The organism is Citrobacter sp. Cu231 (assembly GCF_030332265.1).
In the GTDB taxonomy this organism is placed as follows: Bacteria; Pseudomonadota; Gammaproteobacteria; order Enterobacterales; family Enterobacteriaceae; genus Citrobacter; species Citrobacter meridianamericanus.
In genome coordinates this window covers 1-57,671 of the sequence record NZ_JAOWIE010000044.1, presented here as the reverse complement: position 1 = coordinate 57,671, position 57,671 = coordinate 1, and the positions used below count along the sequence as shown (strand labels likewise).

At 50.0% G+C, this 57,671-nt stretch carries 54 protein-coding genes, 3 pseudogenes and 1 other annotated feature (1 of these 58 running past the window's edge); of the genes and pseudogenes, 28 read left to right on the top strand and 29 right to left on the bottom strand.

Annotated elements, in window-relative coordinates; all coding sequences use genetic code 11:
• On the top strand, nucleotides 1-13 hold the final stretch of the coding sequence (sapF, locus tag OGY15_RS17920; RefSeq protein WP_151219354.1) for a peptide ABC transporter ATP-binding protein SapF. Its footprint begins 794 nt before the window's first position; 13 of the gene's 807 nt are visible here — the last part of the coding sequence; its start codon lies beyond the left edge, outside the window; its stop codon occupies nucleotides 11-13.
• A gap of 40 nt (nucleotides 14-53) precedes the next feature.
• Here the strand turns inward: sapF and OGY15_RS17915 are convergent, their stop codons facing one another.
• Complete coding sequence (locus OGY15_RS17915; protein ID WP_151219507.1) at nucleotides 54-743, bottom strand: EAL domain-containing protein; 690 nt, start codon at nucleotides 741-743, stop codon at nucleotides 54-56.
• A gap of 449 nt (nucleotides 744-1,192) precedes the next feature.
• Here OGY15_RS17915 and fabI point away from each other — a divergent pair, with 449 nt between their 5' ends.
• From fabI to osmB, 7 genes are all read left to right on the top strand, one after another.
• Nucleotides 1,193-1,981: an enoyl-ACP reductase FabI gene (gene fabI, locus OGY15_RS17910; protein WP_151219355.1), complete on the top strand. Its 789-nt coding sequence runs from the start codon at nucleotides 1,193-1,195 to the stop codon at nucleotides 1,979-1,981.
• Between the two features lie 199 nt (nucleotides 1,982-2,180).
• Complete coding sequence (locus tag OGY15_RS17905; protein WP_151219356.1) at nucleotides 2,181-3,326, top strand: carboxymuconolactone decarboxylase family protein; 1,146 nt, start codon at nucleotides 2,181-2,183, stop codon at nucleotides 3,324-3,326.
• A gap of 89 nt (nucleotides 3,327-3,415) precedes the next feature.
• Nucleotides 3,416-5,350, top strand: coding sequence for an exoribonuclease II (locus tag OGY15_RS17900; protein ID WP_151219357.1), 1,935 nt, complete (start codon nucleotides 3,416-3,418; stop codon nucleotides 5,348-5,350).
• A 265-nt stretch (nucleotides 5,351-5,615) separates the two neighbouring features.
• Entirely contained in the window at nucleotides 5,616-7,607 is a 1,992-nt protein-coding gene (pdeR, locus tag OGY15_RS17895; RefSeq protein WP_187252344.1) for a cyclic di-GMP phosphodiesterase, read from the top strand.
• 182 nt (nucleotides 7,608-7,789) lie between these two features.
• Nucleotides 7,790-7,972 carry a YciZ family protein gene (locus OGY15_RS17890; protein WP_151219358.1) on the top strand — a complete coding sequence of 61 codons (183 nt, stop codon included), beginning with the start codon at nucleotides 7,790-7,792 and terminating at the stop codon, nucleotides 7,970-7,972.
• A gap of 95 nt (nucleotides 7,973-8,067) precedes the next feature.
• A complete protein-coding gene (yciT, locus tag OGY15_RS17885; protein WP_151219359.1) occupies nucleotides 8,068-8,820 on the top strand; it encodes a DNA-binding transcriptional regulator YciT in 753 nt (250 codons plus the stop codon).
• Nucleotides 8,821-9,087: 267 nt separating this feature from the next.
• A complete protein-coding gene (gene osmB, locus OGY15_RS17880) occupies nucleotides 9,088-9,306 on the top strand; it encodes an osmotically-inducible lipoprotein OsmB (protein WP_003020583.1) in 219 nt (72 codons plus the stop codon).
• Between the two features lie 107 nt (nucleotides 9,307-9,413).
• Here osmB and yciH read toward each other — a convergent pair whose 3' ends face one another.
• The 5 genes from yciH to pgpB all read right to left on the bottom strand — a co-directional run bounded on the left by yciH (nucleotide 9,414) and on the right by pgpB (nucleotide 13,067).
• Nucleotides 9,414-9,740 (bottom strand): stress response translation initiation inhibitor YciH, encoded by a 327-nt coding sequence (gene yciH / locus OGY15_RS17875; RefSeq protein WP_151219360.1) that lies wholly within the window; start codon nucleotides 9,738-9,740, stop codon nucleotides 9,414-9,416.
• Nucleotides 9,741-10,478, bottom strand: coding sequence for an orotidine-5'-phosphate decarboxylase (pyrF, locus tag OGY15_RS17870; protein WP_151219361.1), 738 nt, complete (start codon nucleotides 10,476-10,478; stop codon nucleotides 9,741-9,743). It abuts the gene before it with no gap.
• A gap of 190 nt (nucleotides 10,479-10,668) precedes the next feature.
• Nucleotides 10,669-11,838: a lipopolysaccharide assembly protein LapB gene (lapB, locus tag OGY15_RS17865; RefSeq protein WP_151219362.1), complete on the bottom strand. Its 1,170-nt coding sequence runs from the start codon at nucleotides 11,836-11,838 to the stop codon at nucleotides 10,669-10,671.
• A gap of 6 nt (nucleotides 11,839-11,844) precedes the next feature.
• Complete coding sequence (locus tag OGY15_RS17860; RefSeq protein ID WP_006684318.1) at nucleotides 11,845-12,153, bottom strand: LapA family protein; 309 nt, start codon at nucleotides 12,151-12,153, stop codon at nucleotides 11,845-11,847.
• Between the two features lie 149 nt (nucleotides 12,154-12,302).
• The gene (gene pgpB, locus OGY15_RS17855; protein ID WP_151219363.1) at nucleotides 12,303-13,067 is read right to left on the bottom strand and encodes a phosphatidylglycerophosphatase B; all 765 of its coding nucleotides are present in this window, start codon (nucleotides 13,065-13,067) and stop codon (nucleotides 12,303-12,305) included.
• Between the two features lie 202 nt (nucleotides 13,068-13,269).
• Here pgpB and ribA point away from each other — a divergent pair, with 202 nt between their 5' ends.
• Nucleotides 13,270-13,860, top strand: a complete 591-nt coding sequence (gene ribA / locus OGY15_RS17850) for a GTP cyclohydrolase II (protein ID WP_003020601.1) — start codon at nucleotides 13,270-13,272, stop codon at nucleotides 13,858-13,860.
• 49 nt (nucleotides 13,861-13,909) lie between these two features.
• Here the strand turns inward: ribA and acnA are convergent, their stop codons facing one another.
• From acnA to topA, 5 genes are all read right to left on the bottom strand, one after another.
• Nucleotides 13,910-16,585 (bottom strand): aconitate hydratase AcnA, encoded by a 2,676-nt coding sequence (gene acnA, locus OGY15_RS17845; RefSeq protein WP_252838829.1) that lies wholly within the window; start codon nucleotides 16,583-16,585, stop codon nucleotides 13,910-13,912.
• A 304-nt stretch (nucleotides 16,586-16,889) separates the two neighbouring features.
• Entirely contained in the window at nucleotides 16,890-17,060 is a 171-nt protein-coding gene (locus OGY15_RS17840; protein ID WP_187252339.1) for a YciX family protein, read from the bottom strand.
• A gap of 3 nt (nucleotides 17,061-17,063) precedes the next feature.
• Nucleotides 17,064-17,225 carry a YmiA family putative membrane protein gene (locus OGY15_RS17835; RefSeq protein ID WP_247605000.1) on the bottom strand — a complete coding sequence of 54 codons (162 nt, stop codon included), beginning with the start codon at nucleotides 17,223-17,225 and terminating at the stop codon, nucleotides 17,064-17,066.
• A 293-nt stretch (nucleotides 17,226-17,518) separates the two neighbouring features.
• The gene (gene cysB / locus OGY15_RS17830) at nucleotides 17,519-18,493 is read right to left on the bottom strand and encodes an HTH-type transcriptional regulator CysB (RefSeq protein WP_151219365.1); all 975 of its coding nucleotides are present in this window, start codon (nucleotides 18,491-18,493) and stop codon (nucleotides 17,519-17,521) included.
• Between the two features lie 208 nt (nucleotides 18,494-18,701).
• Nucleotides 18,702-21,299 carry a type I DNA topoisomerase gene (gene topA, locus OGY15_RS17825; protein WP_151219366.1) on the bottom strand — a complete coding sequence of 866 codons (2,598 nt, stop codon included), beginning with the start codon at nucleotides 21,297-21,299 and terminating at the stop codon, nucleotides 18,702-18,704.
• Between the two features lie 398 nt (nucleotides 21,300-21,697).
• Here topA and OGY15_RS17820 point away from each other — a divergent pair, with 398 nt between their 5' ends.
• Nucleotides 21,698-21,949: a YciN family protein gene (locus tag OGY15_RS17820; protein WP_003020616.1), complete on the top strand. Its 252-nt coding sequence runs from the start codon at nucleotides 21,698-21,700 to the stop codon at nucleotides 21,947-21,949.
• Between the two features lie 107 nt (nucleotides 21,950-22,056).
• Here OGY15_RS17820 and sohB read toward each other — a convergent pair whose 3' ends face one another.
• Nucleotides 22,057-23,103, bottom strand: a complete 1,047-nt coding sequence (gene sohB, locus OGY15_RS17815; protein WP_151219367.1) for a protease SohB — start codon at nucleotides 23,101-23,103, stop codon at nucleotides 22,057-22,059.
• A gap of 219 nt (nucleotides 23,104-23,322) precedes the next feature.
• On the opposite strand from sohB, the gene OGY15_RS17810 reads away from it, so the two are divergent.
• Together OGY15_RS17810 and cobO are read left to right on the top strand one after the other, a co-directional pair.
• Nucleotides 23,323-24,084, top strand: coding sequence for a YciK family oxidoreductase (locus OGY15_RS17810; RefSeq protein WP_151219368.1), 762 nt, complete (start codon nucleotides 23,323-23,325; stop codon nucleotides 24,082-24,084).
• A complete protein-coding gene (gene cobO / locus OGY15_RS17805) occupies nucleotides 24,081-24,671 on the top strand; it encodes a cob(I)yrinic acid a,c-diamide adenosyltransferase (RefSeq protein ID WP_187252337.1) in 591 nt (196 codons plus the stop codon). Before OGY15_RS17810 ends, cobO begins: the two co-directional genes overlap by 4 nt.
• Before the next feature lie 42 nt (nucleotides 24,672-24,713).
• Here cobO and rluB read toward each other — a convergent pair whose 3' ends face one another.
• From rluB to rnm, 3 genes are all read right to left on the bottom strand, one after another.
• The gene (gene rluB / locus OGY15_RS17800) at nucleotides 24,714-25,589 is read right to left on the bottom strand and encodes a 23S rRNA pseudouridine(2605) synthase RluB (RefSeq protein WP_187252336.1); all 876 of its coding nucleotides are present in this window, start codon (nucleotides 25,587-25,589) and stop codon (nucleotides 24,714-24,716) included.
• A 100-nt stretch (nucleotides 25,590-25,689) separates the two neighbouring features.
• Nucleotides 25,690-26,310, bottom strand: a complete 621-nt coding sequence (locus tag OGY15_RS17795) for an L-threonylcarbamoyladenylate synthase (RefSeq protein ID WP_187252335.1) — start codon at nucleotides 26,308-26,310, stop codon at nucleotides 25,690-25,692.
• The gene (gene rnm / locus OGY15_RS17790; protein ID WP_502872315.1) at nucleotides 26,307-27,185 is read right to left on the bottom strand and encodes an RNase RNM; all 879 of its coding nucleotides are present in this window, start codon (nucleotides 27,183-27,185) and stop codon (nucleotides 26,307-26,309) included. Before rnm ends, OGY15_RS17795 begins: the two co-directional genes overlap by 4 nt.
• Before the next feature lie 135 nt (nucleotides 27,186-27,320).
• On the opposite strand from rnm, the gene trpL reads away from it, so the two are divergent.
• The 6 genes from trpL to trpA all read left to right on the top strand — a co-directional run bounded on the left by trpL (nucleotide 27,321) and on the right by trpA (nucleotide 33,989).
• On the top strand, nucleotides 27,321-27,365 hold the full coding sequence (gene trpL, locus OGY15_RS17785; RefSeq protein WP_133087228.1) for a trp operon leader peptide: 45 nt from the start codon (nucleotides 27,321-27,323) through the stop codon (nucleotides 27,363-27,365).
• Nucleotides 27,342-27,436, top strand: a sequence feature (Trp leader region). (Overlaps the previous gene by 24 nt.)
• Nucleotides 27,437-27,459: 23 nt before the next feature.
• On the top strand, nucleotides 27,460-29,022 hold the full coding sequence (locus OGY15_RS17780; protein WP_286540413.1) for an anthranilate synthase component 1: 1,563 nt from the start codon (nucleotides 27,460-27,462) through the stop codon (nucleotides 29,020-29,022).
• A complete protein-coding gene (trpD, locus tag OGY15_RS17775; protein WP_151219371.1) occupies nucleotides 29,022-30,617 on the top strand; it encodes a bifunctional anthranilate synthase glutamate amidotransferase component TrpG/anthranilate phosphoribosyltransferase TrpD in 1,596 nt (531 codons plus the stop codon). Before OGY15_RS17780 ends, trpD begins: the two co-directional genes overlap by 1 nt.
• Before the next feature lie 3 nt (nucleotides 30,618-30,620).
• Complete coding sequence (gene trpCF, locus OGY15_RS17770) at nucleotides 30,621-31,979, top strand: bifunctional indole-3-glycerol-phosphate synthase TrpC/phosphoribosylanthranilate isomerase TrpF (protein WP_286540750.1); 1,359 nt, start codon at nucleotides 30,621-30,623, stop codon at nucleotides 31,977-31,979.
• 10 nt (nucleotides 31,980-31,989) lie between these two features.
• Nucleotides 31,990-33,183, top strand: a complete 1,194-nt coding sequence (gene trpB, locus OGY15_RS17765) for a tryptophan synthase subunit beta (RefSeq protein WP_151225521.1) — start codon at nucleotides 31,990-31,992, stop codon at nucleotides 33,181-33,183.
• Nucleotides 33,183-33,989 (top strand): tryptophan synthase subunit alpha, encoded by an 807-nt coding sequence (gene trpA, locus OGY15_RS17760; RefSeq protein WP_286540411.1) that lies wholly within the window; start codon nucleotides 33,183-33,185, stop codon nucleotides 33,987-33,989. Before trpB ends, trpA begins: the two co-directional genes overlap by 1 nt.
• A 32-nt stretch (nucleotides 33,990-34,021) precedes the next feature.
• On the opposite strand, the gene OGY15_RS17755 is transcribed toward trpA, so the two are convergent.
• Nucleotides 34,022-35,491: a GGDEF domain-containing protein gene (locus tag OGY15_RS17755; protein WP_187252331.1), complete on the bottom strand. Its 1,470-nt coding sequence runs from the start codon at nucleotides 35,489-35,491 to the stop codon at nucleotides 34,022-34,024.
• Between the two features lie 186 nt (nucleotides 35,492-35,677).
• Nucleotides 35,678-35,953, bottom strand: a complete 276-nt coding sequence (locus OGY15_RS17750) for a hypothetical protein (RefSeq protein WP_151219373.1) — start codon at nucleotides 35,951-35,953, stop codon at nucleotides 35,678-35,680.
• Nucleotides 35,954-36,497: 544 nt separating this feature from the next.
• Between OGY15_RS17750 and OGY15_RS17745 the strand changes: the two are divergent.
• Nucleotides 36,498-36,638, top strand: a pseudogene (locus OGY15_RS17745) (DinI family protein); the annotation flags it as partial.
• A gap of 460 nt (nucleotides 36,639-37,098) precedes the next feature.
• Here the strand turns inward: OGY15_RS17745 and ompW are convergent.
• Nucleotides 37,099-37,752 carry an outer membrane protein OmpW gene (gene ompW, locus OGY15_RS17740; RefSeq protein WP_151219375.1) on the bottom strand — a complete coding sequence of 218 codons (654 nt, stop codon included), beginning with the start codon at nucleotides 37,750-37,752 and terminating at the stop codon, nucleotides 37,099-37,101.
• Nucleotides 37,753-38,036: 284 nt separating this feature from the next.
• Here ompW and OGY15_RS17735 point away from each other — a divergent pair.
• The 4 genes and pseudogenes from OGY15_RS17735 to yciA form a co-directional block, all read left to right on the top strand.
• Nucleotides 38,037-38,123: pseudogene (locus OGY15_RS17735) on the top strand (YkgJ family cysteine cluster protein); the annotation flags it as partial.
• Between the two features lie 28 nt (nucleotides 38,124-38,151).
• Nucleotides 38,152-38,895: a YciC family protein gene (locus OGY15_RS17730; RefSeq protein WP_151219376.1), complete on the top strand. Its 744-nt coding sequence runs from the start codon at nucleotides 38,152-38,154 to the stop codon at nucleotides 38,893-38,895.
• A gap of 54 nt (nucleotides 38,896-38,949) precedes the next feature.
• On the top strand, nucleotides 38,950-39,489 hold the full coding sequence (locus OGY15_RS17725) for a septation protein A (RefSeq protein ID WP_151219377.1): 540 nt from the start codon (nucleotides 38,950-38,952) through the stop codon (nucleotides 39,487-39,489).
• Nucleotides 39,490-39,654: 165 nt separating this feature from the next.
• On the top strand, nucleotides 39,655-40,056 hold the full coding sequence (gene yciA, locus OGY15_RS17720) for an acyl-CoA thioester hydrolase YciA (protein WP_151219378.1): 402 nt from the start codon (nucleotides 39,655-39,657) through the stop codon (nucleotides 40,054-40,056).
• 87 nt (nucleotides 40,057-40,143) lie between these two features.
• Here yciA and tonB read toward each other — a convergent pair whose 3' ends face one another.
• Nucleotides 40,144-40,860, bottom strand: a complete 717-nt coding sequence (gene tonB, locus OGY15_RS17715; protein ID WP_151219509.1) for a TonB system transport protein TonB — start codon at nucleotides 40,858-40,860, stop codon at nucleotides 40,144-40,146.
• A 223-nt stretch (nucleotides 40,861-41,083) separates the two neighbouring features.
• On the opposite strand from tonB, the gene OGY15_RS17710 reads away from it, so the two are divergent.
• Nucleotides 41,084-41,380: a YciI family protein gene (locus OGY15_RS17710; RefSeq protein ID WP_286540405.1), complete on the top strand. Its 297-nt coding sequence runs from the start codon at nucleotides 41,084-41,086 to the stop codon at nucleotides 41,378-41,380.
• A 52-nt stretch (nucleotides 41,381-41,432) separates the two neighbouring features.
• On the opposite strand, the gene OGY15_RS17705 is transcribed toward OGY15_RS17710, so the two are convergent.
• A complete protein-coding gene (locus tag OGY15_RS17705) occupies nucleotides 41,433-41,606 on the bottom strand; it encodes a YciY family protein (RefSeq protein WP_016153268.1) in 174 nt (57 codons plus the stop codon).
• A gap of 142 nt (nucleotides 41,607-41,748) precedes the next feature.
• Between OGY15_RS17705 and cls the strand changes: the two genes are divergently transcribed.
• Complete coding sequence (gene cls / locus OGY15_RS17700) at nucleotides 41,749-43,209, top strand: cardiolipin synthase (RefSeq protein ID WP_151225524.1); 1,461 nt, start codon at nucleotides 41,749-41,751, stop codon at nucleotides 43,207-43,209.
• Between the two features lie 34 nt (nucleotides 43,210-43,243).
• Complete coding sequence (locus OGY15_RS17695; RefSeq protein ID WP_151219379.1) at nucleotides 43,244-43,573, top strand: HI1450 family dsDNA-mimic protein; 330 nt, start codon at nucleotides 43,244-43,246, stop codon at nucleotides 43,571-43,573.
• 37 nt (nucleotides 43,574-43,610) lie between these two features.
• Here the strand turns inward: OGY15_RS17695 and OGY15_RS17690 are convergent, their stop codons facing one another.
• The 7 genes from OGY15_RS17690 to ychE form a co-directional block, all read right to left on the bottom strand.
• On the bottom strand, nucleotides 43,611-44,447 hold the full coding sequence (locus OGY15_RS17690; RefSeq protein ID WP_151219380.1) for an ion transporter: 837 nt from the start codon (nucleotides 44,445-44,447) through the stop codon (nucleotides 43,611-43,613).
• Nucleotides 44,448-44,493: 46 nt separating this feature from the next.
• Nucleotides 44,494-45,498: a murein tripeptide/oligopeptide ABC transporter ATP-binding protein OppF gene (gene oppF / locus OGY15_RS17685; RefSeq protein ID WP_151219381.1), complete on the bottom strand. Its 1,005-nt coding sequence runs from the start codon at nucleotides 45,496-45,498 to the stop codon at nucleotides 44,494-44,496.
• Nucleotides 45,495-46,508 carry a murein tripeptide/oligopeptide ABC transporter ATP-binding protein OppD gene (gene oppD / locus OGY15_RS17680; protein ID WP_278238007.1) on the bottom strand — a complete coding sequence of 338 codons (1,014 nt, stop codon included), beginning with the start codon at nucleotides 46,506-46,508 and terminating at the stop codon, nucleotides 45,495-45,497. Before oppD ends, oppF begins: the two co-directional genes overlap by 4 nt.
• An 11-nt stretch (nucleotides 46,509-46,519) precedes the next feature.
• Nucleotides 46,520-47,428, bottom strand: coding sequence for an oligopeptide ABC transporter permease OppC (gene oppC, locus OGY15_RS17675; protein WP_151219382.1), 909 nt, complete (start codon nucleotides 47,426-47,428; stop codon nucleotides 46,520-46,522).
• Between the two features lie 14 nt (nucleotides 47,429-47,442).
• Nucleotides 47,443-48,363 carry an oligopeptide ABC transporter permease OppB gene (gene oppB / locus OGY15_RS17670; RefSeq protein ID WP_003020708.1) on the bottom strand — a complete coding sequence of 307 codons (921 nt, stop codon included), beginning with the start codon at nucleotides 48,361-48,363 and terminating at the stop codon, nucleotides 47,443-47,445.
• A 121-nt stretch (nucleotides 48,364-48,484) separates the two neighbouring features.
• Nucleotides 48,485-50,116 (bottom strand): oligopeptide ABC transporter substrate-binding protein OppA, encoded by a 1,632-nt coding sequence (gene oppA / locus OGY15_RS17665; protein ID WP_151219384.1) that lies wholly within the window; start codon nucleotides 50,114-50,116, stop codon nucleotides 48,485-48,487.
• 773 nt (nucleotides 50,117-50,889) lie between these two features.
• Nucleotides 50,890-51,537, bottom strand: a complete 648-nt coding sequence (gene ychE, locus OGY15_RS17660; RefSeq protein WP_003020714.1) for an NAAT family transporter YchE — start codon at nucleotides 51,535-51,537, stop codon at nucleotides 50,890-50,892.
• Nucleotides 51,538-52,026: 489 nt separating this feature from the next.
• Between ychE and adhE the strand changes: the two genes are divergently transcribed.
• Complete coding sequence (adhE, locus tag OGY15_RS17655; protein WP_286540392.1) at nucleotides 52,027-54,705, top strand: bifunctional acetaldehyde-CoA/alcohol dehydrogenase; 2,679 nt, start codon at nucleotides 52,027-52,029, stop codon at nucleotides 54,703-54,705.
• Between the two features lie 235 nt (nucleotides 54,706-54,940).
• Here adhE and tdk read toward each other — a convergent pair whose 3' ends face one another.
• On the bottom strand, nucleotides 54,941-55,558 hold the full coding sequence (gene tdk, locus OGY15_RS17650) for a thymidine kinase (RefSeq protein ID WP_151219510.1): 618 nt from the start codon (nucleotides 55,556-55,558) through the stop codon (nucleotides 54,941-54,943).
• Between the two features lie 622 nt (nucleotides 55,559-56,180).
• Between tdk and OGY15_RS17645 the strand changes: the two are divergent.
• Nucleotides 56,181-56,450, top strand: a pseudogene (locus OGY15_RS17645) (H-NS family histone-like protein); the annotation flags it as partial.
• A gap of 12 nt (nucleotides 56,451-56,462) precedes the next feature.
• On the opposite strand, the gene OGY15_RS17640 reads toward OGY15_RS17645, so the two are convergent.
• Nucleotides 56,463-57,671, bottom strand: coding sequence for an IS4-like element ISVsa5 family transposase (locus OGY15_RS17640; RefSeq protein WP_286540185.1), 1,209 nt, complete (start codon nucleotides 57,669-57,671; stop codon nucleotides 56,463-56,465).

The window sequence follows — 57,671 nt, the reverse complement described above, 5'->3', positions numbered from 1 at the left end:
AAAAGATCGCTAGCAAAATTGCAGCCCTCCTCAACCGGAGGGCCAATTTGCAATCAGTGGTAAAGACTGGGTAAGAGCAGTGTATCAACGTCAGTAAACGCAACCGAAGGGAAAAGGGTTCCCTGCATCACCCATACGCCCGCAGCGCCTGCCTCGTCGATAAGACGTGCTGTTTCCACACCCTCTACCGCAATACGGTTGCAGTATTCACGGATGTTTTTAATCAACACCGGGAACATCGGTTTTTCAACCTGTTCCAGGAAAAACCCACGATCCAGTTTCACAACGTCAAACTGGCTGCAAACCAGTGGACTGGCTCCAACGCTGCCGGATCCAAGATCGCCCAGCCATAAGGCGTTTGGGCCATCGCAAAGCGAATTAATCAGCAGATCATTCAGGCACAGGGTATTCGTCAGGAAACGTTCTGAAAGTTCGAGTGCAATAAAAGGCATTGCACGTAGTGCTGATTTGATGATCGGGTCGCCAATCGCCAGCAGCGCCATTTCTTCAATGAGGTTTAGGGTACAGAAAAGGTTGTGGTTCTCAAACCAATCACGCTTTTCAGCAATTAATCGAATTTGCTCGAGCATGAAATTACGCTTTTGTTCGCTATTCCACGCTGAAATGATGAGCTCTGGATATAACGGCAGAACCGTATCTGAAACAAACCGGGCGCTCATCTCTACACCCAGTAACGTATCAGTGGTGTCTCTCATCGGTTCCGCGATGAAATGATAGTGCATAAGACCACTCCAATTGATCATAACTTCCTGATAATGCACTTTTAATCACAATCAATCAATAATATCGATCAATGAATCAATATTGATCGATAAAAGCAATATATAATAACTTACTGAATATTATACGTTTATGTATTTTAAGAATGTTCCAGTATTGCCATAAGCTAAATCATAAGCTAGTGAAGACAGATTGTCTTTTAATACCTGTGTATCGATGCATTTTATTCTTTCTCAACTACTCCGCTGGATCGTGGGTTGGATGAGGCAGACCCCGGCCAGAGTGGTATACTCCACGCCTGTATTGGAGAGCGGAAGGTCACTCAGGACTGATTACCATTCAATAAGAGGCAGGGGTGGAGATAACTTCAGACCAATGCAGGACGTTCACGCAATTCCAATGATGACTTATTGATTAATAAAAGATAAACAATCGCCATAAGGATTAAACTATGGGTTTTCTTTCCGGTAAGCGCATTCTGATAACAGGTCTTGCCAGCAAATTGTCCATTGCCTGGGGAATCGCCCAGGCAATGCATCGCGAAGGCGCAGAACTCGCTTTCACCTGGCAGAACGACAAACTGAAAGGCCGCGTGGAAGAATTTGCAGCTCAACTGGGTTCCAGTATCACACTGCAGTGTGATGTGGCGGAAGACGCCAGTATTGACGCAATGTTTGCTGAGCTGAGCAAAGCCTGGCCTAAATTCGACGGTTTCGTTCATTCCATTGGCTTCGCGCCTGCTGACCAACTGGATGGCGACTATGTGAATGCAGTCACCCGAGAGGGTTTTAAAATTGCTCATGACATCAGCGCTTACAGCTTTGTGGCGATGGCAAAAGCCTGCCGTTCCATGCTGAATCCGGGTTCTGCGCTGCTGACCCTATCCTATCTGGGCGCAGAGCGTGCCATCCCCAACTACAACGTGATGGGTCTGGCGAAAGCCTCTCTGGAAGCGAACGTGCGTTATATGGCCAACGCGATGGGGCCTGAAGGCGTGCGAGTGAACGCCATTTCCGCAGGTCCAATCCGTACACTCGCCGCTTCTGGCATTAAAGATTTTCGTAAAATGCTGGCGCACTGTGAAGCGGTTACGCCGATTCGCCGCACCGTTACCATTGAAGATGTGGGCAACCCCGCAGCATTTCTGTGCTCCGATCTCGCTGCCGGTATCTCTGGTGAAGTAGTTCACGTTGACGGTGGCTTCAGTATCGCCGCAATGAACGAGCTGGAACTTAAATAAGCCTAAGATCTCGATGGGCGGTTTTGTGCCGCCCATGACTCTCCTCTGTCAGCCACCACATATGCCTTTCTGATATTTATTATCACGTAACAATCTTTTATCCCCTCATCCGCTTACGTCAGGATATTGCAGCGCAAACGATCCGGCGTAGTAGTATGACGACGAGTCCGGGTCGCCACTTTTAGACCAAGGAACGCCCATGGAACAACGCCGAATTGAAGGTAAAAGCCACTGGTATCATGAGACGCAATCCAGCACGTATCCGCAAAAAGTTCTGCCGCTGGTGCCGGAAGCCGCTCATGTCGACGACAGCTTTTTACTGGATCTGGCATTACCTGATGACGCTCTTTCGCCCTTTGAATCCTGGTTAACCCCTGCCCGTAAACTTGCCCTGACGCTCTTCCCGGCTCATGAAAACCTGAATCAGATGCATACGTTCAGCGCCTATGAACGGATGAGTACAGCCCTGACCGTCGCTCAGGTGTATGGCGTCCAGCGATTATGTAATCACTATGCTGCGCGTTTAACACCGCTTCCTGGTCCGGACTCCTCGCGGGAAAGTAACCATCGACTGGCGCAAATCACCCAATATGCTCGCCAACTTGCCAGCTCTCCTGCCGTGATAGACGAACGCGACCGTCAGCATCTGGAGGCGGTCGGACTGACCACCAGCGATAATATTCTGATGAATCAAATCATCGGCTTCGTCGGTTTTCAGGCCCGAACCGTGGCCCTGTTTCAGGCCTGGTCTGGTCATCCGCTACGGCGAATACCAGGGCTGGATATACAGCAGTTCGCTCAGGCTTCATCCTTCAGCGCCACAAACACAACCTGGCATGCTGCACCATTCCCGATCGAAAAATACCTCCCCCATGATGAGAACACTGCCAGAGCGTATCCGGATGAGCTGCAAGCCTTGGTGCCATTACTGATACATGCACCGGTCATTTTGGATTTACTCACGACGTTGATTTCCAGTGCCCGGCGCAGCGCTGTATCAGTACAGGCATTTTCACTGGCGGCGCTAATGACGTCACGAATTAACGGCAGCGTGGCCTGCTTTAACGAGCAGGCGCATACAGCAAATGAATTAGTCGACGTTATCGCCCTGCTTCGCCTGGATGAACGTGAATTACAGCGTTGGGAACAACGACATCCGGTTGAGCGCGCCACCCTGCAAGCGGTACAATGGTTGACACGAGCGCCCGACCGCTTTAGCGCCGCATTGTTAACGCCTTTGTTCGATCAGGGGCTCTCTTCGGAGCAGGCTATTAACCTGCTCACCTGGAGCGGATTGTGCGGATGGTTGAATCGCTTGAAAATCGCGCTGGGCGAGACTTGTTAACCGATCCACTTACTGAAAGAGCGCTTGCCGCAACTGATAGAATCGCGTAAAACTGTCAGCCGCTCTTTTAGCCACGAAAATAGACAATTATGCTTCAGGACAACCCGCTGCTAGCGCAGCTTAAACAGCAACTGCATTCCCAGACGCCACGTGCTGAAGGGGTGGTAAAAGCCACGGAAAAAGGCTTTGGCTTCCTCGAAGTCGATGCACAAAAAAGCTATTTCATTCCGCCGCCGCAGATGAAAAAAGTGATGCATGGCGACCGCATTGTTGCCGTTATCCATACCGAAAAAGATCGTGAATCTGCCGAGCCGGAAGAACTGATTGAACCCTTCCTGACGCGCTTCGTGGGTAAAGTTCAGGGCAAAAATGACCGTCTCGCCATCGTGCCGGATCATCCGTTACTGAAAGATGCTATCCCTTGCCGTGCCGCCCGCGGTGTTGAGCATGAATTTAAAGAAGGTGACTGGGCCGTCGCTGAAATGCGCCGCCACCCGCTGAAAGGCGATCGCACCTTCCATGCCGAGCTAACCCAATTTATCACGTTTGCTGATGACCACTTTGTTCCGTGGTGGGTGACGCTGGCACGTCATAATCTTGAAAAAGAAGCACCTGACGGTGTGGCAACTGAGATGCTGGATGAGGGTTTGGTACGCCAGGACTTAACCGCCCTCAACTTTGTTACCATCGACAGCGCCAGCACCGAAGATATGGATGATGCGCTATATGCTGAAGAACTGGCCGACGGCAAACTGCAGTTAACCGTCGCCATTGCTGACCCTACAGCATGGATTGCTGAAGACAGCAAGCTGGACAAAACGGCAAAAGTTCGCGCGTTTACTAACTATCTGCCGGGGTTCAATATCCCAATGCTGCCGCGTGAACTGTCTGACGATTTGTGTTCTCTGCGTGCAAATGAAGTGCGTCCGGTTCTGGCCTGTCGTATGACCATCGCCGAAGATGGCGCGATTGAAGACAACATCATCTTCTTCGCCGCAATGATTGAATCGAAAGCGAAGCTGGTCTACGACAACGTCTCCGACTGGCTGGAGGGCGCGGGTAACTGGCAGCCTGAAAATGAGGCGATTGCTGAGCAAATTCGCCTGCTGCATCGTATTTGCCTCAGCCGCGGTGAATGGCGTCATAACCATGCGCTGGTATTTAAAGATCGCCCGGATTATCGTTTCGTTCTGGGTGAAAAAGGCGAAGTGCTGGACATCGTCGCTGAGCCGCGCCGCATCGCTAACCGTATTGTGGAAGAGTCCATGATTGCGGCAAACATTTGCGCCGCCCGAGTACTTCGCGACAAGTTGGGCTTCGGGATTTATAACGTCCATATGGGATTCGATCCTGCGAATGCCGACGCGCTGGCTGCGCTGCTGAAAACCCATGGTATGCACGTGGATGCTGAGGAAGTTCTGACGCTGGAAGGTTTCTGCAAACTGCGTCGCGAACTTGATGCACAGCCTTCCGGTTTCCTCGACAGCCGCATTCGCCGCTTCCAGTCTTACGCTGAAATAAGTATCGAGCCAGGTCCGCACTTTGGACTGGGTCTGGAGGCTTACGCCACCTGGACCTCTCCGATTCGTAAGTATGGCGACATGATCAACCACCGTCTGCTCAAGGCCGTCATCAAAGGCGAATCCATCGCCCGCCCTCAGGATGATACCACCGTGCAAATGGCGGAACGTCGTCGCCTGAACCGAATGGCTGAGCGTGATGTGGGAGACTGGTTATACGCCCGTTTCCTGAGTGACAAAGCCGGTACCGACACCCACTTTGCGGCTGAGATCATTGACGTCAGCCGCGGTGGCATGCGCGTGCGCTTAGTTGATAATGGCGCTGTTGCATTTATTCCAGCCCCGTTCCTGCACGCCGTTCGTGACGAACTGGTATGCAGCCAGGAAAGCGGCACCGTGCAAATTAAAGGTGAAGTTGTTTACAAAGTCACGGATGTGATTGACGTAACTATCGCTGAAGTACGGATGGAAACCCGCAGCGTTATTGCGCGCCCAGCGGTATAACACACATCAAACCATCGACCTTTCTCATTGTGTGAAAGGTCGTTTTCTTTTTTCGCCCAAATTTCCACCACGCACTACACTTCTTTCATTCGGCTAATTTTAATTTTTTTACTATTTTCAGTTCCGTTGGCTTTGCTTTTTACGGATTCTGGATTACACATAAATATATAAAAAAAACAATACGTTCAGCCATAATCACCCTGAATGAATCATGGCTACCCATACTTTTGAGGCTCTATGCGCTTTAAACGGGATAGTACACATCATGAAAGACGTCCGGGAGCTGATTACGTTGTATAGCTATGTGGGCACTAATAACCCTTACTGGCGTTTGTCAGAGGATTGCAACATCCTGCATTTCTCTGTCGAAGAAACGTCAGAGGCCGATCAGACCATCGAATTATCCCCGGAACAAGCCGATCGCATTCGCGAGATGACGGTAATTACATCAAGTTTATTAATGACGTTACCAATTGAAGATGACAACATTCCCGTGCATCTGGTCGGCCGAAAAATCAATAAGCGTGAATGGGCCGGTAGCGCATCCGCCTGGGATGACACCCCTTCCGTCGCCCGTGATCTGGCTCACGGCCTCTCTTTTGCCGAACAGGTGGTTTCTGAAGCCAATTCAGTCATTGTCATTCTTGATCGCATGGGCAACATTCAGCGGTTTAATCGACTCTGCGAAGAGTATACCGGACTCAAAGAACGTGAAGTCATTGGCCAAAGTGTATTCACATTATTTATGAGTCGACGTGAAGCGGCCGCGTCACGACGCAATATCGAGGTCTTTTTTCGCGAAGGTAACTCGTATGAAGTTGAACGCTGGGTGAAGACCTGTAAAGGACAGCGTCTGTTTTTATTTCGTAATAAATTTGTGCATAACGGTAGCGGAAAGAACGAAATATTTCTGATCTGTTCCGGGACCGATATCACTGAAGAACGCCGCGCCCAGGAGCGTTTGCGGTTGTTGGCGAATACTGACTCGATCACTGGATTACCCAATCGCAACGCTATTCATGATCTGATCAGCAATGCGATTGAGAACGCGGGCGAAATGCAGGTCGGGATTGTGTACCTCGATCTGGATAACTTCAAAAAGGTAAACGATGCCTACGGGCATATGTTTGGCGATCAGCTATTGCAAAGCGTATCGCTGGCAATCCTCAGTTGCCTTGGCGAAAACCAGTTACTGGCACGATTTGGCGGTGATGAGTTCATTGTCCTTGCCACCGAAACATCCCAGGGTTCACTGGAAGCCACCGCGTCGCGTATTCTGACACGCCTGCGTCAACCCTTTCGCATCGGCCTGATTGAAATCTATACCGGATGCTCTATTGGTATTTCCCTCGCACCACAGCATGGTCAGGACTGCGAGAGCGTTATTCGTAACGCGGATACTGCCATGTACACTGCGAAAGAAGGCGGTCGCGGGCAGTTTTGTGTCTTCTCCCCGGAAATGAATCAGCGGGTATTTGAATATCTGTGGCTGGATACCAATCTGCGTAAGGCACTGGAAAACGATCAACTGGTTATCCACTATCAGCCAAAGATAACCTGGCGCGGCGAAGTACGTAGCCTTGAGGCTCTGGTTCGCTGGCAATCTCCGGAACGCGGCCTCATTCCACCGCTGGAATTTATCTCCTATGCCGAAGAATCGGGGCTTATCGTCCCGCTGGGTCGTTGGGTTATTCTCGATGTTGTGCGCCAGGTCGCGAAATGGCGCGCCAAGGGCATAAACCTACGTGTGGCGGTAAACGTTTCTGCCAGACAGCTCGCCGACCAGACGCTTTTTACCGCGCTTAAGCAAGTACTTCACGAACTTGATTTTGAGTATTGCCCTATCGATGTTGAGTTAACAGAAAGCAGTTTGATTGAAAATGAGCAACTGGCGCTGTCCGTGATTCAGCAGTTTAGCCAGTTAGGTGCGCAAATCCATTTAGATGATTTTGGTACCGGTTATTCGTCGCTGTCCCAACTGGCTCGCTTCCCGCTTGATGCAATAAAACTGGATCAAACCTTTGTCAGAGATGTACACAAACAATCGATTTCACAATCGCTGGTACGGGCCATTGTTGCGGTCGCACAGGCGCTCAACCTACAGGTGATTGCTGAAGGTGTGGAAAGCGCGAAAGAGGATGCGTTTCTGACCAAAAATGGCGTCAATGAGCGTCAGGGTTTTTTATTCGCCAAACCAATGCCGGCCGCCGCATTTGAGCGTTGGTATCGACGACATCTGAATAAAAAAATGCGCTAATGCAGAGAGGTTACACGTAGTGAATAATCATAAGTGGATATGAGATGAGGAACCTATCTGCATGTAATCACAGAATATATAATATTCTTCAATCGTTCTGCTTAATACTATTTTTCCCTTCTCTTTTGCCATGAAATTCTGCATCATGAAATTCAAACTCTATTGCCATTAGGATGACAACCATGTCTGATATCGACGCTCAGCGTCTGGCCGAACGTATTGATACCGTGCTGGATATCCTCGTTGCAGGTGATTACCACTCAGCCATCCACAATCTTGAAATTCTTAAGACTGAGCTGTTAAACACGATCAAAGAAGATGCCGAATCTTTGGCGAAAAAGCATAAGGCTCCGTGGGAGATCTGATGACATTGTTCTTTTGATGTCGCTGCTATCAGCGAACTGCAGGTAATGCAGTTTCCGTTTAAATTCCTATACGATATCGCAATAAAATTAATACTATGAATTCCCGACAACAATCTATTTTGCAGATGGTGACAGATAAAGGTCAGATGAGCGTCGCCGATCTGGCAAAAATCACCGGAGTTTCAGAAGTGACGATTCGACAGGATCTGAACACGCTGGAAAAACAGAGTTATTTACGCCGAGCGCATGGTTTTGCTGTTTCACTGAACAGCGATGACGTTGAAACGCGCATGATGACCAATTTCACCCTGAAGCGTGAACTGGCTGAATTCGCCGCATCGCTGGTCAGCCCTGGTGAATCCGTATTTATTGAGAACGGCAGCAGCAATGCCCTTCTGGCCAGAACGTTGGCAGAGCAAAAAGATGTCACCATCATTACTGTGAGCAGCTACATTGCTCATTTGCTCAAAGAAACGCCTTGCGAAGTGATTCTTCTCGGTGGCATTTATCAGAAAAAAAGCGAGAGTATGGTCGGTCCCTTAACACGCCAGTTTATCCAGCAGGTACACTTCAGCAAGGCCTTTATCGGCATCGATGGCTGGCAAGCTGATACCGGTTTTACCGGACGCGACATGATGCGTTCTGACGTGGTTAACGCGGTGCTGGAAAAAGGAGCAGAAGTTATTGTACTTACCGACAGCTCAAAATTCGAAGCCATTCACCCTTACACGCTGGGTCCGTTAGAGCGATTCAGTCGCGTAGTGACGGACTCTGGACTTAGTGCCAGCGTACAAATGCAGCTCGAGCATTCAGGGTTAACCGTCAATATCATTGATACCCACTCATAATATCTTCAGCAGATGGTTTGTTGACAGGCAAATCATCTGCTCTCTGAGAGTTATCTGACAGTCCAATTAAGACTTTTTACCTGTCGTTAACAGGATAAAGTCGTAAAATTAATGTTAGCGATATAACAGGAACGAACATCCAACTTCAGGATAGTGTTTGTATGCCTTCGCTAAACGGTTTCACGGAAATATCTTCGATAGTCTTAATTTAGCGCTATTCTTAAAGAACACAGGATTCCGTGAATCAATAATTCAGGAGAAAGTATTATGTTAGTAACGAGCAAAAAAATGACCGCTGCCATTCTGGCGATTACTCTGGCAATGTCGCTGAGCGCCTGCTCTAACTGGTCCAAACGCGATCGTAACACCGCAATCGGTGCTGGTGCAGGTGCAATAGGTGGTGCAGTCCTGACTGACGGTAGCACGCTTGGTACGCTGGGTGGTGCTGCAGTAGGTGGTATTATTGGCCACCAGGTGGGTAAATAATCTACGGTTGACTGGCTCGGTATAATAATACGTTTACTTTTTTCAGGTCATTACGATTAAAATCGTTATTCTTAAAAAGCCACGGATCAATACCGTGGCTTTTTTTATTAACCGCCTGCCAGCTTAACTTTCATTCCTTTGGCTTCCAGCAGCGATTTAATCAGGTCGCGTTTATCACCCTGTATCTCAATCACGCCATCCTTTACTGCTCCGCCGCAACCACACTTTTTCTTCAGTTCCGCCGCTAATTTGGCCAGTTCGGCATCATCTTGATCAACACCGGTGATCAAACACACCCCCTTGCCTTTGCGCCCACTGGTCTGACGTTGGATACGCACAATGCCATCGCCTTTTGGACGCTCAGGCGCCGTTTTCGGTTCATCAATACGCCCGGAATCGGTTGAGTAGACCAGGCGAGAGTTTGAATCATTCATTTATACACCTCGTTTCAGGGAGGCATTGATCGTCTTCAGCGTCTGAGCTGGGTCGACCGACTGCGTGACCGGACGACCAATCACCATGTAATCCACACCGGCTAACTGCGCCTGTTCTGGCGTCATAATACGGCGCTGATCGCCCGCCTCGCTACCTTCAGGACGAATTCCCGGCGTCACCAGCTTAAATGCCTGACCAAAGGCCTGCTTGAATCGCACCGCTTCTTGCGCTGAGCATACGACCCCATCCAGGCCACAGTTTTGAGTGAGACGAGCCAGTCTTTCAGCATGCTCGGCAGGTGACAACGTCACGCCAAGGTCGGCAAGATCGCTGGCTTCCATACTGGTCAGAACCGTCACCGCAATTAGCAGCGGCGCATCCTTACCAAACGGCGCTAAAGCTTCACGGGCTGCAGTCATCATACGCGCCCCACCAGAGGCATGAACGTTAACCATCCACACACCAAGATCGGCCGCAGCTGCAACCGCATGGGCGGTGGTATTGGGAATATCATGGAATTTCAAATCAAGAAAGACGTCAAAACCACGCTGCTGAAGATCGCGGACCAGCTGAGGTCCAAAAAGCGTGAACATCTCTTTGCCCACTTTCAAACGGCAATCACGAGGATCAATTCTGTCGACAAAAGCTAATGCTTTATCACGATTAGCATAATCGAGAGCGACAACGACAGGAGAATCAGTAACAGCACGAGAAGAAGATGAAGCAGTAAACGTCATGACCAGACCTTCTTGAAGATGGGCGCCGGCAGTGGCGCAAAATGGGTAAACGGCGTGCATTCTACCTGCGGTAATAGAAAATTAACAGGCGCGATTACATTTCTGCCAGGCGAATAGGCAGCGGAGGTTGAGGATGGATCGATCATACCTCAATTAGTATGTTGTAACTAAAGTGAGGTTTTTTTAAAAACTACAGCCCATCAAGTCCGCGAATAGGCTTAATGGTTGACCATGAACGGCAAGACGGGCAGTGCCAGTACAGCGTATATGCAGTAAATCCGCATTTCTGACAGCGGTAGCGTGGTTTGCTGCGCACCTGCTCCCCAACCATATCACGCAAAACCATCAGGCTCTCTTTGGCACGCCCTTCTTCTGCTTCGTTGAGATGATAATCCATCAGCTTGTGGAACACGCGCATTGTAGGATGGCGTTGAAGCTGACGCGTGATGTAAACCTGTGCGGTATCAGTCCCTTCACGTGCTTCAAGGATATCGGCCAACATTAGCTCAGCAGCGGCGCCAGTATTCTCCTCAACGGCCCGACGTAAGAACTCTGCCCACTCATCGTTTTTCCCCAGATGCTGGTAGCAGCTTTGTAGCATTTCCAGCGTTTCGCTGACCAGCTCTTTATCCTGGGAAATCACCCGCTGCAGGCTTTCAACCGCCTTGGCGTAATCGCCTTTCACCATATACACGCGGCCCATCATGATGGATACCCGTGCACTGTTTTTGTCTGCCGCGGCCCCTTTTTTCAACAACGTCATGGCACGATCCATATCGTCGTTACCCATTTGCTGTAAGGCCAGTTCGCAGTAAAAATGCGCTATCTCAATGCGCTGCTTATCTTTACCAAGCTTCACCAGACGTTCCGCCACATCAATGGCTTTTTGCCATTCGCTGGTTGCCTGATAAATTTGCAGTAGTTGCTGCAATGCGCCAACGCGAAAGTCTGTTTCATCGGTAAGCTGATTGAACATGTCTTCAGCTCGGTCGTACAGACCCGCGGCCATGTAGTCGCGCCCCAACTGCTGTACGGCCAGCAAACGCTGCTCGTAGGTCAGTGAGGCACTTTCCATCAGCGTTTGATGGATGCGGATTGCACGATCGACTTCACCGCGAGAGCGGAACAGGTTTCCGAGGGTGAGATGAGCCTCAACGGTGCCTGTATCCTCTTTTAGCATATCGAGGAACAAATCCACCGCTTTATCTTGTTGGTTGCTCAGAAGGAAGTTAACCCCAGCGACATAGTCGCGGGAGAGACGGTTAGCTTCATCCTGCCGGGTTTGTTGCGCACTTCTGCGACCCATATACCACCCATAGGCAGCGGCTACAGGTAAAAGCAGAAACAACAACTCCAACATAAATAATTATTCCTTCACAACCGACGAATCGGCAGATACCGCAACGTCGGTCGCAGGCGCAAGCTGGTTTTCCAGTCGTTTGATTTTACGTTCGGCGCGTGCAAGAGATACACGAACCTTCAGCCAGAACAGGCCGCAAATTAACCAACCAATGGCAAAACCTGCGGCAAACAATACAGCAAGCAGCGTAGAGATACGATACTCACCCTGAGCCAACAGGTAATTAAACGTAACCTGTTGATCGTTTTGCGCACCTAATGTCACCGAAATAACAAAAATCGCCAACACCAGTAAGAAAATGAGTAAATATTTCACATTACTTCCCGTTATGTGGTTTAAGCGAATAAATCGTGTACAACTTACCGCGTTGAGCCCTTTAAATTACCATTTTCACAACGAGTGCGAAATGGAAAAGCGCTTTCCGCATTCTGATTTAAGGGCAAAATTTGAAAAATCAATCATAGCTAGCTTTCTTGCTCACGTTGCGCGATTTCTTTTGCCTCCTGCACAGGCGGCGTTAATGGTCCGCATACTCGCTGCGCGAGCCATGTTGCCAGCGTCACCAGCAGCCACGAAATCAGCGTTGCAACGACCAAATCACGCGGCCAGTGCATGCCCAACAGCAAACGGCTACCCATAACACCCGTCGCCCAGATAAGCAAAAACACAATCGTCAGCGTACGTCTGCGCGGCCATAACAGTCCTACGGCCAGTAAAGCCCAACTGGCGGCAAACATCGTATGTCCGGACGGAAAGGCAAAGCCCGTTTCTTTCTGCCAGTGCTTGCGTAAAAACGTTGGAATATCCTGTTGTTCAGCCAATTGTTCTTTAACTAAGTGCCCGCGATCTTTACGATTTAAAGTGTAGAACTCATCAACCGGAATATGGTGCGTTTTTTCCAGCCACACAACAAAGGGTCTTGGCTCTTGCACTCTGTCTTTTACCCAGGACTTCACGCCCTGCCCCACTAAAATTGCCGCCGCCAGGATAGCAAACAGCATTATCGCGGCTTTAAGACGAAAACGCAGGCACCAGAGAAACCATACACAGAGCGCAACGTGAGTGATAATTCCCCACGGCTGCGTCACCGTTTCTGTTATCCAGTACAGGGTTTTTAACCACCAGACATTGTGTCCCGGCTGCCAGTTCCAGCCTGATACCCATACGGTAACCGGCATGATCAGTAGCAGTCCGGCGCCAACTGCCGTACGCTTTGCAATTGAAAGCATTGCCTCTCCTTTTGTCGATAAGTCTCACAATCATAACTGAAAAATACGTATGCTGGGAAAATTGACAATTTTGTGCCATTCCAAAAATGAATCCGTTGCCACGATTAGGTGAACGTCGCTGCCTTATGGCAAAATAGTGCAATACAGAACAGAAGCCGACAGGCGACGGCACGACGAGTGCCAGCATAATCTGGAGAATTACATGCAGCTTAAACGTGTGGCAGAAGCCAAACTGCCAACCCCCTGGGGTGATTTCCTGATGGTGGGATTTGAAGAACTGGCAACCGGACACGATCATGTCGCCCTGGTTTTTGGCGATATTACAGGCCAAACGCCTGTCCTGGCTCGCGTCCACTCCGAATGCCTGACCGGCGATGCGTTGTTTAGTCTGCGTTGCGATTGTGGTTTCCAGCTTGAAGCAGCACTCACCCACATTGCTGAAGAAGGGCGTGGTATTCTGCTTTATCACCGTCAGGAAGGGCGCAACATTGGCCTGCTCAACAAAATTCGCGCTTACGCGTTGCAGGACCAAGGTTATGATACCGTTGAAGCAAATCATCAGTTGGGATTTGCAGCAGACGAGCGCGATTTCACGCTGTGTGCAGATATGTTCAAACTGCTGGGTGTGGACGAAGTACGTTTACTGACCAATAACCCGAAGAAAGTGGAGATTCTGACCGAAGCGGGAATCAATATCGTTGAACGCGTACCGCTGATTGTAGGCCGTAACCCAAACAATGAACATTATCTGGACACTAAAGCCGCCAAGATGGGACATTTGCTGGGCAAGTAAGCGTTGTCACCGCCTGTAAAAAAGCCTGCTCTCGCAGGCTTTTTATCTTTTAATTTAACATGTTACGAATCACATAGTGCAAAATACCATCGTTCTGGTAATACGTTAGCTCCGTCGCGGTATCAATACGACAGCGGCACTGAATCACCTCTTTGCGCCCATCTGCGCGTACTATATTCACTGGAACTGCCGCGCCTGGTTTAATATTTTGTAGCTCCGTGATATCAATCGCTTCCTCACCGGTTAATCCCAGCGTCTTACGCGTGACGCCCTGCGGAAATTCCAGCGGCAATATCCCCATGCCAATCAGGTTAGAACGGTGAATTCGCTCAAAAGACTCAGCGATAACCACGCGGACCCCCAGCAAGCGCGGGCCTTTCGCCGCCCAGTCGCGACTGGAGCCGGAGCCGTACTCTTTACCGGCAATGACCGCCAGCGGAATGTTCTCCTGCTGATATTGCATCGCCGCATCATAGATAGCCACCACCTCTGTTCCAGGTAAATGACGCGTCATGCCGCCTTCTACACCGGGTACCATCTCATTGCGAATGCGAATATTAGCAAACGTACCGCGCATCATCACTTCATGGTTCCCACGTCGTGAACCGTAGGAGTTAAAATCTTTACGCTCAACGCCGTGGCTTTGCAGATAGCGACCCGCCGGGCTGTCCGGCTTAATACTACCGGCTGGTGAAATATGGTCGGTGGTGACGGAATCGCCGAGCATAGCCAGAATACGTGCGCCATGGATGTCCTGAACCGGATCCGGCGTAGCCTGCATACCATCAAAGAACGGCGACAAGCGAATGTAAGTTGAATCGGACTGCCAGCCATAGGTATCAGCTCTATCAACATCAATAGCTTTCCATTCCGGTGTGCCCTCAAAAACTTCAGCATATTCTTTATGGAACATGGCGGTAGAGACCTGCTCAACGGCACGGGCGATTTCCTGGGCAGTCGGCCAGATATCTTTCAGATACACGGGGTCACCTTTTCGGTCATGACCCAGCGGATCTTTCGTCAGATTGATGTTCATATTCCCCGCCAGGGCGTAGGCCACCACCAGTGGCGGAGACGCCAACCAGTTGGTCTTCACGAGCGGATGAATACGGCCTTCAAAGTTACGGTTGCCGGAAAGCACCGCCCCAACGGTAAGATCGCCTTTTTTGATGGCTGTCTCAATAGGGTCGGGTAACGGCCCTGAGTTACCAATGCAGGTGGTGCAACCATAACCCACAAGGTTAAATCCCAGCTCATCAAGGTACGGTGTAAATCCGGCCTGTGCCAGATAGTCAGAAACCACCTTTGATCCTGGTGCCAGCGAGGCTTTCACCCACGGCTGACGTTTCAGACCAAGCGTCACTGCTTTTTTCGCCAGTAGCCCCGCCGCCATCAATACACTGGGGTTAGAGGTGTTCGTACAGGAGGTGATTGCCGCTATCACCACTGCGCCATCAGGCAGTTTATACTGCTGACCGCTCATGGTGTACTCCACCGGCTGACGGTCTTTCAGCGAGCTATTTACCTCAAGTTCATTACTCGCCGAAAATGCTTTCGGTACATCCGCCAGCGCAACACGATCCTGCGGACGCTTCGGTCCGGCAAGGCTTGCTTCTACGCTGCCCATATCCAGTTCCAGCGAGCTGGTAAATACGGGTTCATCGCCAGGGTTTCGCCACATGCCCTGCGCTTTAGCATAGGCACTAACCAGATCAACCTGCTCCTCACTGCGTCCACTCAGACGCATATATTCAAGGGTGATGTCATCGATCGGGAAGAAGCCGCAGGTTGCACCGTATTCGGGTGACATGTTCGCAATGGTCGCTCGATCGGCCAGCGGTAAGGTGTCCAGACCATCACCGTAAAACTCAACAAATTTTCCGACCACGCCGTGCTTACGCAGCATCTGGGTGACGGTCAGAACCAGGTCGGTCGCGGTGATGCCTTCCCGCAGTTTGCCCACCAGCTTGAAGCCCACAACATCCGGGATAAGCATTGAGACAGGTTGACCCAGCATTGCCGCTTCCGCTTCAATGCCTCCCACCCCCCAGCCCAGCACACCGAGACCATTAATCATTGTCGTATGGGAGTCAGTACCGACCAGCGTATCGGGGTAAGCCACCCATTCACCGTCCTGTAATTCGCTCCAGACGGCTTTACCGAGGTATTCAAGGTTAACCTGGTGGCAAATCCCCGTCCCCGGTGGCACAACGCTGAAGCGACTAAATGCCTGTTGTCCCCATTTCAGGAACACATAACGCTCATGGTTTCGTTCCATTTCCAGACGAACGTTTTCTTCGAAAGCGTCGTCATCACCAAAACGATCCACCGTTACCGAGTGGTCAATAACAAGGTCCACTGGCGAAAGCGGATTCACTTTTGCCGTATCCCCGCCCAGACGTTTCACCGCTTCGCGCATGGCGGCCAGATCGACCACTGCCGGCACGCCGGTAAAATCCTGCATCAGAACGCGAGCAGGTCGATAGGCAATTTCGCGATCCGCATGGGCAGTTTTCAGCCAATGCGCAAGCGCATGAATATCGTCTTCAGTAACTGAATTTTCGTCCTGCCAGCGCAGCAGGTTTTCCAGCAAAACTTTTAGCGATTTGGGGAGACGGGTGATATCACCCAGTGATTTCGCGGCCAGCGGCAGACTGTAGTAGCGGTAGGTTTTATCTTTAACCTGCAATGTGTCCTTACTGGCTTCTCGTAGGGTCGACGACATAGCTCCTCCTTAAATGACAGGGTTGGATCCCCTGATTTTCCTCAGGGTTAGTATTAAAGATAACACAAACAAAATGTAACGTTTTGATAACAACTCAAATTGATAAAAAGCGGAAACAATCTAAAGTGGCAAGTGAAGTAAATGGCGAGAAGAAGAGTTTAAACGATGAAAGTTAATACAGTGATTGTGTAGCAGGTAATGGCCAATCGATAATACGCTGATTAGCGTGGCTCACGCATGTTCTAGGAATAAATTATTAGATATACAAACGACAAAATAATAATAGTTATAAAACAGATATCAATTATTGTTCCTGTTCATCATCTTCCGTAAACAGGTCGATAAACGCCCGTTGTTCAGGAGTGAGTTCCCAGGACGCAGGAATATTCGGTTTATTCTCTGCGCCGCGATGGCTCTCCTGCTCATGGTCATCAGGAGATGGCGTCACGATAGAATGCTGTTCCGCTGCGGACATGACCTACCCCCACACGTTCCACGCCACGAGCGCGACAATAATCCAAAACACGGTAGAGCCAAGAAACACAGCGAACCAGGCTTTACGTTTCATCGCGGGATCCCGGCGTGCCGGCTGGTTTCCTGAAGGCATCGCTAACCTCATACTATCGAAATCACTTATCATTTAGGCACCAAACAATCGGTACAATTAATCATTAGATAAGAGGAATCCTAATAAAAAAGGTAAAAAAAAGCCAGTTAATTTTCGTACTCGACCTGATAAATAAATCAATTGTTTGATCGGTTATAAATATTTGACAGGTATTTTTGGCACGCTGAGTAATTTGAAACTACTTTAGGAAATATTTTCCATAAATAAATTATGGTTAATATAGGGAGCGGAAATAATGAATAAATTCAGAGTGTCCCGTCGGTATCGCTTTATGCTTAAGGATACCGACGGGGTAACAGCAGTTATTATTTCTCAGGCAATTTAATATCTTTAAACATGGCTTCAATATCATCGTTGGAACGCAGCGCCACCGCCGTATCCACCACATCGCGGGTCAGATGCGGCGCGAAACGTTGAATAAAATCATACATATAACTGCGTAAAAATGTGCTGCGACGAAAACCAATTTTAGTGGTGCTATGACTAAAGATATCGTGCGCATCCACGCGCACAAGGTCTGGGTCTGAGACGGGATCTACTGCCATACTGGCAATCACACCGACGCCGAGCCCCAGGCGGACATAGGTCTTAATAACATCGGCATCAGTCGCGGTAAAGACAATACGCGGCTCCAGACCCGCACGGTTAAACGCGGTATCCAGCTCCGAGCGTCCTGTAAACCCAAACGTGTAAGTCACCAGCGGATACTGCGCCAGTTCCTCAATGGATACCGAGGATTTGCCCGCCAACGGATGCTCAGGTGTGACAACGATCGAACGATTCCAGTGGTAGCAAGGTAGCATCACCAGATCGTCGTACAGATGCAGAGCTTCCGTCGCAATAGCAAAATCTGCATTTCCTTTCGAGACGGCTTCGGCGATTTGCGTCGGCGATCCCTGATGCATATGTAATGAGACGCGAGGATAGCGCTCGATAAAACCTTTAATCACGTTCGGTAAAGCGTAACGCGCCTGGGTGTGCGTGGTGGCGATATATAACGAGCCTTTGTCCGGCCAGGTATGTTCGCCCGCAACGGACTTAATGGCATCCACCTTCGACAGAACTTCTCGCGCAATACGAATGACTTCTTGCCCCGCTGGCGTAACCTGCGTCAGGTGCTTACCGCTACGAGCAAAAATCTGGATACCCAGTTCATCTTCCAGCATACGAACTTGCTTACTGATACCGGGCTGGGAGGTATAAAGCCCTTCCGCCGTTGAGGAGACATTAAGGTTGTGATTCACCACCTCAACAATGTAGCGAAGCTGCTGTAATTTCATATTAAGCCATCCCGATTTGCGCCATCAAATCATCGTTTCAAAGCAAGCTGCTAAGCGCTGCTAATACGATTTAATAATAAAAAGTCTGTTAACTATAACCACTATATCATTTCTATGTGATCTGTATAGGCATGATAAAAAATAATAGGGCCTAAACAAAAAGGGCCGCTTATGCGACCCTTTAAGGAGAAATTCAGCCAAAATACTGTTATTTCTTCCCTTCTACCCATTTACCGTCAACGAAGAACGCGGACCAGCCGGTCGCCTTACCGTCTTTCTCAGCGGCGACGTACTGCTGCTTGGTTTTACGGCTGAAGCGAACCATGGACTTGTTGCCGTCCGGATCTGTCTGCGGTGCATCTGCCAAATAGCGCAGTTTTTCCGGTAGACGATCGCGGAAACGGTACAACTCTTCCACCAGCGGCGCACGGGTCTCACGTGATTTCGGGAACGTATTTGCCGCGAGGAAGATACCTGCAGCACCATCACGTAACACGAAATACGCGTCAGATTTTTCACACGGCAGTTCCGGCAACGGAACCGGATCTTCTTTCGGCGGAGCGACTTCACCGTTGCGCAGGATCTTACGGGTATTTTTGCACTCGTCGTTGGTACACGCCATGTACTTGCCAAAACGCCCCATTTTCAGGTGCATCTCAGAGCCACATTTCTCACACTCAACGATAGGACCGTCATAACCCTTGATGCGGAATTCGCCCTCTTCAATCTCATAGCCATCGCAGGTAGGGTTATTACCACATACATGCAGCTTGCGCTTAGGATCGATAAGGTAGCTGTCCATCGCCGTGCCGCATTTCTGGCAGCGACGTTTGGCGCGCAGAGCATTCGTTTCCGCATCGTCGCCTTCCAGCACGTTCAGTACTTCGTTTTCCGGCACCAGATTAATGGTAGTTTTGCAACGCTCTTTCGGGGAAAGCGCGTAACCGGAACAACCAAGGAAAACGCCGGTACTGGCGGTACGAATCCCCATCTTGCGTCCGCAGGTCGGACAATCAATGCTGGTCAGCACCATCTGGTTCGGACGCATACCGCCCTCTTCAGGATCTTTCTCGGCTTTATCCAGTTGCTGAGTAAAATCAGTGAAGAAGTTGTCGAGCACGCCCTTCCATTCGGCTTCGTGATTCGCGACCTGATCGAGGCTGTCTTCCATCTGCGCGGTAAAATCGTAGTTCATCAGTTCACGGAAGTTTTCTTCCAGACGATCGGTGACGATTTCACCCATTTTTTCTGCGTAGAAACGACGGTTTTCCACGCGAACATAACCGCGATCCTGAATCGTAGAAATGATCGACGCATACGTTGATGGACGACCAATGCCACGCTTTTCAAGCTCTTTAACCAGCGAGGCTTCACTGAAACGTGCAGGCGGTTTAGTAAAGTGCTGTGCTGGCGTCAGTTCGATAAGCGTCAGCGTATCGCCTTTTTCTACCGCCGGTAAAATGCGGTCTTCATCGCCCTTACGCAGCGCTGGCATTACCTTTGTCCAGCCATCGAAGCGCAGAATACGACCGCGCGCCTTCAGACGGAAATCACCCGCGTCTACGGTCAACGTGGTTGAGTCGTATTTAGCTGGCGTCATCTGACAGGCAACAAACTGGCGCCAAATCAGTTGATACAGTTTTTGCGCATCGGCTTCCATGTCTTTCAGCGATTCCGCCTGTACGGCGACATCGGAAGGACGAATAGCTTCATGCGCTTCTTGCGAGTTCTCTTTGCTGGCGTACTGGTTCGCGCTATCCGGCAAATATTTTTTGCCAAAATTATCGCTGATGTAATCGCGGACCATGTTCACCGCGTCCTGGCTCAGGTTAGTTGAGTCAGTACGCATGTAAGTGATATAGCCCGCTTCATACAAGCGTTGCGCCATCATCATGGTTTTCTTCACACCGAAACCCAGACGCGTGCTGGCAGCCTGCTGTAGCGTAGAGGTGATAAACGGCGCGCCCGGCTTGCTGCTGGTCGGCTTATCTTCACGTTCCAGAACGCTGTAGCGCGCTTTTTCCAACAGACTAACGGCGGCAAGCGTTTGTTCCCGGTTGACCGGACGGAACGGTTTATCATTCTGATGCGTCACCTCGAGCGGTAACGCGTCACCGCCTGGCGTGGTTGTGTTGGCATCAATCTCCCAGAACTCTTCTGGAACAAATGCTTTGATTTCGCGTTCACGCTCAACCACCAGACGCACAGCAACTGACTGTACGCGACCAGCTGACAGACCACGCGCAATTTTTTTCCACAGCAGCGGCGACACCATATAGCCCACAACACGGTCCATAAAGCGGCGCGCCTGTTGCGCATTTACACGGTCGATGTTCAGTTCGCCAGGTTTTTCAAATGCCTGACGAATAGCGTTTTTGGTAATTTCGTTAAACACCACGCGGCTGTAGCGGGTGTCATCGCCACCGATCACTTCCCGCAGGTGCCACGCAATGGCTTCCCCTTCGCGGTCAAGGTCGGTTGCGAGATAGATGTGGTCGGCTTTTTCAGCCAGTTGCTTCAGTTCAGAAACCACTTTCTCTTTACCGGGCAGCACTTCATAGCGCGCATCCCAGTTGTGCCACGGGTCAACACCCATACGGTTGACGAGAGCGCCACGTTCATCCTTTTTGGGCTTTTTAGCCGTTTTGGTGGAGGTTGAGTCGGCGCTCTTTTTAGTTGCTGAGCCACTGGTCGGCAAATCACGGATATGACCGACGCTGGATTTCACCACGTAGTCATTACCCAGATACTTGTTGATCGTTTTGGCTTTTGCCGGGGACTCAACGATGACAAGAGCTTTACCCATATTCACCTTTACCTAATTTGATTCTTCCAGAATGCGTCGCACGTTGATTCACCTTCCACTGGCGACGAGACATCGATATGGTCTCTGCGTCGGCGGATATCAACCCCTTAAACTGATTCGCGCTTGCAATGTAACTCTCATATAACTGAGTTAACAGGCTTTTTTGCTCACAAACGCTATAGCACGACGAAGTATTGGTCGAATGTCAAGCAAATCTGTTGCCAGATTGACGAAAGCGTCACACTGTACCTGATAAAATGCGTTACGCAACTTTATTAGCATGCAAAAACAAATATCGCCAGTTGTAACACCGCCGTAAAACCTTCATTTATGTCAGGGAATATTTGCCCATAAGCTGGGCTCAGCGTAGACTAATGTCCTTGTTTAAGGAGTAAATCATGCATAAAGACACTCAACCCATCGATCGCGAAACACTGCTGATTGAAGCCAACAAAATCATTCGTGAGCATGAGGACACGCTGGCGGGGATTGTCGCCACCGGAGTTACACAGCGAAATGGTGTACTGGTTTTCAGCGGAGATTACTTTTTAGACGAGCAAGGGCTACCGACGCCCAAAAGTACGGCTGTGTTTAATATGTTTAAACACCTGGCGCACGTACTTTCTGAAAAGTATCACTTGATCGATTAACGCGAGAAATCATTTGCCGGATGGCGACTGAGCTTAATCCTGCCTACGTTAGTGCATATCTGTAGGTCGGGTAAGACGCGTTTGCATCGCCACCCGGCAATGAAGATTTACATCAGAGGTTTCTGTCCCCGCTGCCACCAGCGCATCAGCAAACGGTCAGCGCTCTCCGCCGCACTACCGGTGAAACGATCCATCAGTTTTTTACGCTGCAGGTAACGTACGTTTAATACCTCGCGGCCTTCCATCAACCCGAGGATCACCTCATCGCTGGTATTGATCTCATCCACTAACCCATTTGCCAGTGCTTGTTGACCAAACCAATGTTCCCCTGTGGCAACCTGCTCAATGTCCAGAGTCGGACGCATGCGCTGCACAAAATCTTTAAACAGATGATGCGTTTCGTTCAGATCTTCGCGGAATTTCTGCCGCCCTTCTTCCGTGTTTTCACCGAGTAAAGTCAGCGTACGTTTATACTGTCCGGCGGTATGCAGCTCGATATCAATATCTTTCCCTTTCAGGAAACGGTTAAAGTTCGGGATCTGCGCGACGACGCCAATAGAGCCGACGATAGCAAACGGCGCCGAGACAATTTTATCCGCCACGCAGGCCATCATATATCCGCCGCTGGCAGCGACTTTATCTACCGTGACGGTTAGCGGGATCTGCTTATCGCGCAAGCGTTGTAACTGCGAGGCGGCCAGACCATAGCCATGTACCACGCCGCCCGGACTTTCAAGACGAACCACCACCTGGTCCTGAGGTTTAACGACCGCCAGCACCGCTGTAACCTCTTCGCGTAATGCGCTGACCTCATGGGCATCCATACTGCCTTTAAAATCGAGAACCCATACCCGAGGCTTATCAGATAACGTGCTGTCTCCCTGTTTCGCTTTAGCCTTAGCCGCTTTCGCCTCCAACTTATGTTTCTTTTTCTGCGCCTTGTGCCAAAGTTTTTGCTGATGCCCATCTAACAGGGCCAGCGACAGGTCTTCCTTCATCTCTTTATATTGATCGCTGAGATTAATAACCCGTAATTCTCCACGCTGACGTTTGCGTTGTGTCGCATTTACAATCAGCATCACCACCACCGCGATAGCCACTACGACAGTGACAATTTTTGCCAAAAACAGCCCATATTCAGACAACAATTCCACAAGACCCACCTTGGTTAAACAACGCTACTTTTGCTCAGTGTACAACAGCCTTGTTAACCCGTCTTGCTTCTCCATCCAGTGAGGAACCAGCAAAAAGCATGACAACGCGTTCATTTTGCGGTGTTATTGCCTTTGGCTGATTGAAAAAGAACAGGGTTTAAGGCATAAAGCCCAAAAGTTATCGCGAACGAGATGGCCAGACGTCGCCGAGGAGTAGCCGTGCATTATCAACCTAAACAAGACCTTCTACAGGACCGCATTATTCTGGTCACCGGAGCCAGCGACGGCATCGGGCGTGAGGCCGCTCAGACCTATGCGCGTTACGGCGCGACCGTTATTCTGCTTGGACGCAACGAAGAGAAACTGCGCCGGGTTGCCCGCACCATCGCCGATGAAAACGGTACGCAACCACACTGGTTTACGCTGGATCTGCTCAACTGCACATCCACTGAATGCCACCAGCTCGCACAACGCATTGCCGCGCATTTCCCGCGTCTGGATGGTGTACTGCATAATGCTGGATTGCTCGGCGATATTTGCCCGATGAGCGAACAAAACCCGCAGGTCTGGCAGGACGTGATGCAAGTAAACGTCAATGCGACCTTTATGCTGACACAGGCATTGCTGCCGTTGTTGCTCAAATCTGATGCCGGCTCGCTGGTCTTCACCTCCTCCAGCGTCGGTCGCCAGGGGCGCGCCAACTGGGGGGCATATGCCGTCTCCAAATTTGCTACCGAAGGAATGATGCAGGTTCTGGCAGATGAATATCAGAACCGCCACCTGCGCGTAAACTGTATCAATCCTGGCGGTACACGTACCGACATGCGAGCCAGCGCATTCCCGACCGAAGATCCGCAAAAATTGAAAACGCCCGCCGATATCATGCCGCTCTATCTGTGGCTGATGGGCGATGACAGCCGCCGTAAAACCGGTATGACTTTCGATGCCCAGCCGGGCCGTAAACCAGGAATAGCCCAATGAGTGAAGAACGCTATCAACAGCGCCAGCAGCGCGTAAAAGACCGGGTTGATGCCCGTGTTGCCGCAGCGAAAGATGAGCGCGGGATTATCATCGTGTTCACCGGTAATGGTAAGGGAAAAACCACCGCCGCGTTCGGTACCGCCACCCGCGCAGTAGGTCACGGTAAAAAAGTCGGCGTGGTGCAATTTATTAAGGGCACATGGCCAAACGGGGAACGTAACTTACTCGAACCTCACGGCGTAGAGTTTCAGGTCATGGCAACAGGATTTACCTGGGAAACGCAGAACCGCGAGTCCGACACCGCTGCCTGTATGGCCGTGTGGGAACACGGTAAGCGGATGCTGGCCGATGCAGAGCTGGATATGGTGATACTGGACGAACTGACCTACATGGTGGCTTACGACTACCTGCCGCTTGAAGAGGTCATCAATGCCCTGAACGCGCGCCCAGCCCATCAAACGGTCATTATCACTGGGCGAGGATGTCATCGCGATATTCTGGAGTTAGCTGACACGGTCAGCGAGCTGCGCCCGGTCAAGCATGCGTTTGAAGCGGGCGTGAAAGCCCAGCCAGGGATCGATTACTAAAAAAGGGCCCACTGGGCCCTTTTGATCTCTACGACAGCAAAATTAACCGTTGTTGCTGCGACCGCCCGGACGACGGCTGCTGCCGACCTGAGAGTGACGCTTTACCGCACGACGGATCTGGTTTGCCTTCATGCGGCGACGATCTTTCTCGACGGCCACTTTGGAGGTCGTTTCTGGTTTCAGCTCCACCAGTTCACGCAGATAGTTGGTCTGAGCAAGATCAAGCTCTGTCCAGCCACCACGCGGCAGGCCTTTCGGCAGCGGGATATCACCGTAACGGACACGGATCAAACGGCTTACCTGCACACCTACGGCTTCCCACAGGCGACGGACTTCACGGTTACGCCCTTCGGTCAGCGTGACGTTATACCACTGGTTGATCCCTTCACCGCCGCTGAACTTGATCGTTTTAAACGCAGCCGGACCATCTTCCAGCTGCACGCCACGACTCAGATCGCGCAGTTTCGCGTCATCAACCTGGCCAAACACACGCACCGCATATTCACGTTCAACTTCGCGGCTTGGGTGCATCAAACGGTTCGCGAGCTCACCGTCGGTGGTGAACAACAGTAAACCACAGGTATTCACGTCCAGGCGCCCCACTGCAATCCAGCGCGCGTCGCGCAGTTTTGGCAGACGATCAAATACGGTCGGACGACCTTCCGGATCGTTACGGGTACACAGTTCACCTTCTGGCTTGTAGTAGGCCAGAACGCGGCAGATTTGCTCCGCAGGCTCTTTAACCGAAATCAGATGACCGTCGATACGGATTTTCAGACCCGGCGTGACTTCAACGCGATCGCCAAGCGTGGCAATTTTGCCATCAACGCTCACGCGACCCGCGGCAATAATAGATTCAATTTCACGGCGAGAACCGTGGCCAGCGCGCGCCAGCACTTTTTGTAACTTTTCGCTCATAGAGCTTCCTTTAGATGTCGCCTTCACAGGCGTCGAACAGGAGAATCAACGGCGCCAGTCAGCGCCATTTTAAGGCCGCGTAGTATAGCGGTTCGCGCCCTTATAAGAAAGGTTTAACATCGCCGACGCCTTCCCGCAGCACCACCGGAGAATCGTCGGTTAAATCGATGACCGTGGTCGGCTGCTGGCCAAGATAACCACCGTGGATAATCAAATCCACCTGTTTCTCCAGACGGTCTTTTATTTCTTCCGGATCTGACTCGGTAAATTCACTGCCCGGCAGCATCAGTGACGTGGAGAGCATCGGCTCGCCCAGCGCTTCAAGCAGCGCCAGTGCTATCGGGTTCGAGGGCACACGCAGGCCAATAGTTTTACGCTTTTCCTGCAACAAACGGCGCGGAACCTCTTTCGTCCCTTTCAGAATGAAGGTGTAGTTGCCCGGCGTGTTGTTTTTGATCAAACGAAAGGCCACGTTGTCGACAAAGGAATAGGTCGACAATTCAGACAGGTCACGGCACATCAGCGTAAAGTTGTGCCCGTCTGGCAGGTGGCGGATACGGCAAATGCGCTCCATTGCACCTTTATCTTCAATTTTACAACCCAACGCGTAGCCGGAATCAGTTGGATAGACGATCACCCCACCTTTCCGCACGATATCAACGGCCTGATTGATCAGTCGCTGCTGCGGGTTATCAGGATGAATATAAAAAAACTGGCTCATACTTTCCTCTCTGTGGTCTCGGGCTGCTCCCAAAGTTCCCAGACGCCTTCTACGCCTGCGGGCAACCAGAGTTTACGCCCCAGTTCAATCCACGGGCAGGGTAGATGAAAATCCGACCCTTGCGATGCCCACAGTTGATGCTGACGCGCAAGCGTTGCCAGATGGGTTCGTTCATTGGGAGACTGCTGGCACTGTGCCACCTCCATCGCGTCGCCGCGGTGTTCAGCAAAATGCGCAACCAGTCTTTTCAGCCACTTAGCGCTAAGATCGTACCGACCTGGATGAGCCAGAACTGCCTTACCGCCAGAATGATGAATGACATCAATAGCTTGTTCTATTGTACACCACTGTGGCGGAACGTAACCGGTTTTCCCACGGGCAAGATATTTTTTAAAGACATCCGCCATGGTTGCGGCTTTGCCACATTCCACCAGGTAACGCGCAAAATGCCCCCGTGTAACCGCCCCGCCATCAGCCAGTCGCAGCGCCCCTTCCCATGCACCGGGAATGTTCGCTTTGCCGAGCCGCTCAGCAATCAGGCGCGCGCGCTGCTGGCGACGTTCCGTCTGTTGCGCCAGAAAATCGCGCATCATCGGATGAGCGATATCAATGTTCAGACCCACTATATGGATCTCATGGTTTTCCCAGACCGTTGATATCTCAACGCCAGAAATCAAATTTAACGCTAAACCTGAACGTGAAATTTCTTCTCTTGCCGCCGCAATGCCCGCTGTGGTGTCATGATCGGTGATCGCCAGTGTACCGACTCGCATCTCTACCGCACGGTGTACTAAGGCTTCTGGCGTTAACCGCCCATCAGAAGCTGTAGTATGGCTGTGCAGGTCATAAATCACTGCGTAATTCGTGTCGCTCAAGGCGGCTCCCATTTCAATAAATGTCGTAACACGCCCATCATAACGGTTTCGACAAATATACTGAAATCAGGTGTTGACTTTACTCCATCGAACTAGTTAACTAGTACGCAAGTTCACATGAAGAAGGTATCTGAGATGAAAGCAACATTTATCCTGCACGGTTGGTGGCGCACTTCCTGATTTCGGGCAGTGTCTTACGTCTGCAATATGCAACCAGATACCCGGCCCGCCAAATGAGCGGGCTTTTTTTTGAACAAAATTAATGAGAATAACGATGCAAACACAAAAACCGACGCTCGAATTGCTTGCCTGCGATGCCGCCTACCGTGAGAATCCAACAGCACTGTTTCATCAGGTTTGCGGCGCACGTCCGGCAACGCTGTTGTTGGAATCTGCAGATATCGACAGCAAAGACGATCTGAAGAGTCTGCTGCTGGTCGACAGCGCATTGCGTATTACTGCCATCGGTGACACTGTCACTATTCAGGCATTATCCGCAAACGGCGCATCGCTGCTGCCCCTGCTGGATGCGGCCCTGCCAGCTGGCGTTGACAACGAACAACAGCCGAATGGACGTCATCTGCGATTCCCTGCCGTCAGCCCACTGCTGGATGAAGACGCCCGTTTATGTTCCCTTTCTGTATTTGATGCGTTCCGTTTATTGCAAGGGCTGGTTAATGTTCCTGCGCAAGAACGTGAAGCGATGTTCTTCGGCGGTCTGTTTTCCTATGATCTGGTTGCCGGTTTCGAAGATTTACCTCAGCTTGAAGCGGGCAACCGTTGCCCTGACTACTGCTTCTATCTGGCAGAAACGCTGATGGTCATCGACCACCAGAAAAAAAGCACCCGCATTCAGGCCAGCGTTTTTACCCCCAACGATGCAGAAAGACAGCGTCTTAATGCCCGTCTGGCGCAACTGAGCCAACAGCTTACCGAACCTGCGCCGCCGCTGCCCGTCACTGAAGTCCCGCAGATGCGCTGCGAATGCAATCAGAGTGATGAAGAGTTTGGTGCAGTGGTCCGTGGGATGCAAAAGGCCATTCGCGCGGGTGAAATTTTCCAGGTGGTACCATCCCGCCGTTTCTCGCTACCCTGCCCTTCGCCGCTGGCTGCCTACTATGTACTGAAGAAAAGTAACCCCAGCCCGTATATGTTTTTCATGCAGGACGACGAGTTCACGCTGTTTGGTGCTTCACCAGAAAGCTCGTTGAAATACGATGCCTCCAGCCGCCAGATTGAAATCTATCCCATTGCCGGGACTCGCCCACGCTGCCGTCGGGCGGACGGTTCGCTTGACCGCGATCTCGACAGTCGTATTGAGCTGGAGATGCGTACCGATCATAAAGAGCTTTCAGAGCATCTGATGTTGGTTGACCTGGCGCGTAACGATCTGGCGCGCATCTGTACGCCGGGCAGCCGCTACGTTGCTGATCTGACCAAAGTGGATCGGTACTCCTTCGTGATGCACCTGGTTTCTCGCGTTGTCGGCGAACTGCGTAGCGATCTGGATGTGCTGCATGCGTACCGCGCCTGTATGAATATGGGCACGCTAAGCGGCGCGCCGAAAGTTCGCGCCATGCAACTTATCGCCGAGGCAGAAGGTCGACGCCGTGGCAGCTATGGCGGCGCCGTAGGTTACTTCACCGCCCATGGCGATCTGGATACCTGCATTGTGATTCGTTCCGCCCTCGTGGAAGACGGTATTGCCACCGTACAAGCCGGTGCCGGGATTGTTCTGGATTCTGTTCCGCAGTCTGAAGCCGATGAAACCCGTAATAAAGCGCGTGCGGTTCTGCGTGCTATCGCCACCGCACACCACGCACAGGAGACTTTCTGATGGCTGACATTCTGCTGCTCGATAATATCGACTCTTTTACCTATAACCTGGCAGATCAGTTGCGGACTAACGGTCACAACGTGGTGATTTATCGTAACCATATTCCTGCACAGACGTTAATTGACCGCTTAGCGACTATGAAAAATCCGGTGCTGATGCTCTCTCCAGGTCCTGGTGCGCCAAGCGAAGCGGGCTGCATGCCGGAGCTGTTAACCCGCCTGCGCGGCAAGCTGCCAATCATCGGTATTTGTCTGGGGCATCAGGCCATTGTTGAGGCCTATGGTGGATATGTGGGACAGGCCGGGGAAATCCTGCATGGTAAAGCGTCCAGCATTGAACACGACGGCCAGGCGATGTTCGCCGGTCTGGCAAATCCGCTACCGGTAGCACGCTATCACTCTCTGGTTGGTAGCAACGTTCCGGCCGGTTTGACCATCAACGCCCATTTTAACGGCATGGTGATGGCGGTGCGTCACGATACCGATCGCGTGTGCGGCTTCCAGTTCCATCCGGAGTCCATTCTGACCACCCAGGGTGCGCGTCTGCTGGAGCAAACGCTGGCCTGGGCGCAACAGAAGCTTGAACAGACCAATACGCTGCAACCTATTCTGGAGAAACTGTATCAGGCGCAGACGCTGTCTCAGCAGGAAAGCCACCAGCTGTTCTCCGCCGTGGTCCGCGGTGAACTGAAACCCGAACAACTGGCAGCGGCGCTGGTGAGCATGAAAATTCGTGGCGAGCATCCGCATGAAATTGCCGGTGCGGCAACCGCGCTGCTGGAAAATGCTGCCCCGTTCCCACGACCTGATTATCTGTTTGCCGATATTGTCGGTACCGGCGGCGACGGCAGCAACAGTATCAATATTTCCACCGCCAGCGCCTTTGTTGCAGCGGCTTGCGGGCTGAAAGTGGCCAAACACGGTAACCGCAGTGTCTCCAGCAAATCGGGATCTTCGGATCTGTTAGCGGCATTTGGCATCAATCTGGATATGAACGCCGATAAATCCCGCCAGGCGCTTGACGATCTCGGCGTGTGTTTCCTGTTTGCACCGAAATACCACACCGGTTTTCGCCATGCCATGCCGGTACGCCAACAGTTGAAAACCCGCACGCTGTTTAACGTACTCGGCCCGTTGATTAACCCGGCGCATCCGCCGCTGGCGCTGATTGGCGTTTACAGTCCGGAACTGGTGCTGCCGATTGCCGAAACGCTACGCGTGCTCGGATATCAGCGAGCAGCCGTGGTGCACAGCGGTGGAATGGATGAAGTTTCATTGCATGCGCCGACCATTGTGGCAGAGCTGCATGATGGCGAAATTAAGAGCTATCAACTGACGGCGGAAGACTTTGGCCTGACGCCTTACCACCAGGAACAGCTGGCTGGCGGCACGCCGGAAGAAAACCGTGACATTCTTAGTCGCTTGTTACAAGGTAAAGGTGAAGCCGCTCATGAAGCTGCTGTGGCCGCGAATGTCGCCATGTTAATGCGCTTGCACGGTGAAGAAGATTTAAAAGCCAATGCGCAAACCGTGATTAATGTACTGCGTAGCGGTGCGGCCTATGACCGTGTCACTGCACTGGCAGCAAGAGGGTAAATGATGCAAACCGTTTTAGCGAAAATTGTCGCAGACAAGGCGATTTGGGTAGAAGCCCGCAAACAGCAACAACCGCTGGCCAGCTTTCAAAATGATGTTCAACCCAGCTCTCGTGATTTCTACGATGCGCTGCAAGGTGCGCGCACCGCCTTTATTCTGGAATGCAAAAAAGCATCGCCATCAAAAGGCGTGATCCGTGATGACTTCGATCCGGCACAGATTGCGGGCGTATATAAACATTATGCTTCCGCGATTTCCGTGCTGACCGATGAGAAATATTTCCAGGGCAGCTTTGATTTCCTGCCTATCGTCAGCCGCATCGCGCCACAACCTATTCTGTGTAAGGACTTTATTATCGATCCTTACCAGATTTACCTGGCGCGTTTCAACCAGGCGGACGCCTGTCTGCTGATGTTGTCGGTACTTGATGATGAGCAATACCGTCAACTTGCCGCCGTCGCCCACAGTCTGAAAATGGGCGTACTGACCGAAGTCAGTAACGAAGAAGAGTTGGAGCGCGCTATCGCACTGGGCGCCAAAGTTGTCGGCATCAATAACCGTGATTTACGCGACTTGTCGATTGATCTGAATCGTACCCGCCAGTTGGCGCCGCGCCTGGGCCACGGCGTTACCGTCATCAGCGAGTCAGGCATCAATACCTATGGACAGGTGCGCGAACTCAGCCACTTCGCTAACGGTTTTCTGATTGGCTCCGCACTGATGTCGCATGATGATCTGCATGCCGCCGTGCGTCGCGTACTGCTCGGCGAGAATAAAGTCTGCGGTTTAACCCGGGCTCAGGATGCCAACGCGGCGTATAAATCCGGCGCGATTTATGGCGGACTGATTTTTGTACCCACATCGCCACGCGCGGTCAGCGTTGATCAGGCGCGAGAGGTCATGACCGGCGCGCCGCTGCAATACGTCGGGGTGTTTCGCAACACAGAAATTAGCGACGTGCGTGATACAGCGGCTGCTCTGGGACTCACTGCAGTGCAACTGCATGGTAGTGAAGACCAGGCCTACGTAGACGCGCTACGCAATGCGCTACCCGCACAGGTACAAATCTGGAAGGCGCTGAGCGTCAGCGAGACGTTGCCAGCCCGTGATTATCAGTATGTCGATAAATACGTATTCGACAACGGTCAGGGCGGCAGCGGACAACGCTTCGACTGGTCTCTCTTAGGCGGACAATCGCTGGATAACGTATTACTGGCTGGCGGACTTGGCGCAGATAACTGCGTTGACGCGGCAAAAGCCGGCTGTGCCGGTCTCGATTTCAATTCTGGCGTAGAGTCACAGCCGGGCATCAAGGATGCACGTCTTTTGGCTTCGGTATTTCAGACGCTGCGCGCATATTAAGGAAAAGGACATGACAACATTACTCAATCCGTACTTTGGTGAATTTGGCGGTATGTATGTGCCACAGATTCTGATGCCTGCCCTGCGCCAACTGGAAGAAGCTTTTGTTAGCGCACAAAAGGATCCTGAATTTCAGGCGCAGTTTACAGACCTGCTAAAAAACTATGCTGGCCGCCCAACGGCGCTGACCAAATGCCAGAACATTACTCAAGGCACCAACACCACGTTGTACCTTAAACGTGAAGATTTACTGCACGGCGGCGCGCACAAAACCAACCAGGTTCTGGGTCAGGCGTTGCTGGCGAAGCGTATGGGTAAAACTGAGATCATCGCCGAAACCGGTGCGGGTCAGCACGGCGTGGCGTCTGCCCTTGCCAGCGCCCTGTTGGGACTGAAATGCCGTATTTATATGGGTGCGAAAGACGTTGAACGTCAGTCGCCTAACGTTTTCCGTATGCGTCTGATGGGCGCTGAAGTGATCCCGGTTCACAGCGGTTCCGCAACGCTGAAAGATGCCTGTAATGAAGCGCTGCGCGACTGGTCTGGCAGCTACGATACTGCGCACTATATGCTCGGGACGGCGGCAGGTCCGCACCCCTTCCCGACCATTGTGCGTGAATTCCAGCGCATGATCGGTGAAGAAACCAAAGCACAAATCCTTGAAAAAGAGGGGCGCCTGCCGGATGCCGTTATCGCCTGCGTGGGCGGTGGTTCTAACGCTATCGGTATGTTCGCCGACTTTATTAATGAAACCAGCGTCGGGCTGATCGGCGTAGAGCCTGGCGGTCACGGGATTGAGTCTGGGGAACATGGCGCGCCGTTGAAACATGGTCGTGTTGGGATTTACTTCGGTATGAAGTCCCCGATGATGCAGACCGATGAAGGACAGATTGAAGAGTCTTACTCTATTTCCGCCGGGCTGGACTTCCCATCGGTCGGGCCACAGCATGCGTATCTGAACAGCATTGGTCGTGCCGATTATGTTTCGATCACCGACGATGAAGCGCTGGAAGCCTTCAAAACACTGTGTCTGCACGAGGGGATAATTCCGGCACTAGAGTCCTCTCACGCCCTGGCGCACGCGTTGAAAATGATGCGTGAAACCCCTGAAAAAGAGCAGCTACTGGTGGTTAATCTCTCCGGTCGCGGCGACAAAGACATTTTCACCGTACACGATATTCTGAAAGCGCGAGGGGAAATCTGATGGAACGTTACGAAAACCTGTTTGCACAGCTGAAGGACCGCAAGGAAGGTGCTTTTGTCCCCTTCGTCACCCTGGGCGATCCGTCTGTTGAACAGTCACTGAAAATCATAGATACGCTGATTGAAGCCGGTGCCGACGCACTTGAGCTCGGCATTCCATTCTCCGATCCGCTGGCTGATGGTCCAACCATTCAGGAGGCTACACTGCGTGCGTTTGCCGCAGGCGTTACGCCGTCACAATGCTTTGAAATGCTGGCCCTGATTCGCCAGAAGCACCCGACGATTCCCATTGGCTTGCTGATGTATGCCAACCTGGTGTTTAGCAAGGGCATTGACGAGTTTTACGCTCAGTGTGAAAAAGTGGGTGTAGATTCTGTATTAGTGGCCGATGTTCCCGTTGAGGAGTCCGCGCCATTCAGAACGGCGGCACTACGTCATAGCATCGCACCCATTTTCATTTGTCCACCGAATGCCGATGAAGAGCTACTGCGTCAGATTGCCTCTTATGGCCGAGGTTATACCTACCTGCTTTCACGAGCAGGAGTGACCGGTGCAGAAAACCGTGCGGCACGACCCCTGCATCATTTAGTCGAAAAGCTGAAAGAATATAATGCTCCGCCTTCTTTACAAGGCTTCGGTATTTCTGCGCCTGAACAGGTAGCCGGTGCAATTGAAGCTGGCGCTGCTGGCGCGATTTCCGGCTCGGCGATTGTGAAAATCATTGAGAAGAATGTTGCGGCACCAGAACAGATGCTGGCTGAGCTGAAAGCGTTTGTCAGCGCGATGAAAGCCGCTACCCTACAGTAAGTTAATTAAACCGCCAGAGGCTTCTGGCGGTTTTACTCCCTGGCCTGCTTCATTTTGTACATGGCCGTATCCGCATTCTGGATTGCCGCATCCAGATCACCCTTCACCTCTGCAATCCCCCACGACACTGACAAGGGTATAGTATTGCCTTCCACTACAAATACATGGCTGGTCACCTGTCCACTTATACGCTCCGCAATTGCGACCGCATCACTGGCCTGAGAGCGAAACAGCAGGATCATAAATTCATCTCCGCCGGTGCGAATCACAAGATCGTGGCTGGTACGGGTGTTAGACAACATTCTGTTGGCGATAATTTGCAGCGCACGATCCCCTGCTGCGTGCCCCCAGGTATCATTGACGGCCTTAAACTTATTGCAATCCAGTAACACTACCGAGCAATGTGATAAATCCCGGCGTTTGATAATGTCGAGAATTCGGCGATTAAAACAGCCGGTCAGCGTATCAATATAAACTTTCAGGTCGCTTTCATTCAGCCATGATTTTAGCGAGAAAGTAATGATGATGAAAAAGAACGGCGCCAGCAGAATAACAATACCGGCTTGCGTATCGCGCGCCATGAAACGGCCTAATGATATCGAATAGTGCAGCGCATATTTTTCTGAAAAATTGCGCACCAAATAGCTGGATTGTCCCGCACATTTGCCGGATAAGCAGAGGCTCTCTTTGTTGGTCAGATTCACCAACTCAACGTTCAATCCGGGAAGAATTTGATTATCAAACGCCTCTGCCAACGCTTCCTCCAGCTCGGGTTTCGAATGATCATAGACCAGATAGGCCACGATTTGATCTGATATCTCTTTACCAGAAAGATCGTAAATATAGCTCACCACGCTGTAGGCTTTTTCACCAGTAATTTTATCGGTATAGAAGTTTGTTGAACTTAGGGCTTTATTTTTGACGTTTTTTTGCAACAACCGGGTATAGAAATCGACGGGAGGATAGAAAAAATGAGTAATATCCATCGCCATTTCGGAGTCAGAAAAACTAAAATTGCGCGAATCGGAAGCCATAAACCAGTAAAAATAATCTGAATTGCTGGCGATAATGTAACGGTGCGCATCGAAACTGCCTGGATTTAGCTCATTAACCATTCCACGAATGAACTCCGCTGCAGCATACATACACAGCGCATTATGGCTGGGTTGCTGAGCAATAATCGTCCCTGTTGCAGAATGAACCCGCTTTGGGTCGGCGTTAATTCCCCATTCATCTTTATTTCGTGGAACAAACTGTGCCATAACACCACACTGTTCGCCGGTTTTGATGTGGTAGTAACGCTCGCCAATCGCATCGGCAATCAGTTCATTATCGTTAAAAATATCCAACATGTGAGCTTGCAGGCGGCTAACGCCTTCACTGGCGGCCGCCATACGCTGTTCATAAATGATAAACAGAAACAACGAGGTAAAAACCAACGTAATGAGCCCAGATACCAGCAGAGCCTGCCTGTTTCGGAGCTTATCCTGCACAATCTTCACGAGTCCCCCCGATAGTTAACAGTATCACCAAACCGGTTACCCGTTTATGTTGTTGCATAACAGCGTTGTACTTGGATAAAAATGTTAACTATCCAGAGACTAATGAGTTGAAATAGTAAGCGCACTCGTGCACGAAAGTTACAGGTTTATACAATAAAAGAACATTTTTGTTAACATAAATGCAAACTAATCATCACCTTCAATCGGATACCCTGCACGACGAATGGCCTCACGACAGTCGCTCACGCCTGCGGCATAGCCCGCCTCAATCTCGCAAACCGGACTGGCGCTGCAGTAAGGCAGCGTGATCGTTACGGCAAGGCTCTTCTCCAGAATTTCAACCTTGTTCATGTATTTCAATAACTCGCGCGCAGCATACACGGCAAACTCTGCCGTATCATCGTTTATGGATGCTTCCAGAAGGGAAATTCTGTGTTGCAGCTGGTGACGGGTCAACCTCATCTTCAATCCCCTTAAAGCCAGTTTGCTTAAAGAGTAGCATCTCATCGAATTGAGGAAAGGCAGGGAGTGAAAACGGACAATAAAAAAGCTTACCAGGAAGCGATCAGCCTTTCAGCTTTTGAATCAATAACTTAGAAACGATAACCCGCAGAGAACATAAACCTCCGCTTTGGGCTGTGAGTTTTTCGTTTCATTGCAAATGTCTCCCTTGATTAAGGACAGCGTTGCATCTTTATAAGTGGGGAAGCTCTGGGGAATTAATGGGGAGAAACACCGCCCAAATACAGAATTTGCCAGACATGGTAGCTGCTGTGTGTAGTCGATGATGAAAAACCGGGTGCCTGCTGACATCCACAGACACCCGTAATCACACAGCAGTGCATATTGGATACGCTATATCCGTAGCGAGTGGGTAGATTTATAGTCATTTCGAAGACGGTTGTCATTAAATCTTTGTGATTGATATCTAATATTTTTAACTAAAATAACAGGTGGGGTTGAGGGCGATTTCGGTATCGCTTGATCCTGAATTCCCCGACAAGCAATGTTCGTGGAACGGGTTTATGACAAAAAGAATTTTGATGGTCTGCCAGATGCAAAAGATATCATTCTGGGCGAGTTGACTGAGAGGATTCACCGGATCTTCCCCGATGCTGATGTTCGGGTTACACCGCCTTTTAGCATTATCTGAAAGTGCAGGCAGCCCCGTCATACATGGCTGAATTATTGATATTTATCATATATGTTCCCTCCTGCTCATGACATAAAGAATGGGCATCAGGAACAGTAGTGGTGCTAAGCCTGGTGAAACACGCCTTTCTTGATTGGATCATAATTGCTTTGACTCATATTCGGGCTGTGTGTGGCCCATTTTTTTAGTGTTATTTGTGGAGTTTACCTACCCGTAAATTCCCTGAATAACAATAAAAAGTTGAATAACATGCAAGCATTGGGGCGTCTTATCGCAGCCCCTTTTTTTTATAATGATTTGCGAAAGGTATCCAGAGTATCTTCAGGGAGCAAGATGTCGACACACAAATTTTGTTGGGCCATAGCAGTAAAGTTATGACCGATCGCTACAACGACACGCGTGTAAAAAAATGGAAAAAAAACTGGTCATTTGATGACCAGTTTTGCAGAAGAACTTAAAAACGATAACCCGCAGAGAACATAAACACCCACGGATCGAGGCGTACACTGTCGCTATAACGGGCTTGCGGCAGAACAGCACCATTAGATTTGTACTTCGCAGTAGTATCGATATCCATGTACCAGACTGACATATTAATCAACCAGTCGCGGTTGATCAGATAATCCATACCAACTTGCCCTGCTGCACCCCAGGAATCTTTCAGGCTCAGATCCGATAAACCGATTTCTTTACCGTTATTGTTAAAACCTTCATCGAAGAAAGTGGTGTAGTTCACCCCGACACCAACGTAAGGACGCAGTTTGCTGCTGGAATCACCAAAATACCACTGTGCCATTAAGGTTGGCGGTAAGTGGTGAACGGTCGCAATATCACCTGTTTTGGCAGTGCCAATCTTATGGCGAAACGGCGTAGCGGCCAGGAGTTCTACACCGATATTGTCGGTTGCCATATAGGTAAATGTCAGCCCCAACTGGGTGTTATTGCTGACATTGAAGCCACCCAGACTACCCAGCGTGCCACCTGCGCCTTCCGTCGGTCTGACGGTGGCAGAACCCGCACGAATAAAGAACTCTCCGGCTTCATGCGCAAATGCGTTACCAGAGAGAAGAGTTGTTAAAGCCAATGCTGCAACTGTTAATTTTTTCATGTCCGCTCCATCGTTATGGTTATAAAAGCGGAACGAATATACCCATATTGGAGTAATAAGTGATCAAACCTGGATCACATTGACTTTGATAATTTAACATTTATTGATCCAGATTAAGTTAGAACTTGCATTCAAAATCCAGGTTAAATTAATTCAGATCAATTTTGATATATTTTCACTTCGCAAACACCCCTCGCATTTTTGCCTTTCAGACGATGTTTTTTGGTCGCGATGCGCAAATAACACACAGCGCTCTGGCATGATGCTGAACGGATAGTCGAAAATTACCAGGGCTTTACAAAGATATGCTTTTCCATACATCGCGTGATGCTGCCACTGTAGAGTTATCCAGGGTACAATTGCCCGCAAATGAACACCTGCAAAACTCAAGGAGAGTGCATGTCTATCACGGCGAAATCCGTTTACCGTGACGCGGGAAACTTTTTCCGTAATCAATTCATTACCATCTTGCTGGTATCGTTGTTGTGCGCGTTTATCACAGTGGTGTTAGGGCATGCCTTTTCTCCCACTGACGCTCAAATTGCGCAACTCAGTGAAGGCGATCAGTTAACCAGCAGTGTGGGATTGTTCGATCTGGTGCAAAACATGACCCCGGAGCAACAGCAAATTTTGCTACGCGCTTCTGCTGCGTCGACGTTTTCCGGTCTGATTGGTAATGCCATCCTCGCGGGAGGTATCATCCTGATGATTCAGCTCATTTCAGCAGGGCATCGGGTCAGCGCATTACGTGCCATTGGTGCCAGCGCGCCAGTTTTGCCTAAGTTGTTTATTCTGATTTTTCTGACTACTCTGCTGGTGCAAATCGGTATTATGCTGGTCGTTGTACCCGGTATTTTGCTGGCCATCCTGCTGGCACTCGCGCCGGTGATGATGGTACAGGACAAAATGGGTGTCTTTGCTGCTATGCGCAACAGTATGCGTCTGGCGTGGTCAAATATGCGTCTGGTTGCGCCCGCAGTGATTGGCTGGCTGCTGGCAAAAACGTTGCTGTTGCTTTTTGCGCCAAGTTTTGCGGTACTTACGCCGAATGTAGGCGCGGTCTTGGCGAATACGCTGAGCAACATGATCTCCGCCGTGTTGCTGATCTATTTGTTTCGCCTGTATATGCTGATTCGCCAATAAACCCTGAACGCATACCGGGCTTGTACCCGGTGCTTTTGATGACGGAATCGAAGAATGAAGCAGTTTCTTGATTTTTTACCGCTGGTTGTCTTTTTTGCTTTTTATAAGCTTTACGACATCTATGCGGCAACCTCGGCACTGATTGTCGCGACGGCTGTGGTTTTGATTTACAGCTGGGTTCGCTATCGTAAGGTCGAGAAGATGGCATTAATCACCTTTATTCTGGTAGCCGTGTTCGGTGGCCTGACTATCTTCTTCCACAATGATGAATTCATTAAATGGAAAGTGACGGTGATTTACGGGCTATTTGCCGGTGCGCTGCTGGTTAGCCAGTGGGTGATGAAAAAGCCGCTCATTCAGCGCATGTTAGGTAAAGAGCTTTCCCTGCCGCAGCCGGTATGGTCAAAGCTTAATTTAGCCTGGGCCGTTTTCTTCATCCTGTGCGGTCTGGCAAACATCTATATCGCGTTTTGGCTGCCGCAGAACATTTGGGTCAACTTCAAGGTATTCGGCCTGACCGCCCTGACCTTACTCTTTACGTTGCTGAGCGGAGTTTATATTTACCGCCACCTTCCGCAGGAAGATAAATCGTAATTAATGTTCGCCAGATCTACGGATCTGGCGAATTTTTATCCCCTCGCGTTCCTTGTTGCTATAAACCCGGCTCACATCCGCTGCGCACGCCGTATCCCCTCTGTTCTCAGCACGTAAATTCTAGTAGCATCGCGCCTGTAATCTTTCTCTATAGTCGGTTCTACAATGACAACAACGAATAACACTCCCCAGGGCGAACTGGTTTTACGCACTCTGGCTATGCCTGCCGATACCAACGCGAACGGCGATATTTTTGGTGGCTGGCTGATGTCACAAATGGATATAGGCGGCGCTATTCAGGCCAAAGAGATCGCACACGGTCGTGTCGTAACAGTGCGGGTTGAAGGAATGAGCTTTTTGCGCCCGGTTGCCGTAGGCGACGTAGTGTGTTGCTATGCGCGCTGCGTAAAACGCGGGACGACCTCGATCAGCATTAATATTGAAGTCTGGGTGAAGAAAGTTGCTTCTGAACCTATCGGCCAGCGCTATAAAGCTACCGAAGCCCTGTTTATCTACGTAGCTGTTGATAAAGACGGTAAACCGCGTCCGATCCCAACCTTGTCCTGACAGTACGCATTAGCAGCGCCATCCAGTAGTATTTCAATCTTTCGCTCATTGCCGGATGGCGGCGTACCACCAAATCCGGCATGATGCTTACTCGATCTGCGTTGTGCCGTTCAGGCGGAAAACGATATTCACCACCAGGCCAGAACCTGGCTTACCGGCCTCATAGCGCCATCTGCGCATCGCATTTTTCACTTCACGTTCAAACATATTTGCAGGCTGCGCGGACAGAACTTCCACATTTTCGACCCGACCATCTGGGGTCACGTCAAATTTGACCTTAACACGACCTTCAATACGCAGCGCCTGGGCACGCGCAGGATACTGTGGCTGATTACGACTTAAGGCGCGCGGCCCGGAAGGCGCGCTTACCGCTGGCTTAGTGGTTGCCGGAGCAGCACTGGTCATTGGACGCGCAGGTGCCGTATTTTCAAACGGAGACGACGGACGCGGTTCTGCGGGCTTCACATCGCGTTTCGGTTGCTCTTCAACCTTTTTCACCGGTTTTGGCTTCGGCTTAGGTTTGGGCTTCGGTTTCTCAATCACTACCGGTGCTTCTTTTGGCTGCTCCGGGATCGGCTCTGGTTCCGGCTCTGGCTCGACGACGGGTTCAGGCGGTGGCTGAACCGCCTGAGGCGGTTCAAGATCGGCAGGCGCGACCATCGTAACGGAAATAGGCTGCGCTGGTGCAGGCAGTTCAATAACCTGATGTACCGAGGTATACAGCAAACCTGCCACTACAGCACCGTGAATGCCGACAGAAAGTAACGTTGGCCAGGGAAAGCGACGAGGTAAATCAAGGGTCATTGAAGTCATAATCGTTTCAGTAAAAAAACCAGGTCTCGATTTTAAATGCAAATAGCAATCATATTCAATAAGACCGTGAAGGTAACTCAGATTTAAAACGCGATTTTATGAAAAATAACCATTTTCGGAGTGTGGCCTTAACATATCAGCAATCTTTCCGTTGCAGTTACCGGGCCTTTCCAATAACGTAAATATGACTTTTACCGTTCAAGGAGCTCTACCCGTGCTGTACGTTATTTACGCTCAAGATATCGCAGATTCTCTCGAAAAACGTCTTTCCGTACGCCCAGCTCATCTGGCCCGTCTGCAACTTCTTCATGATGAAGGCCGTTTGCTCACGGCAGGTCCTATGCCAGCGGTTGACAGTAATGAGCCAGGCGCTGCGGGCTTTACCGGCTCGACGGTGATTGCTGAATTTGAATCTTTAGAAGCCGCACAGGCGTGGGCAGAAGCCGATCCGTATGTGGCGACAGGCGTTTATGCACAGGTTTCAGTAAAACCGTATAAGAAAGTATTTTAAAAACAGAACAAAAAGCTGAGACTTTGGGCACCGCCAGCGGTGCCCTTTTAGATCAGATATTGTGGATCGCAAACAGCAACGAGTTACGTTGATGGTTGAGGATGCACTTTCTGATGGTGTGGATGCGCATATTACGACGCGATTGCCCTTCAAGCCAACGTGCTTTACGACGGCTCGCCTGACGCAGCATCCGCCAGCGTCCCACTTCCGTTCTACTACGCTTCATGTTTACTACTCTTTCAGTCACTGAGCGGCCATTATAACGCCACACCGCATGCAGACCAGTGGTTTTCCCGTGTTTTTATTTGCCAGATGAATCCTGATGCGTAAACTCTTAACAATACGCTTTCAAAAGGATTTTTAAATTTATGACAACCTTCTACACCGTGGTGAGTTGGCTGGTCATTCTGGGTTACTGGGTACTCATTGCTGGCGTAACATTACGCATTCTAATGAAACGACGCGCAGTGCCCTCCGCAATGGCCTGGCTTTTGATCATCTATATTCTGCCATTAGTAGGGATCATTGCTTATCTGTCCTTCGGTGAGCTTCATCTGGGTAAACGTCGCGCCGAACGCGCCCGGGCAATGTGGCCGTCAACGGCCAAATGGCTGAACGATCTTAAAGCCTGTAAGCATATTTTTGCGCAAGAAAACAGCAGCGTCGCCTCATCCTTATTTAAGCTGTGCGAGCGTCGCCAGGGAATCGCTGGCGTTAAGGGAAATCAACTGCAACTGCTCACTAGCTCAGATGACGTAATGCAGGCATTAATCCGCGATATTCAACTGGCGCGCCACAACATTGAGATGGTGTTCTACATCTGGCAGCCGGGTGGTATGGCCGATCAGGTCGCGGAGTCATTAATGGCTGCCGCCAGACGCGGGATTCACTGCCGACTGATGCTGGACTCCGCGGGCAGTGTGGCGTTCTTCCGCAGTCCATGGGCGGCAATGATGCGTAACGCAGGTATTGAGGTTGTTGAAGCGCTGAAAGTGAACCTGATGCGTGTGTTTTTACGCCGTATGGATTTGCGCCAGCATCGCAAAATGATCATGATCGATAACTACATTGCATATACCGGCAGCATGAATATGGTCGATCCGCGCTTTTTCAAACAAGATGCTGGCGTCGGGCAATGGGTTGACTTAATGGCGAGAATGGAAGGCCCTGTAGCTACCGCGATGGGTATTGTCTATTCCTGCGACTGGGAAATTGAGACCGGCAAGCGCATTTTGCCCCCGCCGCCGGACGTTAATATCATGCCGTTTGAGCAAGCCAGCGGTCATACCATTCACACTATCGCCTCGGGTCCTGGTTTCCCTGAAGATTTGATTCATCAGGCGCTGTTAACTGCAGCTTATTCCGCACGTGAATATTTAATTATGACCACGCCCTACTTCGTTCCCAGCGACGATTTGTTGCATGCGATCTGTACGGCGGCGCAGCGCGGGGTCGACGTCAGTATCATTCTTCCGCGTAAGAATGACTCCCTGCTGGTTGGCTGGGCAAGCCGGGCCTTTTTCACTGAGTTGCTGGCGGCAGGCGTTAAAATTTATCAGTTCGAAGGCGGTTTGTTGCATACCAAAAGCGTACTGGTCGATGGCGAACTGAGCCTCGTCGGTACCGTTAATCTGGATATGCGTAGCCTTTGGCTGAATTTTGAAATTACGCTGGTGATTGACGATGCAGGATTCGGCGGCGATCTCGCCGCAGTGCAGGATGATTATATTTCGCGTTCTCGCCTGCTTGATGCCCGTTTGTGGTTAAAACGACCACTCTGGCAGCGGATTGCAGAGCGACTGTTTTACTTCTTTAGTCCGTTGCTGTAAAACGTGCCCATCAGACAGTAAACAGGTAGTCATTATGGATATGGATTTGAACAATCGCCTGACTGAAGACGAAACGCTTGAGCAGGCTTACGACATTTTTCTCGAACTGGCTGCGGACAACCTGGATCCAGCCGACATCATTCTGTTCAATTTGCAGTTTGAAGAACGCGGCGGTGCGGAGTTATTCGACCCGGCAGAAGACTGGCAGGATCACGTTGATTTTGATCTGAACCCTGATTTCTTTGCCGAAGTGGTGATTGGTCTTGCAGATACTGAAGACGGCGAGATTAACGATATTTTTGCGCGCGTTTTATTGTGTCGCGAAAAAGATCACAAGCTGTGCCATATTCTCTGGCGCGAATAATCAAACAAAAAAGCTGCTCTCGCAGCTTTTTTCATTTTTAACCCGGCAGTTTACTTCCACAGCGGTTACAAAACTGCGCACTATGTTCATGCTGGCCTTGCTGACACTGCGGACATTTACGTAAATTCTGGCGATTCTGAAACGCGCTGCTCATATGTGTGGTAATCAATCCAGTCGGTATCGCAATCACAGAGTAACCAATCAGGATAAGCAAAGACGCGACCATGCGCCCCAATGGCGTGTGTGGTGTGATATCGCCATAGCCAACAGTAGTGACCGTGACAATGGCCCAATACACCGACGCATTTAGCGTGGTAAAACCATATTTTGGTCCTTCGATCAGGTACATCAACGCACCGAAAACAATCATCAGAATGGCAATAAAGGAATAGAACAGTATGAGCTGATGGCGGGCGCTTTTGATGGCGTTCCAGAACACTCGCAGGGAAGGCATAAAGCGCAGCAACTTCAGAATACGCAGCACACGTAGAACGCGCATCGCGCGCCAGGCGAAGACATAACTCAGACTGATTTCAGGCCACAACCACATTACATACAGCGGCAAAATGGTGGCAAGATCGATTATTCCCCAGAAGCTAAACACATACTTTGCGGGATTGGCCCAGCAGCATAAACGTAGAAAGTATTCGAGGGTAAAGACCAGAGTAATAAAGACCTCCAGCCAGATAAAAATATGCCATTCATCATACGTTAAATGGTATTGCGTCCCTACTCCGGACTCAATGAAGATAACAATAACGCTAAGCAATGCGAACAGCGCGCACATACCTTCAAAGCGACGCCCCGAACGGGTGTTTAAATCGAATAATTTGCGATAGAGCCCACGGCGGACAGAAGAGACTAGACCTGGCACAAATACCTCACCAAAAAGAAGGGCTGACCTTTGTCAGCCCTCAGGATTATAGCGGGTCTACTTTCAGGCAGGAAACAGCGTGTCGGAAACTTCCTTCAAGAACCGGGCGCGTTTTTGCACATTCCGGCCCGGCAATCGGACAGCGCGTACGAAACACGCAGCCGGAAGGAGGATTAATAGGCGACGGCAATTCGCCTTCCAGTAGTTGGATAACCTTGTTCCTTTCCTGGTCAGGGTCGGGAATGGGTACCGCAGACATCAGGGCTTTGGTATAAGGGTGCAGCGGGTTATGGTACACCTCATCATAGGTCCCTAATTCCACCGCGTGTCCAAGATACATGACCAGCACGCGGTCGGAGATGTGTTTAACCACCGCCAGGTCGTGAGCAATGAAGATGAGCGATAATCCCATTTCACGCTGTAACTGTTGCAGCAGGTTCACCACCTGAGCCTGAATTGATACGTCCAACGCGGAAACCGGTTCATCGCAAATAATCAATTTAGGCTCAAGGATCAGCGCGCGGGCAATACCAATACGCTGACACTGACCACCGGAAAACTCATGGGGGTAGCGGTTAATCAGATTCGGTAGCAAGCCAACTTTCATCATCATCGCCTTCACACGGTCACGGACCTCCTGACCAGGCAGATTCGGATGATAAGTCCGCAGCGGTTCGGCAATAATTTCACCAATGGTCATGCGCGGGTTTAATGATGCCAGCGGATCCTGGAAAATCATCTGGATATCACTACGCACTTCCCGCCATTCATCGGGTTTCATGCCCAGCAAATCTTTACCCAACCAGGCAACCTTTCCATCGGTGGCTTTCACCAGGCCGATAATCGCACGGGCAAAGGTCGATTTACCACAACCTGATTCGCCGACCACGCCCAGGGTTTCGCCTTCATACAGCCGTAGGGTCACGCCATCAACTGCTTTCAGGGTTTTAGCCGGCTGCCAGAACCACTGCTTGCCGTCTTTAATGTCGAAATGGACTTTAAGATCGGCAATTTCAAGGAGCACTTTTCGTTGTTCGGTCACCGCAGTCATACCAGTTCCTCCACCGGTTTAAAGCAGGCGCGCAGGCGGCCCGGACTAAACTCCTCCAGTGGCGGAGCATTGCTACAGATTTCCATCGCATGCGGGCAACGCGGCTGGAATGGACAACCTTTTGGCAAACGCAGAAGGTTCGGCGGGTTGCCCGGGATAGTCAGCATCTCTTCCCCTTCGGCATCCAGACGAGGTACAGCGTTCAGCAACCCAATCGAATACGGATGAACGGGCTTATAAAACACATCCCGCGCACTACCATATTCCATGGTACGTCCGGCGTACATCACCAGAACTTTATCGCAAATACCAGCCACAACGCCAAGGTCGTGGGTGATCATGATAATCGCCGTGTTGAATTCGCTTTTCAGTTCATTCAGTAGCGTCATAATTTGCGCCTGTACCGTCACATCGAGCGCGGTAGTCGGCTCATCGGCTATCAGTAGTTTTGGCCTGCACAGCAGCGCCATGGCGATCATGACGCGCTGGCGCATCCCGCCTGAGAATTCATGCGGGTACATTTTCATACGCTTACGCGCTTCCGGCATCTTCACCGCATCCAGCATTCTGACCGATTCTTCAAAAGCTTCCGCTTTGCTCATGCCTTTATGCAGCATCAGAACTTCCATCAACTGCTCGCCGACCCGCATGTACGGATTAAGAGACGTCATCGGATCCTGGAAAATCATCGAAATTTGCTCGGCACGTAGTTTGTTCAGTTCGCGTTCCGGTAAATTCAGAATTTCACGCCCGTTGAAGGTTGCAGAGCCCCCGATACGGCCATTCGCCGCCAGCAGGCCCATCAGGGCAAAGGCTGTTTGCGATTTACCGGAACCGGATTCCCCAACAATACCCAGCGTTTCTCCTGCTCGAAGCGAAAAGTTTAAATCGTTAACCGCGGTCACATCGCCATCGGGGGTAGCAAACGTCACGCGCAGATCTTTTACATTCAGCAGTGCGTTAGCCTGTTGTTGCGCGAGCGGTGCGGTTGAGGTTTCAATTACGCTCATGGCTGCACTCCTTAACGGTCTTTCGGGTCGAGGGCGTCACGCAGGCCATCGCCAATAAAGTTAAAACAGAATAAAGTTACCACCAGGAAACCTGCCGGGAACAGCAGCAGCCATGGCGAGACTTCCATCGAGTTGGCACCATCACTCAGCAGTGCACCCCAGCTACTTAATGGCTCCTGTGTACCTAATCCCAGGAAGCTCAGGAAGGATTCAAACAGGATCATGCTGGGCACCAGCAATGAAGCGTAGACCACCACCACGCCCAGTACGTTCGGCACGATATGGCGGATAACGATGCGCACGGTAGATACCCCTCCCACTTGCGCCGCTTCAATAAACTCTTTGCGCTTGAGACTCAGCGTTTGTCCACGCACGATACGCGCCATATCCAGCCAGGAGACCATCCCAATAGCAACAAAAATCAGCAGGATGTTTTGCCCAAAGAAGGTAACCAGCAGGATCACGAAGAACATGAACGGGAAGGAGTTGAGGATTTCCAGCAGACGCATCATTACCGAGTCGACTTTGCCGCCGAGATAGCCCGACAAAGAGCCGTATAGTGTACCGACGACTACCGCCACCAGCGCTGCGGCAATACCGACCATCAGCGAGATACGTCCGCCAATCGCCACGCGAACCAACAAGTCGCGACCCGACGAATCGGTGCCGAAATAGTGTCCTGATTCCGTGTCCGGCGCGCTGGACATCATGCCCCAGTCGGTATCGAAGTAGGTAAACTGCGACAGCATTGGTGCCAGCGTCACGAACAGCGCAATAATCACTAACACCACCAGGCTTGCGACCGCAGCGCGGTTATGCATGAAGCGTCGACGCGCATCCTGCCACAGACTGCGGCCTTCGACCTCCAGCTTTTCACTGAAATTCTCCAGCGCTTCGCTGTTTTTCTTACTTAACATCATAGCGAGCTCCAGTATCAGTAACGAATTTTTGGGTCGATAACGGCATACAGCACGTCGACAATCGCGTTAAACACGATGGTCAGCGTACCCACCAGAATGGTCAGACTCAGAACCAGCGAATAGTCGCGGTTTAAGGCACCATTGACGAATAGCTGGCCAATGCCCGGCAAGCCGTAAATGGTCTCAATAACCATTGAACCGGTGATAATGCCGACAAATGCCGGTCCCATATAGGACAGGACGGGCAACAGCGCCGGCTTTAACGCATGGCGGAAAATAATCCGCCGCATCGGCAGCCCTTTTGCGCGCGCAGTGCGAATAAAGTTAGAGTGCAGCACTTCAATCATCGAACCACGGGTAATACGGGCGATACTGGCGATATAGGCCAGTGACAACGCCACCATCGGCAGGATCATAAATTTCAGCGCCCCGCCGTTCCAGCCCCCGCCAGGCAACCATTTCAAGGTTATGGCAAATATCATGACCAACAACGGAGCGACTACAAAGCTGGGGATAACGACCCCGGTCATTGCTACTCCCATCACCGTGTAGTCCCAGCGCGTATTTTGCTTCAGCGCGGCTATCACCCCAGCGCTTACACCGACGAGTACCGCCAGAATAAAGGCTGCCGCACCCAGCTTCGCTGAAACCGGAAAGCTCGAGGCAACGAGATCGTTGACCGTGTAGTCTTTGTATTTGAAGGAGGGCCCAAAATCGCCATGTGCCAGCTGCTTCAGATAGCTGAAGTACTGCGTTGAGATAGGATCGTTAAGATGATATTTCGCTTCAATATTTGCCAGTACCTCTGGCGGTAACGCGCGTTCCCCGGTAAATGGGCTTCCCGGCGCAAGGCGCATCATAAAGAATGAAATCGTAATAAGGATAAATAGCGTCGGAATCGCTTCCAGACAGCGACGTAGTATGAATTTTAACATTGCCCGTACCTTCTGGCGTGTGCCTTTATACCCCTTCTACCCCGACCTTCAGGTAAAGCGGTATTAATAGTTCGAAGAAAAAAGACACTGTGGGGCAATAAAAATGCCCCACGTCTTGCCATTAATGCTTGATAATATACAAGTCTTTGACGTGGATATTATCCATCGGGTCTTTACCAGAGTATCCGCCAACCCACGGTTTCACCAGACGGGCGTTAACATAGTAATAAACCGGTACAATCGCAGAATCTTTATCCAATTGCTGTTCCGCTTTTGAATACAGTTCGCTGCGCTGCGCTTCATCAGTCACTTTCAGGGTATCGGCAATCAGCTTATCAAACGCTGGGCTCTTATAGTGCACAGTGTTGTTGGAGCTGTCGGACAGCACCATGTTCAGGAAGGATGTTGGTTCGTTGTAATCCGCACACCAACCCGCACGCGAAACATCATAGTTACCCTGATGGCGCGTATCGAGGAATGTTTTCCACTCCTGATTTTCCAGCTTCACGTTAGCACCCAGATTTTTCTTCCAGATGGATGCCGCTGCGATGGCCAGCTTCTTATGCAGGTCTGAGGTGTTATACAGCAGGTCAAAGGTCAACGGCTTTTCAGCGGTGAAGCCTGCTTCAGCCAGCAGTTTTTTCGCTTCTTCATTACGTTTTTCCTGAGACCATTTGAACCACTCTGGTTCAACCAATTTTGCCCCATCGGTGTAAGGAGGAGTAAAGCTATATGCAGGCAGGTCGCCCTGGTTTTTCACTTTATTGACGATAATGTCACGATCCAACGCCAGTTTCAGGGCAGTACGAACGCGAACATCGTTGAACGGTGCTTTCTGATTGTTGATTTCGTAATAATAGGTGCACAGGTACGGGTCAACGTGAACTTCGTTCGGGATCTCTTTTTTCAGTTTCTGGAATAACTCGATCGGCATGTTGTTATAGGTCATGTCGATTTCACCGCTGCGATAGCGGTTCACGTCAGTCACTTCAGAAGCAATTGGCAAATAGGTAACCTGGTTTATAACGGTTTTCGCGTTGTCCCAGTAGTTAGTATTACGCTCAAGCACAATGCGCTCGTTGACAACCCAGTCTTTCAGTTTATAAGCACCGTTAGTGACGATGTTAGCTGGCTGAGTCCACTTCTCACCGTATTTTTCAACTGCGGCTTTAGGAACCGGTGAAACGGATGAGTGCACAAGCAGTTTGTAGAAATAAGGAACCGGCTCGCTCAGGGTGACTTCAAATGTATGATCGTCGAGAGCTTTAACGCCGAGATCGGTGACCGGCTTTTTACCGGCGATAATATCATCAATATTGACGATGTGGCCGTACTGCAAATAGCTGGCGTACGGTGACGCGGTATTTGGGTTAGCCAGGCGCTGCCAGCTATACACGAAATCTTGCGCGGTGACTGGCGTACCGTCAGACCACTTTGCATCTTTACGCAGATGGAATGTCCAGACTTTAAAGTCTTTATTTTCCCATTTTTCAGCTACGCCTGGTGATGGTTTGCCATCAACATCACTGATTAATAAACCTTCAAACAGGTCACGGTTGATGTTGGATTCAGGCACACCTTCGATTTTATGTGGATCGAGCGACTGAACTTCCGAACCGTTATTACGCACCAGAGTCTGCTTTTCAGCAAGCTGCACACCGGCTGGCACAACTGCTGCTGTGGCAGCATTTCCAGCGACTAGCGCAGTTAGGATCCCCGCAGCTACTAAACTTTTTTTAGTGATGTTAGTCATTGTGTTTGTACTCCCTCATTATTATGGCTGGCTTTTTAACCAGACTGTTAATCCTGTCAGGATCCCTGTACGGCATCGGAGATTTTCTGCCGTCAGGTGGTTTATTGTTTTACTGCTTGCTATCACCGACTCTATTTATTCTGGCGATTCGTACGACCGCCTTGCGTCGATTATCGATCGTGTTTCCCCTGCCGGAAACACGCTGTTACTCTGTTGAGAGAAATCAATTGAAAATGATTCTCATCAACGTGAAATCTTCTGCAAAATACCTGGCCGGAAAGTATCAAATGCGTTTCTTAACCGCCAATACATTTTACAAATTTGTTAACCAATTCTCTTTTATTGAAAATAAATCTCAGTAGAAAAGTCTTTCGAATGAAGATTTATCACAAAAAACTATTAAAAATCATAATGTTGAACATCAAGCATTGTTAACTACCCTGTCCGGTATCAACACCGCACTCAAATACACATTAATTTAACAATTGGTTATTAATTAGCACATTCATCTAAAAAAAACGCTGAAATAACTAATAACATTTCGATAATCCTACAGCAAGCCCCAGAGTATGATGTTACTAAAATAACAGCGACACTTAGCCACCACAGGCGGACTGTTGAGAGTTATATCTATAAATTCAATGAATAACAAAAGAGCTAAACATAAGTTTTTATTATTTTTGTTGTGCTACTTTTCAACTTTAGTGAGAAGTTTTACTGATAATGAAAGGAAACGGAGCCTATAGTGGCTCCGTTGATGCAAAAGAGGGATATCAGGCAAGCAAACCGGGGAAAATAGACTTGATTCCAGTAACAATGAACTCAATCCCCAGAGCCATTAACAGCAATCCCATAATACGCGTAATGACGTTGATGCCCGTTTGGCCCAGCAGGCGAACTAACCATGGCGCCATACGGAACAGCCCCCAACAGCACAGGGCAAACAGCGCAATTGCCACAAAAAAACCAAACAGGTTAATCGCACTATGATACCGCGTGCCCCAAACGATAGTTGAGCTTATCGCCCCCGGCCCCGCCATCAGAGGCAAGGCCAGTGGCACAACACCGATGCTTTCGCGAATAGCGGTTTCTGATTTTTCCTGTTTATTTTGCTTATCTTCGCCAAGTTTTCCGCTAATCATCGACATCGCAATAGTCACCACCAGGATGCCGCCGGCAATCCTGAACGAGTCTATCGAGATACCGAAAAGTTGCAGAATACCGTCACCAAGGAACAGCGAAGTCCACAGGATGATGGCAACCGAAAGGTTTGCCGTAAGGTTGGTTTTGTTGCGCGCTGCAGCCGTTTGGTAGCTGGTCATGCTGATAAAGACAGGGATAATCCCCACCGGGTTGACCAACGCAAATAACCCAATGAAAAATTTAAAATAGACAGGAAAATCAAATAGCGTTTGGATCACGGTTAGCTCCGAAGCGTTAGCCGGATAAAATGAGTCATAAAAAAATTGATAAAATCCGCGCTGAAGATACGCTTTTTGTCAGCATACTTCACCTTCTATCTGCGTTTATCTACGTAAATACGCTACCAATAGTGAGTGTTATTAATATGTATTGAATATGCTAATGTCATTGGAATTCATCACATCAATTCATTAACACTTACCGATAAACGCTAAAAGGGCCTGCTGAAAGGTGTCAGCTTTGCGAAATCTTGATCCAGATCACGCAATTACTACTCAGAAGTGAGTAATCTTGCTTACGCCACCTGGAGGTAACGCGTTAGAGTTAACTGACGCTAACGCATAAGCTCTTTTAGTAAATCAAGGTAAAACGGACGTTAATTAACCGTTTGATTTTCAAAACGTTACACAAATTTTCGTCGATCTGTCTATACTCTCGTATCGAGCAGATGATTTACTAAAAAAGTTTAACATTATCAGGAGAGCATTATGGCTGTTACTAATGTCGCTGAACTTAACGCACTTGTAGAGCGCGTAAAAAAAGCCCAGCGTGAATATGCCAGTTTCACTCAAGAACAGGTTGACAAAATCTTCCGTGCCGCCGCTCTGGCTGCCGCAGACGCTCGAATCCCTCTCGCGAAAATGGCCGTTGCCGAATCCGGCATGGGCATCGTCGAAGATAAAGTGATTAAAAACCACTTCGCTTCCGAATACATCTATAACGCATATAAAGATGAAAAGACCTGTGGTGTGCTGTCTGAAGACGACACTTTCGGTACCATTACCATCGCTGAACCGATTGGTATTATCTGCGGTATCGTTCCAACCACTAACCCAACTTCTACTGCCATCTTCAAATCGCTGATCAGCCTGAAGACGCGTAACGCCATCATCTTCTCTCCGCATCCGCGTGCTAAAGATGCGACCAATAAAGCCGCTGATATCGTTCTGCAGGCAGCCATCGCTGCTGGCGCGCCGAAAGATCTGATCGGCTGGATCGATCAACCTTCCGTAGAACTGTCTAACGCGCTGATGCACCACCCGGACATCAACCTGATCCTTGCGACTGGTGGTCCAGGCATGGTGAAAGCTGCATACAGCTCCGGTAAACCAGCTATCGGCGTAGGCGCAGGTAACACCCCGGTTGTCATCGATGAAACCGCAGATATCAAGCGTGCTGTTGCCTCCGTTCTGATGTCTAAAACCTTCGATAACGGCGTAATCTGTGCTTCTGAACAGTCTGTTGTTGTTGTTGACTCTGTATATGACGCAGTACGTGAGCGTTTCGCGACTCACGGTGGCTACATGCTGCAGGGTAAAGAGCTGAAAGCTGTTCAGGACGTTATCCTGAAAAATGGCGCGCTGAACGCGGCCATCGTTGGTCAGCCGGCATACAAAATTGCTGAACTGGCAGGCTTCTCCGTACCAGAAACCACCAAGATTCTGATCGGCGAAGTGAAGGTTGTTGACGAAAGCGAACCGTTTGCTCACGAAAAACTGTCTCCGACGCTGGCGATGTACCGTGCGAAAGACTTTGAAGACGCCGTTAATAAAGCTGAAAAACTGGTTGCGATGGGCGGTATCGGTCATACCTCATGCCTGTACACCGACCAGGACAACCAGCCAGAACGCGTTGCTTACTTCGGCCAGATGATGAAAACCGCACGTATCCTGATTAACACCCCTGCATCTCAGGGTGGTATCGGTGACCTGTACAACTTCAAACTCGCACCTTCCCTGACTCTGGGTTGTGGTTCATGGGGTGGTAACTCCATCTCTGAAAACGTTGGTCCTAAGCACCTGATCAACAAGAAAACCGTTGCTAAGCGAGCTGAAAACATGTTGTGGCACAAACTTCCGAAATCTATCTACTTCCGTCGTGGCTCTCTGCCAATCGCACTGGATGAAGTGATTACCGATGGTCACAAACGTGCGCTGATCGTGACCGACCGCTTCCTGTTTAACAACGGTTATGCTGATCAAATCACTTCCGTGCTGAAAGCTGCTGGCGTTGAAACTGAAGTGTTCTTTGAAGTCGAAGCTGACCCAACTCTGACCGTTGTACGCAAAGGTGCTGAGCTGGCTAACTCTTTCAAACCAGACGTGATCATTGCGCTGGGTGGTGGTTCCCCGATGGACGCCGCGAAAATTATGTGGGTTATGTACGAGCATCCGGAAACTCACTTTGAAGAACTGGCGCTGCGTTTTATGGACATCCGTAAACGTATCTACAAGTTCCCGAAAATGGGCGTCAAAGCGAAGATGGTTGCCGTTACTACCACTTCCGGTACCGGTTCTGAAGTGACTCCGTTTGCTGTTGTTACTGACGATGCAACCGGGCAGAAATACCCGCTGGCAGACTATGCGCTGACTCCGGATATGGCGATTGTTGATGCTAACCTGGTCATGGATATGCCGAAGTCCCTGTGTGCGTTCGGTGGTCTTGATGCCGTAACTCACGCTTTGGAAGCTTACGTTTCCGTACTGGCTTCTGAGTTCTCTGACGGTCAGGCTCTGCAGGCGCTGAAACTGCTGAAAGAAAACCTGCCGGCGTCCTACCATGAAGGTTCTAAGAACCCGGTAGCTCGTGAACGTGTACACAGTGCAGCAACCATCGCCGGTATCGCGTTTGCTAACGCCTTCCTGGGTGTATGTCACTCAATGGCGCACAAGCTGGGTTCTCAGTTCCACATTCCTCACGGTCTGGCGAACGCCCTGCTGATCAGCAACGTTATTCGTTATAACGCCAACGACAACCCGACTAAACAGACTGCATTCAGCCAGTATGACCGCCCACAAGCTCGTCGTCGTTATGCTGAAATCGCAGATCATCTGGGTCTGAGCGCACCGGGCGACCGCACTGCTGCGAAAATCCAGAAACTGCTGGGCTGGCTTGAAGAAATCAAAGCTGAACTGAGTATTCCTAAGTCTATCCGTGAAGCTGGCGTTCAGGAAGCTGACTTCCTGGCACACGTGGACAAACTGTCTGAAGATGCGTTTGATGACCAGTGTACTGGTGCTAACCCGCGTTACCCGCTGATTTCTGAACTGAAACAGATCCTGCTGGATACCTACTACGGTCGTGAGTACAGCGAAGGCCAGGCCGCAGCTAAGGCTGAAACAGTAGCAGCACCGAAAGCTGAGAAGAAAGCGAAGAAATCCGCTTAATTCGACCAGATAAGTTTTAGTTTCACTCTAAACGGCCCCACATTGGGGCCGTTTTTTTATGTCCTACTCTATCGGAACAGGCATATACGTAATTCAGAGGCGTATAGAGGATGGTTCTGTTGGAGTGGGGCCAGTACGGTGTAAGAATTGCGTCAGAGAGAACCTGACAGGGTAGAGAACATTGTCGAATGTCGCGGCCTACCCTGCGTGACTAAGCGCGCGTAAGCGCTAAGGGTTAATCGTGGCTGTGTCGCTCTTGTATCGCCGTCAGAGAGCCCTCAGACTGCGCTTGTTTATAATGTTTACGACAAACCGAGACATAACGTTCATTCCCGCCAATAACGACCTGCTCGCCCTCGTTATAGGGTCTTCCAGCCTGATCAAGACGTAAAACCATACTGGCCTTACGCCCACAGAAACAAATTGTTTTTAATTCAACCAGCTTATCAGACCATGCAAGCAGGTATTCGCTGCCGCCAAATAATTCACCACGGAAATCTGTGCGTAAACCATAGCACAACACGGGAATATCCAGCCGATCGACTACTTCAGATAATTCATAAACCTGTTGCCGAGTCAGAAACTGCGACTCATCAACCAGTACACAGTGAATTCTTTGCAGCTCGTTTTCAGCACGAATCTCTTCGAACAATGATGAATTTTGGTTAAACAATTTTGCAGGTGACGACAGACCTATACGTGAACTTACTTTTCCAGCGCCAAAACGGTCATCAATTTCCGCTGTATATACAACAGCACGCATCCCACGTTCCTGATAATTGTACGAAGATTGCAGCAATGCAGTCGACTTACCGGCATTCATTGCAGAATAGTAAAAATATAGCTGTGCCATTGACCGAAGGCCCTCACCTGGGGAAATAAATATGGGCGGGATTGTATCATATTTCACGAAAGTGTCGGCGTAGCGTTGCTCCCAAAGGCGTATAAATGCGCATACAGGCTCGCTCAGTGTCGCCTTAATAACCAGTTTTTTAAGTTACATGAGAGCATGAGTACACTCTGCCATAGCCCAGATAACCTGAAACTGGATGTGTATATACATACTCTTTCACAAATAGTGCTCATGAAATTTATCCATGCGGTTTTTCATCCTGTGGCAATAAAGAAACCCTTTCCTTATTGTTATTGAATCTACCCACAGTCGCCATGTATTAGTGAATTCACGTAAGCAAAACTAATACAAAAGGTTGAAATCACTGCAAAGAGATACTATTTGTACACCATAAAATGTGACCTGAATCTTGAATTTTTACTCTCAACTGCTGAGAAGCCCCCTCACCAATAAGCCTTTTTTATGCCCAACAGCACGTGGAATTTATGACAGAAGAATTAATTCTGATACTAAATAAAGCGCAATTTTGAATTCCTTACATTCCTGGCTATTGCACAACTGAATTTATCGCTCTATTATTAGCTCAACAAACCACCCCCAATATAAGTTTGAGATTACTACAATGAGCGAAGCACTTAAAATTCTGAACAACATCCGTACTCTTCGTGCGCAGGCAAGAGAATGTACTCTGGAAACGCTTGAAGAAATGCTGGAAAAATTAGAAGTTGTAGTTAGCGAGCGCCGTGAAGAAGAAAGCGCTGCCGCTGCTGAAGTTGAAGAACGTACTCGTAAACTGCAACAATATCGTGAAATGCTGATCGCTGACGGCATTGATCCGAACGAACTGCTGAATAGCATGGCTGCTGTTAAATCTGGCACCAAAGCTAAACGCTGAGAGATCCCCTCATAATTTCCCCAAAACGTAACCATGTGTGAATAGATTTTGAGTAAGCAGGGTTGCAGCCACGAGTGAGTCTTCCCTTGTTATTGTGTAGCCAGAATGCCGCAAAACTTCCATGCCTAAGCGAACTGTTGAGAGTACGTTTCGATTTCTGACTGTGTTAGCCTGGAAGTGCTTGTCCCAACCTTGTTTCTGAGCATGAACGCCCGCAAGCCAACATGTTAGTTGAAGCATCAGGGCGATTAGCAGCATGATATCAAAACGCTCTGAGCTGCTCGTTCGGCTATGGCGTAGGCCTAGTCCGTAGGCAGGACTTTTCAAGTCTCGGAAGGTTTCTTCAATCTGCATTCGCTTCGAATAGATATTAACAAGTTGTTTGGGTGTTCGAATTTCAACAGGTAAGTTAGTTGCTAGAATCCATGGCTCCTTTGCCGACACTGAGTAGATTTTAGGTGACGGGTGGTGACAATGAGTCCGTGTCGAGCGCTGATTTTTTCGGCCTTTAGAGCGAGATTTATACAATAGAATTTGGCATGAGATTGGATTGCTTTTAGTCAGCCTCTTATAGCCTAAAGTCTTTGAGTGACTAGATGACATATCATGTAAGTTGCTGATAGGTTTCCAGTTTTCCGCTCCTAGGTCTGCATATTGTACTTTTCCTCTTACTCGACTTAACCAGTACCAACCCAGCTTCTCAACGGATTTATACCATGGCACTTTAAAGCCAGCATCACTGACAATGAGCGGTGTGGTGTTACTCGGTAGAATGCTCGCAAGGTCGGCTAGAAATTGGTCATGAGCTTTCTTTGAACATTGCTCTGAAAGCGGGAACGCTTTCTCATAAAGAGTAACAGAACGACCGTGTAGTGCGACTGAAGCTCGCAATACCATAAGCCGTTTTTGCTCACGGATATCAGACCAGTCAACAAGTACAATGGGCATCGTATTGCCCGAACAGATAAAGCTAGCATGCCAACGGTATACAGCGAGTCGCTCTTTGTGGAGGTGACGATTACCTAACAATCGGTCGATTCGTTTGATGTTATGTTTTGTTCTCGCTTTGGTTGGCAGGTTACGGCCAAGTTCGGTAAGAGTGAGAGTTTTACAGTCAAGTAAGGCGTGGCAAGCCAACGTTAAGCTGTTGAGTCGTTTTAAGTGTAATTCGGGGCAGAATTGGTAAAGAGAGTCGTGTAAAATATCGAGTTCGCACAT

Bases quoted from the DNA above. Each gene is read 5' to 3' on its own strand.
- OGY15_RS17915 (WP_151219507.1), bottom strand. From the start codon at position 743: ATGCACTATCATTTCATCGCGGAACCGATGAGAGACACCACTGATACG.
- fabI (WP_151219355.1), top strand. From the start codon at position 1,193: ATGGGTTTTCTTTCCGGTAAGCGCATTCTGATAACAGGTCTTGCCAGC.
- OGY15_RS17905 (WP_151219356.1), top strand. From the start codon at position 2,181: ATGGAACAACGCCGAATTGAAGGTAAAAGCCACTGGTATCATGAGACG.
- OGY15_RS17900 (WP_151219357.1), top strand. From the start codon at position 3,416: ATGCTTCAGGACAACCCGCTGCTAGCGCAGCTTAAACAGCAACTGCAT.
- pdeR (WP_187252344.1), top strand. From the start codon at position 5,616: ATGAAAGACGTCCGGGAGCTGATTACGTTGTATAGCTATGTGGGCACT.
- OGY15_RS17890 (WP_151219358.1), top strand. From the start codon at position 7,790: ATGTCTGATATCGACGCTCAGCGTCTGGCCGAACGTATTGATACCGTG.
- yciT (WP_151219359.1), top strand. From the start codon at position 8,068: ATGAATTCCCGACAACAATCTATTTTGCAGATGGTGACAGATAAAGGT.
- osmB (WP_003020583.1), top strand. From the start codon at position 9,088: ATGTTAGTAACGAGCAAAAAAATGACCGCTGCCATTCTGGCGATTACT.
- yciH (WP_151219360.1), bottom strand. From the start codon at position 9,740: ATGAATGATTCAAACTCTCGCCTGGTCTACTCAACCGATTCCGGGCGT.
- pyrF (WP_151219361.1), bottom strand. From the start codon at position 10,478: ATGACGTTTACTGCTTCATCTTCTTCTCGTGCTGTTACTGATTCTCCT.
- lapB (WP_151219362.1), bottom strand. From the start codon at position 11,838: ATGTTGGAGTTGTTGTTTCTGCTTTTACCTGTAGCCGCTGCCTATGGG.
- pgpB (WP_151219363.1), bottom strand. From the start codon at position 13,067: ATGCTTTCAATTGCAAAGCGTACGGCAGTTGGCGCCGGACTGCTACTG.
- ribA (WP_003020601.1), top strand. From the start codon at position 13,270: ATGCAGCTTAAACGTGTGGCAGAAGCCAAACTGCCAACCCCCTGGGGT.
- acnA (WP_252838829.1), bottom strand. From the start codon at position 16,585: ATGTCGTCGACCCTACGAGAAGCCAGTAAGGACACATTGCAGGTTAAA.
- OGY15_RS17840 (WP_187252339.1), bottom strand. From the start codon at position 17,060: ATGTCCGCAGCGGAACAGCATTCTATCGTGACGCCATCTCCTGATGAC.
- OGY15_RS17835 (WP_247605000.1), bottom strand. From the start codon at position 17,225: ATGATAAGTGATTTCGATAGTATGAGGTTAGCGATGCCTTCAGGAAAC.
- cysB (WP_151219365.1), bottom strand. From the start codon at position 18,493: ATGAAATTACAGCAGCTTCGCTACATTGTTGAGGTGGTGAATCACAAC.
- topA (WP_151219366.1), bottom strand. From the start codon at position 21,299: ATGGGTAAAGCTCTTGTCATCGTTGAGTCCCCGGCAAAAGCCAAAACG.
- OGY15_RS17820 (WP_003020616.1), top strand. From the start codon at position 21,698: ATGCATAAAGACACTCAACCCATCGATCGCGAAACACTGCTGATTGAA.
- cobO (WP_187252337.1), top strand. From the start codon at position 24,081: ATGAGTGAAGAACGCTATCAACAGCGCCAGCAGCGCGTAAAAGACCGG.
- rluB (WP_187252336.1), bottom strand. From the start codon at position 25,589: ATGAGCGAAAAGTTACAAAAAGTGCTGGCGCGCGCTGGCCACGGTTCT.
- OGY15_RS17795 (WP_187252335.1), bottom strand. From the start codon at position 26,310: ATGAGCCAGTTTTTTTATATTCATCCTGATAACCCGCAGCAGCGACTG.
- OGY15_RS17780 (WP_286540413.1), top strand. From the start codon at position 27,460: ATGCAAACACAAAAACCGACGCTCGAATTGCTTGCCTGCGATGCCGCC.
- trpD (WP_151219371.1), top strand. From the start codon at position 29,022: ATGGCTGACATTCTGCTGCTCGATAATATCGACTCTTTTACCTATAAC.
- trpCF (WP_286540750.1), top strand. From the start codon at position 30,621: ATGCAAACCGTTTTAGCGAAAATTGTCGCAGACAAGGCGATTTGGGTA.
- trpB (WP_151225521.1), top strand. From the start codon at position 31,990: ATGACAACATTACTCAATCCGTACTTTGGTGAATTTGGCGGTATGTAT.
- trpA (WP_286540411.1), top strand. From the start codon at position 33,183: ATGGAACGTTACGAAAACCTGTTTGCACAGCTGAAGGACCGCAAGGAA.
- OGY15_RS17750 (WP_151219373.1), bottom strand. From the start codon at position 35,953: ATGAGGTTGACCCGTCACCAGCTGCAACACAGAATTTCCCTTCTGGAA.
- ompW (WP_151219375.1), bottom strand. From the start codon at position 37,752: ATGAAAAAATTAACAGTTGCAGCATTGGCTTTAACAACTCTTCTCTCT.
- OGY15_RS17730 (WP_151219376.1), top strand. From the start codon at position 38,152: ATGTCTATCACGGCGAAATCCGTTTACCGTGACGCGGGAAACTTTTTC.
- OGY15_RS17725 (WP_151219377.1), top strand. From the start codon at position 38,950: ATGAAGCAGTTTCTTGATTTTTTACCGCTGGTTGTCTTTTTTGCTTTT.
- yciA (WP_151219378.1), top strand. From the start codon at position 39,655: ATGACAACAACGAATAACACTCCCCAGGGCGAACTGGTTTTACGCACT.
- tonB (WP_151219509.1), bottom strand. From the start codon at position 40,860: ATGACCCTTGATTTACCTCGTCGCTTTCCCTGGCCAACGTTACTTTCT.
- OGY15_RS17705 (WP_016153268.1), bottom strand. From the start codon at position 41,606: ATGAAGCGTAGTAGAACGGAAGTGGGACGCTGGCGGATGCTGCGTCAG.
- cls (WP_151225524.1), top strand. From the start codon at position 41,749: ATGACAACCTTCTACACCGTGGTGAGTTGGCTGGTCATTCTGGGTTAC.
- OGY15_RS17695 (WP_151219379.1), top strand. From the start codon at position 43,244: ATGGATATGGATTTGAACAATCGCCTGACTGAAGACGAAACGCTTGAG.
- oppF (WP_151219381.1), bottom strand. From the start codon at position 45,498: ATGACTGCGGTGACCGAACAACGAAAAGTGCTCCTTGAAATTGCCGAT.
- oppD (WP_278238007.1), bottom strand. From the start codon at position 46,508: ATGAGCGTAATTGAAACCTCAACCGCACCGCTCGCGCAACAACAGGCT.
- oppC (WP_151219382.1), bottom strand. From the start codon at position 47,428: ATGATGTTAAGTAAGAAAAACAGCGAAGCGCTGGAGAATTTCAGTGAA.
- oppB (WP_003020708.1), bottom strand. From the start codon at position 48,363: ATGTTAAAATTCATACTACGTCGCTGTCTGGAAGCGATTCCGACGCTA.
- oppA (WP_151219384.1), bottom strand. From the start codon at position 50,116: ATGACTAACATCACTAAAAAAAGTTTAGTAGCTGCGGGGATCCTAACT.
- adhE (WP_286540392.1), top strand. From the start codon at position 52,027: ATGGCTGTTACTAATGTCGCTGAACTTAACGCACTTGTAGAGCGCGTA.
- tdk (WP_151219510.1), bottom strand. From the start codon at position 55,558: ATGGCACAGCTATATTTTTACTATTCTGCAATGAATGCCGGTAAGTCG.
- OGY15_RS17640 (WP_286540185.1), bottom strand. From the start codon at position 57,671: ATGTGCGAACTCGATATTTTACACGACTCTCTTTACCAATTCTGCCCC.